At 38.3% G+C, this 57,671-nt stretch carries 47 protein-coding genes and 5 pseudogenes (2 of these 52 running past the window's edge); 16 read left to right on the forward strand and 36 right to left on the reverse strand.

Annotation, left to right across the window (positions count from 1 at the left end; genetic code table 11):
• The 4 genes from CEF16_RS14835 to CEF16_RS14850 form a co-directional block, all read left to right on the forward strand.
• A protein-coding gene (locus CEF16_RS14835) for an aromatic ring-hydroxylating oxygenase subunit alpha (protein WP_091587416.1) crosses the window boundary here: on the forward strand, positions 1-854 show its 3' portion. 232 nt of this gene lie to the left of the window's left edge; the window shows 854 of its 1,086 coding nt (coding positions 233-1,086); its start codon lies beyond the left edge, outside the window; it ends in the stop codon at positions 852-854.
• The gene (locus CEF16_RS14840) at positions 847-2,298 is read left to right on the forward strand and encodes an aldehyde dehydrogenase family protein (RefSeq protein ID WP_091587417.1); all 1,452 of its coding nucleotides are present in this window, start codon (positions 847-849) and stop codon (positions 2,296-2,298) included. Before CEF16_RS14835 ends, CEF16_RS14840 begins: the two co-directional genes overlap by 8 nt.
• 14 nt (positions 2,299-2,312) lie before the next feature.
• Positions 2,313-3,395: a tartrate dehydrogenase gene (locus tag CEF16_RS14845; protein ID WP_091587461.1), complete on the forward strand. Its 1,083-nt coding sequence runs from the start codon at positions 2,313-2,315 to the stop codon at positions 3,393-3,395.
• A 72-nt stretch (positions 3,396-3,467) separates the two neighbouring features.
• Complete coding sequence (locus CEF16_RS14850; protein ID WP_091587419.1) at positions 3,468-5,039, forward strand: BCCT family transporter; 1,572 nt, start codon at positions 3,468-3,470, stop codon at positions 5,037-5,039.
• Positions 5,040-5,302: 263 nt separating this feature from the next.
• On the opposite strand, the gene CEF16_RS14855 is transcribed toward CEF16_RS14850, so the two are convergent.
• The gene (locus tag CEF16_RS14855; RefSeq protein ID WP_091587420.1) at positions 5,303-5,635 is read right to left on the reverse strand and encodes a DUF948 domain-containing protein; all 333 of its coding nucleotides are present in this window, start codon (positions 5,633-5,635) and stop codon (positions 5,303-5,305) included.
• A gap of 365 nt (positions 5,636-6,000) precedes the next feature.
• Between CEF16_RS14855 and CEF16_RS23840 the strand changes: the two genes are divergently transcribed.
• Positions 6,001-6,141, forward strand: a complete 141-nt coding sequence (locus tag CEF16_RS23840; protein ID WP_170031975.1) for a hypothetical protein — start codon at positions 6,001-6,003, stop codon at positions 6,139-6,141.
• Positions 6,142-6,700: 559 nt separating this feature from the next.
• Here the strand turns inward: CEF16_RS23840 and CEF16_RS14860 are convergent.
• Complete coding sequence (locus CEF16_RS14860; RefSeq protein ID WP_091587422.1) at positions 6,701-9,469, reverse strand: S-layer homology domain-containing protein; 2,769 nt, start codon at positions 9,467-9,469, stop codon at positions 6,701-6,703.
• A 601-nt stretch (positions 9,470-10,070) separates the two neighbouring features.
• Positions 10,071-10,931 (reverse strand): hypothetical protein, encoded by an 861-nt coding sequence (locus tag CEF16_RS14865; RefSeq protein ID WP_091587423.1) that lies wholly within the window; start codon positions 10,929-10,931, stop codon positions 10,071-10,073.
• A 468-nt stretch (positions 10,932-11,399) separates the two neighbouring features.
• On the opposite strand from CEF16_RS14865, the gene CEF16_RS14870 reads away from it, so the two are divergent.
• Positions 11,400-11,813: a hypothetical protein gene (locus tag CEF16_RS14870; protein ID WP_091587425.1), complete on the forward strand. Its 414-nt coding sequence runs from the start codon at positions 11,400-11,402 to the stop codon at positions 11,811-11,813.
• A gap of 637 nt (positions 11,814-12,450) precedes the next feature.
• Here the strand turns inward: CEF16_RS14870 and CEF16_RS14875 are convergent.
• The 3 genes from CEF16_RS14875 to CEF16_RS14885 all read right to left on the reverse strand — a co-directional run bounded on the left by CEF16_RS14875 (position 12,451) and on the right by CEF16_RS14885 (position 16,565).
• Entirely contained in the window at positions 12,451-13,902 is a 1,452-nt protein-coding gene (locus CEF16_RS14875) for a glycoside hydrolase family 32 protein (RefSeq protein ID WP_091587428.1), read from the reverse strand.
• 73 nt (positions 13,903-13,975) lie between these two features.
• On the reverse strand, positions 13,976-15,346 hold the full coding sequence (locus tag CEF16_RS14880; RefSeq protein ID WP_091587430.1) for a sucrose-specific PTS transporter subunit IIBC: 1,371 nt from the start codon (positions 15,344-15,346) through the stop codon (positions 13,976-13,978).
• A gap of 397 nt (positions 15,347-15,743) precedes the next feature.
• A complete protein-coding gene (locus CEF16_RS14885) occupies positions 15,744-16,565 on the reverse strand; it encodes a PRD domain-containing protein (protein ID WP_091587431.1) in 822 nt (273 codons plus the stop codon).
• Between the two features lie 303 nt (positions 16,566-16,868).
• Here CEF16_RS14885 and CEF16_RS14890 point away from each other — a divergent pair, with 303 nt between their 5' ends.
• On the forward strand, positions 16,869-17,381 hold the full coding sequence (locus tag CEF16_RS14890; RefSeq protein WP_091587433.1) for a sigma-70 family RNA polymerase sigma factor: 513 nt from the start codon (positions 16,869-16,871) through the stop codon (positions 17,379-17,381).
• 115 nt (positions 17,382-17,496) lie between these two features.
• Here the strand turns inward: CEF16_RS14890 and CEF16_RS14895 are convergent, their stop codons facing one another.
• Positions 17,497-18,312 carry an SGNH/GDSL hydrolase family protein gene (locus CEF16_RS14895; protein ID WP_091587435.1) on the reverse strand — a complete coding sequence of 272 codons (816 nt, stop codon included), beginning with the start codon at positions 18,310-18,312 and terminating at the stop codon, positions 17,497-17,499.
• Between the two features lie 256 nt (positions 18,313-18,568).
• On the opposite strand from CEF16_RS14895, the gene CEF16_RS14900 reads away from it, so the two are divergent.
• From CEF16_RS14900 to CEF16_RS14915, 4 genes are all read left to right on the forward strand, one after another.
• Entirely contained in the window at positions 18,569-18,826 is a 258-nt protein-coding gene (locus CEF16_RS14900) for a helix-turn-helix domain-containing protein (RefSeq protein ID WP_170031978.1), read from the forward strand.
• 79 nt (positions 18,827-18,905) lie between these two features.
• A complete protein-coding gene (locus tag CEF16_RS14905) occupies positions 18,906-19,394 on the forward strand; it encodes a competence protein ComK (RefSeq protein WP_091587438.1) in 489 nt (162 codons plus the stop codon).
• Positions 19,395-19,534: 140 nt separating this feature from the next.
• Positions 19,535-19,732, forward strand: coding sequence for a hypothetical protein (locus tag CEF16_RS24495; RefSeq protein WP_102776564.1), 198 nt, complete (start codon positions 19,535-19,537; stop codon positions 19,730-19,732).
• Positions 19,733-20,186: 454 nt separating this feature from the next.
• Positions 20,187-21,101 carry a superoxide dismutase gene (locus CEF16_RS14915; RefSeq protein WP_245917888.1) on the forward strand — a complete coding sequence of 305 codons (915 nt, stop codon included), beginning with the start codon at positions 20,187-20,189 and terminating at the stop codon, positions 21,099-21,101.
• 131 nt (positions 21,102-21,232) lie between these two features.
• Here the strand turns inward: CEF16_RS14915 and CEF16_RS14920 are convergent, their stop codons facing one another.
• The 22 genes and pseudogenes from CEF16_RS14920 to CEF16_RS15005 all read right to left on the reverse strand — a co-directional run bounded on the left by CEF16_RS14920 (position 21,233) and on the right by CEF16_RS15005 (position 40,160).
• Complete coding sequence (locus CEF16_RS14920) at positions 21,233-21,901, reverse strand: YdcF family protein (protein WP_091587440.1); 669 nt, start codon at positions 21,899-21,901, stop codon at positions 21,233-21,235.
• Positions 21,902-22,088: 187 nt separating this feature from the next.
• On the reverse strand, positions 22,089-22,226 hold the full coding sequence (locus CEF16_RS23845; protein ID WP_170031980.1) for a hypothetical protein: 138 nt from the start codon (positions 22,224-22,226) through the stop codon (positions 22,089-22,091).
• Positions 22,227-22,419: 193 nt separating this feature from the next.
• A pseudogene (gene cysC, locus CEF16_RS24090) lies at positions 22,420-23,044 on the reverse strand (adenylyl-sulfate kinase).
• Positions 23,041-23,229 carry an elongation factor 1-alpha C-terminal domain-related protein gene (locus CEF16_RS24095; protein ID WP_211295863.1) on the reverse strand — a complete coding sequence of 63 codons (189 nt, stop codon included), beginning with the start codon at positions 23,227-23,229 and terminating at the stop codon, positions 23,041-23,043. The pseudogene cysC and the gene CEF16_RS24095 overlap by 4 nt, the downstream one beginning before the upstream one ends.
• 48 nt (positions 23,230-23,277) lie before the next feature.
• Positions 23,278-24,117: pseudogene (locus CEF16_RS25120) on the reverse strand (sulfate adenylyltransferase subunit 1).
• Position 24,118: 1 nt separating this feature from the next.
• Positions 24,119-24,367 carry an adenine nucleotide alpha hydrolase family protein gene (locus tag CEF16_RS25375; protein WP_245917889.1) on the reverse strand — a complete coding sequence of 83 codons (249 nt, stop codon included), beginning with the start codon at positions 24,365-24,367 and terminating at the stop codon, positions 24,119-24,121.
• Entirely contained in the window at positions 24,348-24,752 is a 405-nt protein-coding gene (gene cysD, locus CEF16_RS25380) for a sulfate adenylyltransferase subunit CysD (protein WP_245917890.1), read from the reverse strand. The genes CEF16_RS25375 and cysD overlap by 20 nt, the downstream gene beginning before the upstream one ends.
• A 55-nt stretch (positions 24,753-24,807) precedes the next feature.
• Positions 24,808-25,415 (reverse strand): annotated as a pseudogene (locus CEF16_RS14935) (IS3 family transposase); the annotation flags it as partial.
• The gene (locus CEF16_RS14940; protein ID WP_425427988.1) at positions 25,372-25,566 is read right to left on the reverse strand and encodes a phosphoadenosine phosphosulfate reductase domain-containing protein; all 195 of its coding nucleotides are present in this window, start codon (positions 25,564-25,566) and stop codon (positions 25,372-25,374) included. The gene CEF16_RS14940 and the pseudogene CEF16_RS14935, both read right to left, overlap by 44 nt.
• 131 nt (positions 25,567-25,697) lie before the next feature.
• A complete protein-coding gene (locus tag CEF16_RS14945) occupies positions 25,698-26,906 on the reverse strand; it encodes an O-antigen ligase family protein (protein WP_091587441.1) in 1,209 nt (402 codons plus the stop codon).
• A gap of 165 nt (positions 26,907-27,071) precedes the next feature.
• Positions 27,072-28,520 (reverse strand): lipopolysaccharide biosynthesis protein, encoded by a 1,449-nt coding sequence (locus tag CEF16_RS14950; RefSeq protein WP_091587443.1) that lies wholly within the window; start codon positions 28,518-28,520, stop codon positions 27,072-27,074.
• A 61-nt stretch (positions 28,521-28,581) separates the two neighbouring features.
• A complete protein-coding gene (locus tag CEF16_RS14955; protein WP_091587444.1) occupies positions 28,582-29,748 on the reverse strand; it encodes a glycosyltransferase family 2 protein in 1,167 nt (388 codons plus the stop codon).
• A 25-nt stretch (positions 29,749-29,773) separates the two neighbouring features.
• On the reverse strand, positions 29,774-30,838 hold the full coding sequence (locus tag CEF16_RS14960) for a lipid II:glycine glycyltransferase FemX (RefSeq protein ID WP_091587446.1): 1,065 nt from the start codon (positions 30,836-30,838) through the stop codon (positions 29,774-29,776).
• A 57-nt stretch (positions 30,839-30,895) separates the two neighbouring features.
• Complete coding sequence (locus tag CEF16_RS14965) at positions 30,896-31,702, reverse strand: sulfotransferase domain-containing protein (RefSeq protein ID WP_091587447.1); 807 nt, start codon at positions 31,700-31,702, stop codon at positions 30,896-30,898.
• 18 nt (positions 31,703-31,720) lie between these two features.
• A complete protein-coding gene (locus CEF16_RS14970) occupies positions 31,721-32,347 on the reverse strand; it encodes a sugar transferase (RefSeq protein ID WP_091587449.1) in 627 nt (208 codons plus the stop codon).
• Positions 32,344-33,462, reverse strand: coding sequence for a DegT/DnrJ/EryC1/StrS family aminotransferase (locus tag CEF16_RS14975; RefSeq protein ID WP_091587464.1), 1,119 nt, complete (start codon positions 33,460-33,462; stop codon positions 32,344-32,346). The genes CEF16_RS14970 and CEF16_RS14975 overlap by 4 nt, the downstream gene beginning before the upstream one ends.
• Before the next feature lie 512 nt (positions 33,463-33,974).
• Positions 33,975-34,235: a hypothetical protein gene (locus CEF16_RS14980; RefSeq protein ID WP_091587450.1), complete on the reverse strand. Its 261-nt coding sequence runs from the start codon at positions 34,233-34,235 to the stop codon at positions 33,975-33,977.
• A gap of 385 nt (positions 34,236-34,620) precedes the next feature.
• Positions 34,621-36,438 carry a nucleoside-diphosphate sugar epimerase/dehydratase gene (locus CEF16_RS14985; protein ID WP_091587452.1) on the reverse strand — a complete coding sequence of 606 codons (1,818 nt, stop codon included), beginning with the start codon at positions 36,436-36,438 and terminating at the stop codon, positions 34,621-34,623.
• A gap of 389 nt (positions 36,439-36,827) precedes the next feature.
• On the reverse strand, positions 36,828-37,592 hold the full coding sequence (locus CEF16_RS14990) for a tyrosine-protein phosphatase (protein WP_091587454.1): 765 nt from the start codon (positions 37,590-37,592) through the stop codon (positions 36,828-36,830).
• Positions 37,593-37,732: 140 nt separating this feature from the next.
• Positions 37,733-38,653, reverse strand: coding sequence for an LCP family glycopolymer transferase (locus CEF16_RS14995; RefSeq protein WP_091587455.1), 921 nt, complete (start codon positions 38,651-38,653; stop codon positions 37,733-37,735).
• 60 nt (positions 38,654-38,713) lie between these two features.
• A complete protein-coding gene (locus tag CEF16_RS15000) occupies positions 38,714-39,415 on the reverse strand; it encodes a CpsD/CapB family tyrosine-protein kinase (RefSeq protein ID WP_091587456.1) in 702 nt (233 codons plus the stop codon).
• Entirely contained in the window at positions 39,405-40,160 is a 756-nt protein-coding gene (locus CEF16_RS15005) for a YveK family protein (protein ID WP_091587458.1), read from the reverse strand. The genes CEF16_RS15000 and CEF16_RS15005 overlap by 11 nt, the downstream gene beginning before the upstream one ends.
• A gap of 651 nt (positions 40,161-40,811) precedes the next feature.
• Here CEF16_RS15005 and CEF16_RS15010 point away from each other — a divergent pair.
• Complete coding sequence (locus tag CEF16_RS15010; protein WP_425427989.1) at positions 40,812-41,129, forward strand: VOC family protein; 318 nt, start codon at positions 40,812-40,814, stop codon at positions 41,127-41,129.
• Between the two features lie 121 nt (positions 41,130-41,250).
• On the opposite strand, the gene CEF16_RS15015 is transcribed toward CEF16_RS15010, so the two are convergent.
• The 7 genes and pseudogenes from CEF16_RS15015 to CEF16_RS15045 all read right to left on the reverse strand — a co-directional run bounded on the left by CEF16_RS15015 (position 41,251) and on the right by CEF16_RS15045 (position 51,695).
• A complete protein-coding gene (locus tag CEF16_RS15015) occupies positions 41,251-42,303 on the reverse strand; it encodes a homocysteine S-methyltransferase family protein (protein WP_096241735.1) in 1,053 nt (350 codons plus the stop codon).
• Between the two features lie 94 nt (positions 42,304-42,397).
• A complete protein-coding gene (locus CEF16_RS15020; protein WP_096241755.1) occupies positions 42,398-43,318 on the reverse strand; it encodes a LysR family transcriptional regulator in 921 nt (306 codons plus the stop codon).
• A gap of 622 nt (positions 43,319-43,940) precedes the next feature.
• Positions 43,941-45,136, reverse strand: a pseudogene (locus CEF16_RS15025) (IS110 family RNA-guided transposase).
• Between the two features lie 380 nt (positions 45,137-45,516).
• Positions 45,517-45,906 (reverse strand): site-specific integrase, encoded by a 390-nt coding sequence (locus CEF16_RS15030; RefSeq protein WP_091586673.1) that lies wholly within the window; start codon positions 45,904-45,906, stop codon positions 45,517-45,519.
• A gap of 335 nt (positions 45,907-46,241) precedes the next feature.
• Positions 46,242-49,205 (reverse strand): hypothetical protein, encoded by a 2,964-nt coding sequence (locus tag CEF16_RS15035; protein WP_139185981.1) that lies wholly within the window; start codon positions 49,203-49,205, stop codon positions 46,242-46,244.
• A complete protein-coding gene (locus tag CEF16_RS15040) occupies positions 49,162-49,806 on the reverse strand; it encodes an S-layer homology domain-containing protein (protein ID WP_091586669.1) in 645 nt (214 codons plus the stop codon). The genes CEF16_RS15035 and CEF16_RS15040 overlap by 44 nt, the downstream gene beginning before the upstream one ends.
• A 1,067-nt stretch (positions 49,807-50,873) precedes the next feature.
• Positions 50,874-51,695 carry a DUF6612 family protein gene (locus tag CEF16_RS15045; protein ID WP_091586668.1) on the reverse strand — a complete coding sequence of 274 codons (822 nt, stop codon included), beginning with the start codon at positions 51,693-51,695 and terminating at the stop codon, positions 50,874-50,876.
• Between the two features lie 466 nt (positions 51,696-52,161).
• Here CEF16_RS15045 and CEF16_RS15050 point away from each other — a divergent pair, with 466 nt between their 5' ends.
• The 4 genes and pseudogenes from CEF16_RS15050 to CEF16_RS15065 all read left to right on the forward strand — a co-directional run.
• Positions 52,162-53,181 carry a C40 family peptidase gene (locus CEF16_RS15050; RefSeq protein ID WP_091586666.1) on the forward strand — a complete coding sequence of 340 codons (1,020 nt, stop codon included), beginning with the start codon at positions 52,162-52,164 and terminating at the stop codon, positions 53,179-53,181.
• A 485-nt stretch (positions 53,182-53,666) separates the two neighbouring features.
• A complete protein-coding gene (locus CEF16_RS15055; RefSeq protein ID WP_091586664.1) occupies positions 53,667-55,775 on the forward strand; it encodes a S8 family serine peptidase in 2,109 nt (702 codons plus the stop codon).
• A gap of 588 nt (positions 55,776-56,363) precedes the next feature.
• Positions 56,364-56,966 (forward strand): annotated as a pseudogene (locus CEF16_RS15060) (carbon-nitrogen hydrolase family protein); the annotation flags it as partial.
• Between the two features lie 177 nt (positions 56,967-57,143).
• A protein-coding gene (locus CEF16_RS15065; protein ID WP_091586661.1) for a sigma-54 interaction domain-containing protein crosses the window boundary here: on the forward strand, positions 57,144-57,671 show its 5' portion. It continues 846 nt past the right edge of the window; 528 of the gene's 1,374 nt are visible here — the first part of the coding sequence; the start codon lies at positions 57,144-57,146; the stop codon falls past the right edge of the window.

The following is a 57,671-nucleotide window of genomic DNA, read 5'->3' on the forward strand; positions in this document are numbered from 1 at the left end:
GTGCATTTTATAATGTATGCCCCCACAGGGCTACCCAGCTAGAGAAAAAAGAGTCAGGAGATAAAAAAATACTGCAATGCAGCTACCATGGATGGACGTTTAAACTTGACGGCCAGCTGAACAAGGCCCCTAATTTTTCAGGTGAGGATTCTGCATGTGTTCAAGATGCATGCCTCCGCTCTATTCGTTTAGAAGTCTTAGAGTCTTTAATATTTGTAAATTTGGATGATAATGCAAAATCTTTAAGTGAATCATATGGTGACTTTTTCGAAAAGTTAAGCGAGTTTTCCTTTTTAAGCAGCTTGAAGAGAACGCATCAGAAAGTTCGGGTCGTTAAAGCGAACTGGAAAGCGTATATTGACAATTATTTGGAGTGTGATCATTGTCACGTCGCCCATCCAAGTTTCGTCAACACACTAGACATGGAAGATTATCAAATCATCACCTGTGACAATTATTCCATTCAAGGGTCAATCGTCAAACCTGATAAAAAATACGGTGAGGTAGATTTAAACAATGCTGAAATGCAAGGCGGTACATTTTACTGGCTGTGGCCAAACCTCATGTTAACCATTTACCCGGGCCCTGGGAATATGGCAACTATTCAAATGATTCCACAAGATCACGAAACATGTTTAGCTGTTTACACCTACTATTTCAAAGATGAAAATTTATCAAAAGAAGAGAAAGATTTAATGGAATTTGCCGAACAAGTCCGACAGGAAGATATTGAGCTTGTAGAAATGGAACAAGTTGGTTTTGCTTCACGTGCTTTTAATCAAGGGATATATTCCCCTTCCGAAAAAGCGATCATGCAATTTCATGAAATGGTAATGGAGGCATTAAATGAGTAAATTGATGAAACAAACACAGACAGCAAAAAAATATTTATGGATCAATGGACAAAAGGTTGAAACTAACAGCTATTCCCCTCTATTTTCCCCATACTCAGGGGAGGAGATTGCTCAAGTAGCAATGGGAGATGAAGAACAGACGAAAGAGGCTGTCACAGCAGCTTACAATGCTCAAGACATTATCGGAAAAATGCCAGCCTATCAGCGCGCAGAGATTCTTGAAAATGCAGTAACTCTTTTAAAAGAAAGATCTCTAGAAGCAGCTGAGATTATTTCTCTAGAATCTGCAAAGCCCATCAAATTTGCTAAAGCAGAAGTTGCTAGAACCATTGAAACTTACAAGTTTTCAGCAGAAGAGGCAAAAAGAGTTTATGGTGAAACACTTCCTATGGACGCGGCAGAAGGAGGAATTGGACGCTTTGGTTACACCGTGAGAGAACCTCTTGGAGTCATCGGAGCAATAACGCCCTTTAATTTCCCTCTGAACCTGGTCGCCCATAAAGTCGGCCCTGCTATTGCAGCCGGAAATCCGATTGTGTTAAAACCAGCTTCGCAAACGCCGCTTTCAGCTCTTTTTATTGGTGAGATTTTTAAAGAAGCTGGACTCCCTGAAGGCGTTTTAAATATAGTAACAGGACCGGGAAGCGCCGTAGGGGAAACTATTGTAAAAGATGAAAGAGTCAGCATGGTTACTTTCACTGGCAGCCCAAGTGTCGGAATTGGTATCCGTAATAAAGCAGGTCTAAAAAAGACTACCTTGGAGCTTGGTTCTAATTCTGCATTAATTGTTGATAAAGACATCGATATAGATACGTTAATAGATCGTTGTATCATGGGTAGTTTTTCAAACCAAGGTCAGGTGTGCATTTCTCTTCAGCGCATTTATGTACACGAAGATAGCTATGACACTTTCATTAATACATTTACTGAAGCAGCCAAGAAATTACATGTCGGTGATCCTCTTGATGCAAAGACGTATGTGTCTTCTCTCATTAGTAAAAAAGAAACAGATCGCGTTCTGAAATGGATTAAGGAAGCAGAAAGCAAAGGGGCTGTGGTATTAACAGGGGGCAGTCTCCAAGACGGAATCCTCGAACCTACTATTATTACAGAAGCCAGTTCGGATTTAAAAGTATCCTGCCAAGAAGTATTTGGCCCCGTCGTTGTTGTAAATAAAGTAAAGACGGTTTCAGAGGCTATTAAATTAGTAAATGATTCTCGTTATGGCCTGCAAGCAGGAATATACAGCAGCAGTCTTGAAAACGCAGCCACGGCGTCACGGGAATTACAGGTTGGCGGTGTCATTATTAATGATGTCCCTACGTATCGGGTTGATCACATGCCTTACGGCGGATTAAAAGAAAGCGGCACAGGACGTGAGGGAATTAGATATGCAGTAGAGGAAATGACAGAAATGAAATTAGTGGTGTGGAACCAACGTTAAGCGAGGGAAAACGAGTGAAAAAATTTAATATAGCAGTCATTCCAGGAGACGGCATCGGCCCTGAAGTAATTGATGAAGGTATCAAAGTGCTAAATAAAGCAGCTGAAATGGATACAAGCTTTCAATTTAGCTTTACGTATTTTCCGTGGGGGTGTGAGTTCTACCTCAAAAATGGGAAGATGATGGACCCTGACGCCATTCAACAGTTGCAGGAATTTGATGCAATCTATCTCGGAGCAATAGGATTCCCTGGTGTACCCGACCATATCTCTTTGCGGGATCTATTGCTCAACATTCGCAAAAACTTTGATCAATACGTAAATCTTCGACCTGTAAAGTTATTAAAAGGGGCACCCTCGCCCCTGATTTCTATAGCTAATGAGAATATAGATATGCTCTTTATCCGTGAAAATAGCGAAGGTGAATATGCAGGAGAAGGTAACTGGCTTTATAAAGGAAAAAGTCATGAAGTCGTCCTGCAAAACAGTGTATTTTCTCGTAAAGGTACGGAACGAATCATTCGAATGGCATTCGAAACGGCCAAAAAAGAAGGAAGATCGCTAACTAGTATATCAAAAGCTAACGCATTAAACTATTCCATGGTTTTTTGGGATGAAATCTTTGAAGAAGTAAAATCCGAATACCCGGAAGTTGAGACATCCTCCCTGCTTGTAGATGCAGCAGCTATGCTTATGGTTAAAGATCCTAAGCGTTTTGAAGTGGTCGTTACGTCTAATTTATTCGGAGACATTCTTACTGACTTAGGGGCAGCTATTGCCGGCGGTATTGGCCTGGCTGCAGGAGCAAACATTAATCCTGAAAGAAAGTATCCTTCAATGTTTGAGCCTGTTCACGGCTCAGCACCCGATATTGCAGGCAAAGATATCAGCAATCCGCTGGCTTCGATTTGGTCAGCTAGTCAAATGCTCGACTTTTTCGGTTACAAGAAGTATGCCCAAGCTGCCATTGATGCGATCGAAACGCTCTTGTTAGAAGGACAAATATTAACTCCAGACATGAATGGAACCTCCTCGACTTCCGAAGTCGGAGACCGAATAGTGTCTATCATGGAACGTATGATTTCTCACTCTTATTAATAAACAAAGCCTGGCAGGACGAATGACCTCTTCCTGCTGGGCGGAATATCGCATCATTAAAGGAGAGATTGCATGAACAGTAACAAAGCTGTTTTTTACATTTCTTTAGTTCTTAGCTTGTTATTTATCAGCACCGGTATATTCATGCCGAAACATATGGAAGCGTTTTCAACATATTCTCTGGAGTTTATTTACAATAATTTAGGTTGGTTTATTCTCGGAAGTGTCTTCATTTTCTTTGCTTTTTGTATGTATCTTGGGATCTCTAAGTTTGGCAGCATCCGATTAGGAGATGACACGGACCGCCCGGAATATAGAACAGCAACATGGATTGGCATGTTATTTAGTGCTTCTATTGGGATCAGTCTAGTATTCTGGGGAGTGGCAGAACCTGTTTCCTACTACGTGGATCCTCCCTTTGGCAGCAGTTCGTCAGAGGAGTCAGCTAAGCTGGCAATGCAATATGTGTTTTTACACTGGGGAGTGTCTGCCTGGGCCTGCTATGCATTAGTGGGAGTGTCTCTTGCTTACTTTCAATTCAGAAAAAAACTCCCTTCTTCATTAAGATCTGTTTTCTATCCCCTTCTTGGCAACAAAATTTACCGGGCTCCCGGCAAAATCATTGATGTCTTTGTCGTACTTTCTATTGTTATTGGAATATCTACGTCACTAGGTTTTGGTACACTGCAAATAAATAGTGGAGTTAATTTCTTATGGGATTTCCCTGTGAACGTATACACTCAATCTATTATTATAGTTTGTATAACTGCTATTTTTATAATAGCAACCATATCAGGTTTAAAAGGGGCTATGAAGCACCTATCCAATCTAAACATGATTTTAGCATTCGCTTTAATAGGATTTGTTTTAATCCTCGGACCGACACAAGTGATATTCAAAAGCTTTTTCCAGGGTATTGGAGACTATGCACAAAACTTTATTGGAATGTCCTTTCGTACCGAGCCATACGGAGACGGCTCTTGGATCGCCAGCTGGACTTTATTTTATTTTGGCTGGTGGATTGCCTGGGCTCCTCTCGTTGGGAGCTTCGTTGCTAGAATATCAAAAGGGAGAACAATAAAGGAATTTATGATAGGAGCTGTCTTTATTCCATCATTAGGATCTTTCTTTTGGTTCGCTGTTATGGGAACCTCTGCCATCCATCTCATTCAAAACGCTGGAAAAACAGCACTGGCACAATCTGTATCAACGGATGTCACCTTTGCTCTATTTAACTTTTTTGACTACTTTCCACTAAGTATTTTTCTCAGTGTGCTAGCTATGGTGCTAGTACTCATATTCTTTATTACTTCAGCAAATTCAGCTGTTTTTGTGTTAGGCATGGTTAGTGAAAATGGCAATCCTAATCCTTCCTCACTGACAAAAATCGTCTGGGGAATAGTTATAGCTGCCATTACCATTGTATTAGTTATAACAGGCGGACTTTCCGGTTTACAGTCTGCTCTAGTCGTTACATCCATCCCCTTATCTATCTTAATGCTTGTTATGTGCCGCTCTACCTATAAAGGATTACAACAGGATACCGTCATTATTAGCCATCAGGAAACAAATGAAACTAGAAGTCAAACAGCTAATGTAAAAGAAGACCTCCCAAGAAAAATGAAAAAAAGCAAAAAAGCCTAGACTGACTTCATTTTCCGTCATACTGATTTTCATGAGCGTATTGGAATTTCAAAAATTAACTTGAAAAATAAGAATTCATTGAGCTTTTTTCAAGTTAACTTTTAGTGAATTCTAAACTAAAAACTATTATTTATTATTAATAGAAATGCAAAAAATAGTGCTCATCATTTATTCTACCTGATGAGCACTTATCCATACTTGAATATATTCGCCTCTCGTTTTTTTATCCATTTTTTCTCTTTTCGTGCTTAGTAAGAGCAGTATTAAGAACCCTCGTTATTACTTTTAATGGCCTCTATCTTTTTATTCAATTGTTCTAATTCCTTATTTGTATTACTTAATTGTTCCGTTAATTCTTTCTTTACATTGTCTAATTGTTCTCTTAATTCATCAAATTTGTGAGAAGAATTTTCAGTATACTGTTTAAATACCTCAACTAAATTCGTGTCCTTATCTTTCATACCTGAAATGGCATTTGCAAAAGTGTCATCCTTAATCAAGGACGAAGCAGCTTTCCATATACCGTTTAAATCTAAAGTATTCTCCTCTGTAGATTTCTCTTCCTGTTTATCCTTATCATTTTTTTGATTACTCAAATAAATTCACCTCTTTTTCTGGGTCCTAGTTTTTATTCCCTATTCAATAACTATGAAAAAAACAGTGGAATGCTTATTTAAGTGCCTGCTTTATCAGAAAAAGGGCTACCTATTTTATATCGACAACCATATTTCCCTATCTAGTTCTATACTCCGAAGTAGAAAAGACGGATAGAGCTTTTTTTATCTTTGCACACAACCCGTTCTGCATTGGGTACAAAGGTATATTATGTATTATATAATTCTAGTAGATTAATAGCCTTTTTTCATTATGAAAAGGCTTTTGGCCAAGCATTCAACGCTTTTTTACGTATTCTAACAATGTAAGAGGCGCCTCTTCTATTTCAAATAAAGGAGGGGTTAAGATGAATTTAGTTGCTGTTGTAATTGCGCTTCTATTTTTATTAGCTCTGTTAGTTGCTGTACTTCTTGGTACTCCAGAACAACAACAAATCGTCATCGAATGCATCAATGAAATTCTCGGTACTATCAGTTCTTCTAGTTAAGCTTAATCACTTCTAAACAATAGTACCCCCTAGATGTGAAGCACATCTAGGGGGTCTACCTATAATATAGCGAAAGGTAGAGATCAAAAAGAGGGGCTGCATGGAACAATGAATGACTTATATTCTCCCATGCATATACATAGTGTAATCACATCAAGAACACCTCCGGATATGTCTCGTTTCGAAGGTGTTTTGTCATAAAGGGGCGTAATAGAATAACTATGGCAATGTAAATGATTGGAACAGTTTCTAATTGTTTGTTCCTCAGTCTGTTCATGCTTCCCCATTTGTGAATGATCACTAGGTAAAAAACTCAGCTTGTCACCATATAATAGAAACTGCCTAGGTAAAGGAATCTACTAAAAACGCACACGTTATGTGGAAGCACGTCCTGCGGCAGCGTTGGCATATAGTAATTTTCGTAGTTTTGCTTATACTGTTTGTAAATAAAATTTCTGTACTTTCTATCAGTATAAAAAATAACACTCGGATCAGGGATATACCTGAACCGAGTGTATTTGGTTTCCTTTACTAGATTCTCAATAAAGGATCGTTTTCGTTATTGGGAAGAAGTAATGTCTTCAGCGTCTACTACAAATGTTTCGCCGCCGTATTCATCTGTAATTGTAATGATTGCTGCTTCATCATTTGCAGAGAAGTCTACGCTAGCAATCATGTCTTCATTATTAATTTCCTCTACATTAGAAGAAGCTAATTGAGTTGGATCTACTACGGACCACTCACCATTTGTATCTTCCGTTACTTCTACTGGTTGTTCCTCATCAGCTAGCGTCAAATCAGTGATTTGCGGAGTGCTGTTTTCCACTTCCACTTCTACGGAAGCAAGTGCTGTAGTAAAGTCGCCCTCTTCTTGCTCAAGCGTAATAGTAGCTGTTCCTTCACTTTCGCCACTTACTGTAAAGTCTAATGTTTCAGCATCTACTTCTGTCTCACTACCACCGTCAATGGAAACAACTTCTTCATCGCTTGTGCTTAATTGGATATCTCCTTCAAGTGCTGCAAGTGCTTCTTCAACATCTCCGTCTTCTAAGTCAATTTCATCGAAAATGGCACCAATCGTTACTTCAAAGTCTGTATCCTCGTCCTCATAAAGGTCAACAGATTCTGGGTCAGCGCTTAATGTGAAGTTATCAACTTCGTCTAATTGAAGTTCAACAAATTCTACATCAACTGTACCTAAAGCATTGCCGTTGTCATCTTCAAAGGATACGGAATATTCTCCAGGCTCATCAATGATATCACTATCATCGTCACCTTCAAGGTCATCAAAATCTACAGAAACGTTTCCTGCATCTGCTGAAATAGTTGCTTTTTCTTCAAAATCATTTTCTCCAGTTACAGTAACGCTGATATCATCGTTCCCTTCCCAATTTTCACCATATTGGTCGAGAAGAGTTGCTTCTAGCTCTCCACTTACATTGCCTTCGCTGTCAATAGCAAATTTTTCTGTTGTTCCGTCTTCTTCAATGCTAGTAAGCTCTTGATCTGCTACTACTTCAAGATCAAGTTCAACTGGTTCTTCGATTCCTTCAAATTGAACGGTAAGAGTAACTTCTCCTTCTCCATTTATTTGAAGTCCGTCTTCATTATCGTAATAAGCTATAGAAGCATCGCTTGATGTTACGGATTCAACAGTTACACCGATTTCTTCACTTATCTCTTCGCCAAAGAAGTTAAGACCTGCTACTGCTTGAATCTCATTACCTTGATTTGCAGATGTTACATAATCATTTTCCCAACGATCTTCACCGTCGAATAGACCAACTTCTGTAACTTCTGTTACTTCACCAGCGTCGTTTACATCCACTGTTACGTCCTCAGAAGTAACTGTATTGCCGTCTTCATCCGTAATTTCTACTGCGTAACTGAAGCTCTCCTCTAATTCAGAAGCATCAATAATTCCTTGTTCTCTTGCATCTTCATCAAAAACATCATCTTCAGAACTGTAGAGGAATTCTACTTCATAGCCAGCTTCTTCTAACGTATCAATAGATAGATTACGGAAGCCGTTTACAGTAAATTCTAACTGTTGATCTGCTTCACTTCTAATAGAAGTGGTTGTCGCTTCTACAGAATCAACTTCGATGCTTTCATAGTCGAAGTCATATTCGAACTCATTAACAACAAGCGTTCCTGCTGTGCCTTCAAGATCATCGTCAGCATGTTCTACTGTAATTGTTTCTCTATCTTCACTGATTTCAACACCTGTAACGTCAAGTGCTGTTTCTTCGTCATCGCCGTTTACTACAGCAACGTCGAGAAGCTCTTCTACAGCAGCTTCGTCCAAGTCTTCATCAAGCTCGCCATCGACATCAATTTCAAAGCTTGTAGTAGATACTGCAGAAATATCTTCAACCACTACTGCAGGTTCTGCTGCTACACCAGTGAATGTTTGGCCAGTTGTTTCTCCTTGATAAGAAAGAGTGTATTCTTCATCTTCTGTTTGCTCTTCCGTTGTAAGACGAACAACGCTTCCTTCTGCATCTTGATTTTCTTCAGAGTCAGATGGAGAAATAACTTCTGCGTCTAGTACAGCAAGCTCTGGGTCAAACGTGAAGTCTTCAGCAACAGCTGCTTCTACGTCGCCGTCAAAGCCTACTTCAACAGTAGTGTTATCAACTGCAGTTACACTAGAAACACTTGTATCTACCTCTTTATCTACTTGCATGGCACGGTCAAGGAAAGCGGCGAATTGCGCACGTGTTACTGTTTCTTTTGGACGGAAGTTACCATCAGCAGTGTTGGTAATGTCATATTGTGCAAGAATTTCGATATTGCTGCGGTGGCTTTCGTGGGCTTTATCAATGTCACCTACATCTGCATCCACGTCATCACGAGCTTCGAGGTCAAACGCACGTACTAGAATAGTAGCCATTTGCTCACGGGAAAGATCCATTCCTGCTGCAAATTGTGTGTTATTTTCACGGCCTTTAATCAAATCAGCTTCTTTTACTGCTGCTGCATAAGGAGTGAAGTAACTTTCTGGGTTTAAATCTTCAAATGGCGGCTCTGCATTTTCATCTACATCCAGGTCAAAAGCCGCAACAAGCATAGCAGCTACTTGTCCACGATTAATTTCCTCACCTGGACGATATGTACCATCTTTATACCCACTGATAACTCCTTGATCAGCAAGACGTTGAATGGAACCAGACGCCCAGTAATCATTATCCACATCCGGGAATGCTTCAGCAGCATCTGCTGTTTGTACGTTTACTGGATTAACTGCTCCGAATGTCGTTGCTACCATAGCTGCAGATACGGAACCAGCTAAAAACTTACGATATGACTTAGGTTGATAAGACACCAATAATTCCTCCTCTAATAATATTCTATGACTTCTTTTCCTGCGGTCATCGAGATGTAAACCTAAAAATTAATAAATAAGTTTTCATCCCTCGGTAGGACCATTCTTCCTATTATTGTTTATTTTACTAAATAGTAGGAAGATGATAGGAATTCATTCCTTAAATTCCTTTTTCTAGAATAAGGTAATATTAAAGAACTGAAAATCACCCTTCAGTCCCAATGATTTATTTCCCCTCTCTAAAATTCCCCTTCAGTTGTAGGTTTTTGTTCTCTATTTTCTTCCATAATAATATCGTAATACCATGTAAAAGAAGTATTATCCATTTTTTTCAATTTGCCAAAAACATCTACTAATGTCTATTTTTCTTTAAAAAGATAAATAATCCTCGATAATATTCATGTTTTTATGCGACAAATTTCCATAGATCTTTTTACTTATATATTTTTATGGGATATATTTCTATAAAAATATGATTCTACTCCTAATGGAAAGTCCTGTATTGGAAGTTTAGGAAAGAACCTTCTAAAAAAATAGAGCGCAGAACCCATACTTCTTTGGTTCCTGCGCCATTAAATCCTTATTTACCGGTTCTATGTACTTATAAATTCTGTAACAAATAATCCTGCACGGACACGTCTAATTTCTCATCACTTGCCAGGGCGTCCTGCAACGCTTGCTGTAAATGATTATTTGTTTGGAGGTCACGAATAGAAACAGTTTGTCCTGCTTGTGTTTCCACTGCTTTCACGTTATTTGTCTCTTCCGCTTCTTCCTCTTCCATTCTAGCTATTAATTCTTTGTTTACTTCATTCGCTTTCTCTATTTGTTCGGAAGAGCCATGTTCTTCTATGGCTGCTAATGTTTTCTCTAGAGATTCTGGATTCTCCTCAAAGTAAGGATTATCGTACCAGGCATTGTTTGAGAACTTCCCTTGAGAAGAAACTAACGGATCGTTATATTTAGAATCAAACCAGCTTTGCGACGCCGGTTCTATGTCATATTTCTCAGCTAGTTTACTGCCGTTTGCGAATACGGGAATATGAGGCATTTCCCCGGGTGCTTTTTTAAGGCTATCGACAGCAGATTCTAACGCTGATTTCCATGTTTTGATGTCCTCTTGGTCGTTTTCCGCTTCCGCTTGTTTCAACGCTTGGGCTCTCGACTCTGCCAATTCAGCCCAGTATTCTTTATTTTTTACCGCTTCACCGTTTTCCATGTTGTACCAAGCAGGGTGCTGTTTGGCTTGATATTCGTTATACTCGCTCCAGTCCTCCGTTTTTACAGCGTCTTGAATCAACTGATTTCTCGAGCTATTAACATCATGTAACGGATTCACCGCACGTGCTTCGCTCGCCATCGCTTCCTTCCAAGCATCTGCTTTTCCAGATGCCGTATTATCTTTTATCATTACTTTCGTTCCATGAGTGTTTGCATGATGTAAAGCTGCCCCGACTATCATGACTTTATCCTCCTCGCCGCCCTTTTACCATAATTACACATTTTCCACCAAATTTATCTATAATATAGTATAATATACCGACATGTCAAAAGATAGATATATTAGGTAAAAAGTAATGAAAAATCTAAGAGTGCTGCTAAATCAAATGGCCTCTCAGAACTCTTCTATTATTATCGGCACTATCATTCTTCTCTTTATAAATAATAAATGATTAGTCCGTTCCCAATTCGTAAGGTAAATGGATTTTTATGTTAAAATAAATGTATGAAGAAAACACCCGTTACTTGAATGCCGAGTCAACAGGCGCTTATCCAAAACAAGGAAAGCGTCTTTTTTTTCATGGAATGAAGTATTGAGTTACCTTTTTCATTTTGAAATAATTGTGAGGAGAAATTTATTTGTCATATAGTACAGGGTTATTTAGAGAGGAACTCTGATAAATTTGTTTAATGTTAAGGGGGAAGAGACATGCGTAAACCCGCTGTATTTATTATTGTCTTAATTTATGCACTCTTCATGTTAATGTCTGTTGTTATTTCTGCATATGAACAGGCAAATGACTTTTACAATGTCAGTAATATTTTGTTCTATTGGTTTTTGATGACATTTATGTACTTCATCTTAGGGGTAATTATTGAGGGGAAGAGGATAAAGAAATTATTCGTTAATCGTTCTTTTAAAATAAGCTGGGTGCCATTTGTGTGGAGTCTAGTATTAACAATAGTAGTATTCATTCCGAAAGTGTACTGGTTTTTGTGGTTTGGGAGGAGTTTTCCTGTATTCATACATTTCTTGAGTTATTCAGAGGTTCATGCGGTACTAGCTGTTTTATCCGGCATATTAATTGTTCGCTCTATAGACGAAAAGCTGAATCATAATTAAGTGAAGAATAGAAATCGGGGTGATTACTATAATAAATGTTTTAAATTTTATCATTATGATTGTATTCTTAGGTTTACTTTTATTTGGACTGCTACAATCGAGGAAAACTACTTCAACAGGAATGAGCGCAGGAGAGTTTTCACTATTACTTTCTTTAATTCCTAAAACAATCCAAGTGCTTGCCTTTGCGGTGTTAGTTGTTGGTTTGTACAAAATGTGGGGAAGAAAGAAGGAACCAGCATAAAAATTTAATTAAAGGGCAAATTTCTTGAGGGGAACAATTATGTTCCGGCCAACACCAATACCTGCACTAAAATAGCATAGCAAGCCAAGTTACTGTACTATGAGAAGGTCTGTCATTATCATCACCTAATAATCATCCAATCCCTTCACGTTTATTATCGTGCAAAAAACCTATTGGGTAGTATTTACATTTTCCCAATAGGTTTTTTGTTACATAACCACAAATTGAGCTCTAATAATCTCCGCAGAAGATTTTAGCGGGGTAAGTCCATTAGTATTTGTCAACATCCTGTAAAAGGATAGTTCTTATCTGACGATTTTTCCGCTGGTTCTTTTTCCATTATCTCTTGAATTTACTGATAAATAAAGCCGGGCCTTTCGCTTCAAAATCTACTTAGAATATTCTAGTCAAATCCCACTTCTTGATCGTAAAACAGCTCTTTTCAGAGGCTCCAAACTGAATGCTCTCATTGTCGGGAGAAGGATAAAAACGCGAAGTAAAAACGTGTTCCCCATCATTTATGAAAACTTCAATAGAAGAAGTATCAACAAAGATATGCAGGTTGTTTAAATCATCGAGCCGGCAGTGACGTTTTTCCACGACACCATCTACATAACTTTGCCGTTCAAGAGTGAAAATCTTTTGTTCGCTCGAATATACCATTCTAGCAGCTTCTCCAACGCTAATATCAAACCATCCTTTTGAGACAATAATATCTTCTGCCAATAGTTCAACAGCCTTCCCACGTACACCTTCGAACTGCTGATTCTTCTGCTGCAATTCAACACGGTGTTCAACCGCTTCGTTGACTCGCAAACCCTCTAACTCCCGGACCGGGACTTGATACAATTTGCCGCCAATACATTTTAATTCACGAGGAATGGTCATGTTATGGAGCCATTGATGCTTAATGGTTGGATGATCTTGTTCATTTTGATCCGGTACACTCATCCAGGCAAACAGTATTCTTCGTCCTTTTTTATCCTTCGTCGTTTGGGGAGCATAAAAATCAAAACCATGATCTAACTCATGAAAGGCTCCGTGTTCGAACGTGCCTGAACTTGGGTCAAAGGTTCCGGTTACGTAACCCGCTTGGTAAACATTTTGATATTTCATTCCTTCTGGCTCCAGCCCTTGAGGAGAAAAAACTAATATATCTTTCCCATCCAGGTAAAAAAGGTCCGGACATTCAAACATATAACCGAACTCTTTTAAAATGCCTTCTCCGCCGCCAGTTAAAATACCAGCGTGCGTCCAATCTACTAAATTTTCCGATTGAAAAAGGACAACCGCACCTTTTAACCCCTTCGTTTGCGCACCAATGACCATGAAATACTGTCCATCCTGTTCCCAAACCTTTGGGTCGCGAAAATGAGCAGTATACCCTTCTAGCCGTTCGATCACGGGTCCTTTTTTCTCAAAATGAATACCGTCCTCAGAAATGGCAAGACATTGATAGGATTCTCTATTGCCATTGTCATCCTTTACGTTCCCCGTATAAAAAACATATAATTTTCCGTCATGTTCGATTGCGCTTCCAGAATAACAGCCGTTTTTCTCGTACCATTCGGACGGGGTAAGAGCAATCTCTTCATGCTTCCAATGAACGAAATCCTGCGAAGAATAGTGCCCCCAAAATTTTGCTCCATGTCCTGTTTTAAAGGGCATCCATTGATAAAATAAATGATACGTTCCCTTCCATTGGATAAAACCATTCGGATCATTCAGCAGCCCGACTGGCGGCATGATATGATAATGCAGCCGATAAGGATCTTGTTCGACAATCGATTTGTGCTTGGCTGTATTTTGATCAGCTTCCAAGCGTAGTTGTTTATCTTTAGACATTGATTTATCCCCCTCCTTTTAAAAATCGTTATCTCCCTACTAGCTATCAATCTAGTAAGGAGAAAACCATGTGTTATTTTGTTTCTTCTTTCCAGCCGAGTAAAAGTGTTGCAATAAAAGCACCAGCCACTCCTATTACAAAAGCAATGCCATAGTTTAATGGATCCTGAGCAATCGCAAACATCGGAATACCGGTTAACCCAATCCCATTGGCCATGACTTGCGTAAACACAACATAAGATCCGCCAAGAGCACCGCCAATAGCCGCTCCAATAAAAGGACGGCGGTGTTTTAAATTAACACCAAAGATTGCCGGTTCTGTTATTCCAAGAAACGCAGAAACAGCTGCCGGAATAGCGATTTCTTTCGTCTTTTTATTTTTCGTTCTAAAAAATACAGCAAGTGTCGCGCCGCCTTGGGCCACGTTTGCAATCGCCCAGATCGGCAGCAAAAAGTTCCCGCCGGCTTTTGCCAACAATTCAGCTTCAATAGCATGGAAACTGTGGTGAACACCGGTTAGAACGATCGTTGAATATAGTCCTCCGAATATAAAACCGGCAATTGGCCCGGCTGTGCCGTACACCACATCTAAGACAGATGTAATTCCTTCACCAAGCGCACGTCCAGCCGGGCCGACGACCAACAGCGCCACGAAACCGGTTAATATAACCGTCAGGAATGGAGTTAAAAGCAAGTCAACGACATTTGGCACCACTTTGCGGAGCATTTTCTCCAGCTTTGACATAATATAAACGGTTAATAATACCGGAATAACCGTTCCCTGATAACCGAGCATCTCAACGCCAAACCCAAAAAAATCGAGAGTTGACGGTTCCGCATCAGCCAATCCCCACGGATTAAGCAGCTCGGGGTGAGTCATAATACCGCCAATAACTGCCCCTAAATACACATTCCCGCCAAACTCTTTAGCTGAACTGTAGCCAATTAATATAGGCAAAATAATAAAGGAAGCAGATGAAAACATGTCGAGCATTACGAAGAGACCGCTTTCAGGATCGACCCAGTTATACGTATTCATTAATCCAAGCAGCCCCATTAACATACCAGCAGCAACAATCGCCGGAATAATCGGTACAAAAATATTGGAAAGCGTCCTGGCAAAACGGGCGAATGGATTCATTTTTCGCTTGGCCGCATCACCATGCGTTTCCGTTTTCGCTTCTTCTTCTAAAGAAATTCCTGCAAGCGGAGCAAATTCGGCAAACACCTTGTTCACTGTTCCCGTACCGAAAATAATTTGATACTGGCCAGAACTCGAAAAAGCTCCTTTTACTCCATCTAATTCTTCAATCGCCTTTGTATCCACTTGACTTTCATCTTCCAACACTAAACGAAGGCGAGTAGCACAATGGGCAGCGCTTACCACATTGTTTTGACCGCCTAAAAACCGAACTAATTGTTCAGCAACCTTACGATGATTCATTTTAATCTCCTCCTGCCATTTTTTGGAACAGAAAAAAGACCTGAAATATACAAAGTCCGCATAGGTAGTCAAAGAGAGACGATTACCTATACCGCCTTATATATTTCAGGTCTTGCCTGCGTTCCAGTCACAATCCCCAATATGGAATTTTTATTTAATATCACTTTACATGTTGTAAGCGCTCCCGTCAACTGCAAATTCATTGGAAAAACTTGGTTTGTCGCCAAGTCCTTAATGGTGAAAGCCTTCGTTTTTCTTATACTTTAATCCTTTAAGGAAGTTATACTTACTTAAAGGATTAGAAAAACTCGGCTTACCGCCAAGTCCGTATGGCGGAAGTCGTAATTTTACTTATACTTTGTTCCTTAACAAAGGTAAACTCCCTAAAGTAAAGAAATTACAGTAAGCGCTGAATATGCAAAGCAATATACCCCACCTCAGATGGTGGAAAATCAATATGATAGGTTTCTTTTAGAAAGGCTGCTGCAGCCTCAGAACATTGATAAGCCTTTTGATATTTTTCTTTAATAAGAGCCAGCATGTCCTCATCTATTGGCTCAAACGGTTGTTCCTGCTCGAGACGATGGAGGGCAAAACGTATATGTGTCACTAACCTTTGATAATTAATACTGGATTCTTCAATCGTTATGCCTGCAAATGTTTCTACTTGCTCAATAAAATCACGCAAGATGGTCGCCGTTTCCAAGGCCTCGCTCATGGATGGACTATCCATTTTCGCTGTATGGACGTGAAGCGCAATATGCGCAACTTCATCGAGAGGAATATCAATCCCAAGATCTTTTTTTAATTCTTCCTTTGCCCAGAGGCCAACTTCAAATTCTTTTTTATAGAGGAATTTAATTTCGTTGGTTAGTTTATTTTGGATGGCAAACCCTTGTTCAAGCCTTTCTAACGCGAAAGAAAGATGATCGGTTAAGGCAATGTGAATATGATCATTGAGTGGCGCCTTTAAGTGTCCTTCTGCATAACTAATAATTCGTTCTGCCATGTCTACATGTTTTTCCGGCAGCGTAGCTAACAATTGCTGAAACTTTTCCGAAGACTGTTTATGCAGAACAAAAATCTTTTCTATTTTATGTTTTGGGATAATATCATTTTTTCTTTTTTGAAAAGCAATACCTTTCCCCATCACAATTTTCTCTTGCGGGCCATCGATGACAACGACCGCATTATTGTTTAAGATTCTGAAAATACGCATATAGTCCTCCGGTTCAATATTACTCCTATATTATCATGAACCAGCAGGCGATAAAAGGTTCAGGCAGAACGCCTGTAACTCCGCTAGTCTATGTATCGTAAATCTTTAAAAAAACTACGACAAATCAAATGCTGCTGTAATAGAGCATCAGCATACCAGCTTTATCTTAGCAGTATTTTACATTCTACATCAGGCAGATTGCAATCTATGAAATTCTGTCATTCGCTGTTTTCTCATTTTCCGATTATGCTCAAGCTACCATGGAATAAACGAGAAGGCGCGCCATTCTCTTAGGAGAAAAAATTGAACCACTCTTTAGGCATCCCCTTTGAAGAAGTAGCCAAAGACTTTACCCCGCTAGTATTAGGAATGATCAAACGTTTAAGAATTTACAAAAACACCGAAGAATACACCCACATTGGCTTTATCGCCCTTTGGAAAGCATATACACAATACGACCCCGACAAAGGAACCTTTTCCACCTTTGCCTATACGTATGTAAGAGGAGAAATGCTCGCACAATTACGAAAAGAAGCAAGATACGAAGAGCGCTATGAATTAAGCGCCTTTGAACAAAACACTGAACCAGCCGCTCCCGACAGCGAAAGCATTGAGCAGGGGATGAATAGTATCTCTCCGTATTTAGAGGAATTAAGCCCGAGAGAACGCGACTGGGTGATTGAATATATCGTGTACGGAAGGGGCATTACCGAGATAGCGGAAAAACATAACGTCGCACCATCTTCGGTGAAAACGTGGCGAAAAAACGCATTAAAAAAGCTTCGTCATGTTTTCACCAAAACCAACTGTCATTAAATAAATGGCACCCTAGTACCAAAATAAGATAAAAAACAGCGTCAAGCCTCCTATAAAGAACAGGATGATTTGACGCTGTTTATTTACAAACTCTTATTGGAATCTAACTTTTCATTTATTCCGCTGCTGATTCAGTGGTGAAGAAAGTAAAGAGATGCTCGGCCCATAGTGTGTGTCCTGCTGCGGTCGGCTGGGAGTTTTCAACAAACGTTGGAAGGGCTTCATCATCTGTGATCGGCCAGCTTTCCCAATGGTTGATATACGTAAGATTATCACTAGCAGCTATCTCATCTTGTAATTGCTGTATGCGACTTACATAATACTCCGCTTCATACATGGGCTGTGGCGGCTGGATATAAATGGCCGCACCTGGGTTTTCATTTTCAACCGTCTCCACCATGTCATTCAAACTGTACAGGGTATCGTCGATACTGACGCTCCCATCATCATTTAAAACAAGCGGGCTGTAAATAAAAATATCCGGCTCTAACGCAGCAATTTGCTCTGCCTCTTGATTACTCATCACATCTAACGAGGTCTGATTGCCAAAATGGACGACTTTTAATTCGATTTGATCGGTTCGATACTTCTCTTTCAAGTCTTGTACAAAGAGGGCCGGAAAACTTTCTCCTGCTTGAGCATGTACCACATCCGAACCAGCAGCCACTATGGTCAATGATTCACCTTCTCCCACCGTACTGCGCATTTGATCAGCAAAACCCTCTTCTGCTCCAGCTAACATCGTTTTCAAGGATGCTTCGGTATCCCCTTTATCCTCAGCAGCAGTGGCCTTCCCTTCACTCTCGCTCTTTGAAACGGACGAAACCGTATTGTTTACCGTATCAGCGACTTTTTGATCATAATGCCATTTACCGTACACGCTAACAGCAATAAGAAGCAACATAATAAGTCCTAAGAAAAAACGCTTCACTTCTGACGCTCCTTTAAATCCTAGTTATATATGTAATATCGGTTAATCAAACGTTTGATTAATAGATTAATAAACATTCTACAGAAATTCACCATCTGTAAAACATGCTCACTGGAGAAAAGACAACGTTCACCCTTTACGATTACCTGGAAAAATTTTTCTTATTTATTTTCCATATAATTCCAATTTGTTACCTGGAGGGCGTGTTCTCTCTTTTCCTCTTCCTAAATAATTGAGGAAAAAGGGATGTGGACAGTTGTTAAACGAAGATTTATTTGCTAAAGCCTTAGGCAGATTTTTAAGGTTAAGACGGCTAGAACAAGACCAAACCTTAGAAAAATTAGCATCCATCGCCCATATAAATGACAAAAATTTAGGAAGAATCGAGAGAGGTGAAAAAATACCCAAGGCTCATACTCTTTTTCAAATTGTCATGGCATTGAACCTGACGAACACTACATTTAATAAGATTCTAAAAGAATATGAATCTCTAAAAAAGGAAGAAAACATGTAACCTCTATTTCCCCGCTTCCCCCAACCCCCCTATCCCATTCACTTGAGTGAATGAACCCCACAAAAGGAGAGTTTTAGCTATGAATGAAAAAGTTGTTAATGATTACGAAATAAATCCGAGCACGATGGCCCTCCTGTCGGCATCTCATTTGGACTATGAGGTGATTGCTTTAGAAGAGCATCAAAAGCTTTTCGTCCGGAAAACATCGATTGATCTGATTAAGTCCGCATGTTTAGATGGAGGTTCGACGTATGAAGGAAGGAGAACAGCCGTCACCCATCAAACGGGCTCCAAACAGAAAGTTCCGATTCCAGTGAACCCTCTCCATCATATCTTCGCCTTCCCAACCCACTCCCCAAGAGCCCACGAATGCAATTGGATCTTCTACCACCATGTCCATACCATCCAAGCCCATAGCTCTCCAGAGGACGCTTCGATTCAATCCATCATCACCTTTAAAAACGGCCAACAGCTTCCGATGGAAGAATCACCCTACATATTAGAAAAACAAATGCAGCGAACCGCCATGTGTATTTTGCGATTTACGAAACCTTTGCAGCATGTATAAAATTTAACCTTCTCCCCTGTTAAATTCTCTTTTGCTTATACTAAAACCGTGACAAACAGAATAAGCATAGTACAAAAACGTAGTCGTGCTTTATCAAAGACAAGGGCGTACTACTGAAAGTTGCCGCAGCAGGGATGGTATTGATCTTGATTATCGTTCTCTTTTTTACCTTCTCGCGATCCCCGTGGGAAGAGGCGAAGGAAACGGTGGAATTGTTTTATGAGTATGAACAGCAAGGGGATTTTGCGCAATCGTGGGAGTTGTTTCACCCGGATATGAAAGATAAGTTCTCCAAAGGGAAGGGCACTACATTCAAGACCGGGCACATGCTTTTATGAATCATTTTGATGTGACAACATTTGCCTATACAGTGAGAGATGAAAAACGTGCAGATGAACAAAAATACCAGTGAGTTAAATGAGGTGTATAAGAGGGAAATACGGTAATTTTGATATCTCTCAAGATGTCTATGTGGCTAAAGAAGAAGACGAATGGAAAGTTTTGCGGGATTACAACAAATAATCATCTCTTTACGCAGAAACGTTCTCCATGGTATCCACAAAACGAATTGTTAGGCGGTATCACTCGATCGAGCCAGAGTTGTAATCTATTTATGTGACATTTCATTTAGTATTTTTTTGTAAAGACTACAAAAATACTTTTGTATATTTTATGATTTCATCTTTCCGTTTGAATGCTTTGTAGCCAAGCTTTATATAGCTTTACTGCACTGGTATTTGTATCGGCAACTTGAGGAAATTGAATATATAGTTCATAATGGGCGGGGTGTATATGAGCGAAGTAGAGAATTTATTGAATGACATGGACCGACGAGCTGTCCATTTGATTGAAGAATGGAACAAAGCATGCCATCATAAACAACTTCCGATTTGTGAAGAGACCACTCAATACAGTGACCAATTGGACGATTTCGTCAATCAATTGGAGCAAATCAAGAAGAATAGGAATGTGTTTAATAATGGGATGGCACATCAGCTGGAACAAATGGCTTCCAGTTTAACGGAACAATGGAAAAGGTTATTCTCTTTAAGGGAAACGAATGAGACGAGAGATAACTCCCCAGTACCCATTGGTGGACATACGTTACCGCCACTCCCTTATTCCTACGAAGCCCTTGAACCTTATATTGACAGAAGAATTATGAGACTTCATCACGATAAACATCATCAAAGTTATGTAGACGGGCTCAATAAAGCTGAAAAGGAAATGGAGAAAGCCAGAAGGACAAATGATTATTCACTGATTAAACATTGGGAACGAGAAGCGGCATTTAATGGAGCGGGTCATTATTTGCATACGATCTTCTGGAATGTAATGAGTCCTCAAGGTGGTGGAAAACCTAAAGGAGCCCTTTTATCCGAAATCGATCGTTGGTTTGGAAGTTTCAATCAGTTCAAGCGCCATTTTTCAGAAGCTGCGAAAAATGTGGAAGCAGTCGGATGGGCCATTCTCGTATGGGCGCCGCGATCGAACCGTCTTGAAATACTACAAGCGGAAAAACATCAAAATTTAAGCCAATGGGACGTTATTCCCCTCCTAGTTCTGGACGTTTGGGAGCATGCTTTTTATTTACAATATGAAAATAACAGAGGGAAATATGTAGATAATTGGTGGAATGTAGTCAATTGGGACGAAGTGGAAAAACGTTATAACGAAGCCAAAAAAGTAAAATGGAAACCTTTTTAATAGATAAGGTGCTGATCTACATGTCAGCACCAATCTTCATTTATAATGCAGTTTGAGGGTGTTATTGGTATTGGTTGAACTCTGATTAAAGATTTCTTTCAGTTTCTAAATATTGAGAAATGAATTGTGTTTCATACCACCTTACTAATAAACATACTGCCAAAACATACATAGATTACATGCCATATATAGTCATCTATTCCCATTCCTTCGTAAACTTTTACGTAATCAAATAAAGACTTTGCTTTTCTAGCGATATAGAAAAAATGCTCCCAATAGTTTGATGGATTCTCGGAGAAAAAGCCACTGGTGTTCGTCCCAGCTGTCAGTAGTGATAGAGGGATGGTGATAAGGAACATAGGTAAGATCCACTTCATGAGGAAAGACCCGATCAAAGGCAAGCTTGCTGCGGCGCATATGATATAATTACTTGTTACAACGATTGCAGAGTCAAAGCCTTCTTCTGTTACGATATCTCGTGAAAATAAAGCATTTTCGTACGTGGAATCCGCACGTTCTTCTATTAATATGTCGGCCCGATCGATACCATGCTCGGTTGCAATGTGCTCATTTATATTCGAGGAAGCTCCGTTTGTAAGCAAAACCGTTTCGGCATATCCATCTCTATAAAGTTCGGCTCCTTTTTCCATGCGATCACTGTTCCCGCTAAGTACAATAATGACATCTGAGGGTTTGGGGGTATCTTCATAAAACAAATGGTCAACTATAATAGATCTTGGAAAAAAGAAAACTACTAATACGAAAAGATTCGCTGCCAAAACAACCCACGTCCGTTTCATTTCTTCCCCTCTTCCCTCTCTTTTCGAATTTATAATATGGCATGAAATCAAACTTTATTAAAATTTTAAAATTGGCAATCCTTCATTTAAACATACATGTGGATCAGAATGGAAGAGTTTTTAATGCTGTTGAACAATCACCATAATTTAGATATCCCACATAAGAGAGGCTAGCCCAAAAACGTTCTTATGAGACAGTATCCTTTCGACACATTTTCATTTCTTGGGCTACTTCATTAACAGCTGTTTCAACAGTTAAATGTTTATCATGTTCCGATCGCTCTATGACATGCTGCATAAGCTCTACTAATTCCTCTTTATTCATGTTTTCATCTCCCTTTATTCTATAGTGACTACTCCAGGTGACACAAAGGCCATAGTTAGATAATATACTCTCAGAATCATTCCTTTAAAAAATATTGTGAAAATTGTATTAAAATCCTCTGTTTCGGAGTTCATACCCCAAAAAATAAAGCTGCTCCCCCCTCTTTATTGGGATAGCAGCTTCCTTACTTCTTCTAATCCAAATACTCCATAATCTGCTTCACAACATAATCGGTTTCTTCTTCTAAGGAATAATTGCTTGTATCTATTTTTATCTCTGGATTTTCTGGTGCTTCATATGGGCTCGAGATGCCTGTGAAGTTTGGAATTTCTCCAGCTCGGGCTTTTTTGTACAAGCCTTCCACGTCACGCTTTTCACATTCCTCAAGCGGCGTGCTGACGTAGATTTCAATATATTCCTCCCCGAGGATTTCTCTGCATTGTTTCGGTCACTTTCGTACAGGTAGATAAAGGATGTTAACGTAATGACACGTGCATCATTCATGAGCTTGGCTACTTCTGCAATCCGTCGGATGTTTTCGACAGGTCGCTTTCTTTGAAGCCTAAGTTTTTGTTTAATCCGTACCGGACATTATCGCCATCAAGCAGCATGGTGTGGTGACCGGTGGCTACTAAACGTTTTTCGACTTCGTTGGCAAGGGGCGATTTTCCGGAACCGGAAAGGCCGGTAAACCAAAGGGTTATTGGTTTCTGTCCTTTTTGCTGGGCACGAATGTCTTTTGTAATATCCGTCTCTTGCCATTTCACATTGGTGGAGCGGCGAAGAGAATGCTCGATGACCCCGCAAGCGGATGTCACGTTTGTAACGCGATCGCCGTATTAATGTCAATCTTATGCTTAATGGACATCACAGTACCTGGTAGGATTTTTGTTCCTACTTTAACAAGGTAGTTTCGACCTGGAACGAGCTTTGTGTCATCCATCCACAGAATTGTTGCCGTAAACATATCGGTTACTTGGATATTGCTTGACGTTGTTAACACCTTCCCACCAGATACGTCCACTTCACGGTCTAATTGAATGGTTACGGGCTATCCAACAATTGCGGATTCCGCTTCTTTATCTGCCACCAAAATACTTTTCACCTTAGCTTTTTCATTACTTGGAAGCGTTGTGATCTCATCGCCAACCGAAATAGTTCCCGCTTCAATTTGACCTTGGAAGCCGCGGAATGTGTGGTTTGGACGACTTACACGCTGAACTGGAAGGATAAAGCTATCATGTTGTTCTTTTGTAACATCCACATTTTCCAAATATGGTAATAATGGTAAACCATTATACCAAAGTGTATTTTCTGACTTTTTCGTAATATTATCCCCTTCAGTAGCAGAAACCGGAATCACTTGAACACTTTCAAGATTAAAGCCATGTGTTAATTGTGTGAAATCCTTTTTAATTTCTTCAAAACGTTTTTGGTCAAACTCGATTAAATCCATTTTGTTTACAGCTAAAACAAGGTGTTTAATCCCCATTAAAGAACATATTCTAGCATGTCATTTCGTTTGCGTAATAACACCTTTTGTTGCGTCAACGAGAATGATAGCAAGGTCTGCAAATGATGCACCAACTGCCATGTTTCTTGTGTACTCTTCATGACCAGGAGTATCCGCAACAATAAAAGAACGGTTATCAATTGTAAAGTATCGATACGCCACATCAATCGTGATCCCTTGTTCCCGCTCTGCCATTAAACCATCAAGAAGAAGAGAATAATCAATTTCTCCTCCACGACTTCCCACTTTACTATCAAGCTCTAAAGCTTGCTCTTGGTCGGCGAATAATAGTTTTGCATCATAAAGCATATGTCCAATTAATGTTGATTTTCCGTCATCTACACTTCCACACGTTATAAATTTTAATAGACTTTTCATTTTAGAAATCCCCCTCTCGCTTACGTCTTTCCATACTACCAGCAGCTTCTTGATCAATCACTCGACTCGTTCTTTCAGATGAGGTCGCTCCAAGTGTTTCTTCGATAATTTCATCTAAAGTATCAGCCTCTGATTCAACACCACCAGTAAGAGGGCAACAACCTAATGTACGGAAACGAACTTTCTTCATTACCACTTCTTCTCCTGGTTCTAGCTTCATACGGTTATCATCAACCATCACGATAGACAACAGGTCTTTCTTTTGCAAAGTATAAAGGCACAATCTCAATATTCTCTCTTTTAATGTATTGCCAAATATCTTTTTCAGTCCAGTTGGAAAGTGGGAAAACACGAATACTTTCGCCCTTATTAATTCTTGTATTATATAACTTCCACATTTCAGGCTTTTGGTTTTTCGGATCCCAAGCATGGTTTTTATTACGGAATGAAAAAATACGTTCTTTTGCACGTGACTTTTCCTCATCACGCCTTCCACCACCAAAAACAGCAGTAAATCCATGTTTATCCAACTCTTGTTTTAACGTTTGCGTCTTCACGATGTCCGTATACGATGAACCATGATCAAATGGATTAATACCCTCCACTACAGCTTCTTGATTGATTTCTTCAATCATCTCGATCCCTAACTCTTTTGCTTTGCGATCGCGAAACTGGAATATCAACACAAAACTAGACAACTTTGTTAAGGTGCTCCATAGGGCTCGAATAGCCTAAACTTCCGTGAATACGGATATGATTGTACAGTGGACATAATCAAATAAAGCCAGGTCTAATTGTTCTTGGGTTGCGAATGTTTCTCCATAAACAAACTCTGTCTTAATCACTTTATATGTAGCTTCAGCGATCGCATTGTCATAAGGGCAGCCTTTCATACTTAAAGAGCGATCAATATTAAAGGTTTCTAGTAACTCTTCGATCGCTTGATTCTTAAACTCACTTCCACGATCGGTATGAAAAAGTTCTAATTCACGTAGATCTCCATCGATAGAGGCGAAAGCTTTCTGAACCAAACGGGCATCTTTTTGAGGACCAGAACTATAACCGATAATTTCACGGTTATACAGATCCAGAATGGTACAAATATAATGCCATTTGGAGCATACGCGCACATAGGTCAGGTCGCTTACCACAACTTTACGCGCCTGGTCTTGAGAGAATTGACGATTCAATGTGTTTCCCTGTTCCGACTCGTTACACGCGCTTTTCATCGGCTTGAATTGAGCCACGGTGTATTTAGAGACAAGCCCCTGTTCCTCCATGATCCGACCAATTCTGCGGAGCAAATGCCTTCATCGCAAGGTGTAACATCACCGAGCTATCCTTCCCAATTGAATAAAGCATTACAGGGTTTTCACACTCTGCAGCTACCTCTCTAATAATATATATCGCTTCTGCCTCTAGTTGATCGAGGTGAGTTAGTTCTTTCATAAACACTTTCCTCCTTTAATGACTATTAATCTGTATTTATACATAACTGGATTTTAATAGATTTTCATTTATAACATACTAATTAATACACTGAAAATAAAAAAAGAGTTTATAATTTAAAGTGTATTTTTTCAATCAATATTTTCGGTATAACCATTCTCAATAATTCCCTCTTGCTTCGATACCCCATAATAGATTAACGGCACCGCCCAGAAGAAATAGTAACGGAAATCATAAATTCCTCCAGAAAACATTTGAACTATGATCATATATAAGGGTAATCCTGCTAACACAAATAAACTTGTATTTTTAAGTTTAAACATTACTATAAATGCATATAACAACAAAATGAAAAAGTATAAAGCTCCTATTATTCCTATATCTATCATCATTTCTAATAATAGATTATGAGGGTAATTAAAATTTGATACAGATGCGAAACCATTTAGACCGTGTCCAAAAAATGGTTTTTCTTTTATCATTCTTAACGATTCCATATAAAGCATGTCTCTTCCGGCTGTATAAATACCTCCAGAAGTAAAAGTATCTCCTATAATTCTTGATTGAAACACTCGCTTTAATGGTTGATAAATTAAAGAAAGTATAAATGATGCAGTTGCAAGAATCGCGAAACCTTTTATAGATATTGAATTTTTCCTTTTGATTTTCCATTTCCTAAAGACATATTTTACAAACCATAGAGTTAAGAGCGTTAAAGCAGCACCTACAAAACCTCCACGAGACCCTAATAGAACAATTCCACCTAAGAAAAATATAAAAAGGGCAAAATATATTTTGTTCCTATTTATTGAAAAGCGATATACAGAACAGCAACTAGCAAAGAATAGTATCCTTGTAGTTACATTCGGACCTCCTAGACTAAATTCACCTCTCGCACTCCCTTCTAAGGTACTCAAGTAAATTGGAATAGAGTAAACAAAGCCAATAAAAATCATCAATCCAGATATAATCCAAAAGAAATATTCTTTCTTGATTCTTGATACAGTATAAGTAAGCCCTCCAATTAGTACTATCATAAACAATATGTCCACAAATTTATCGATGGAAATACTTATATTGTTGCTGTTATAAATAGAAAGCAGCGATATATATAGATAAGAGAGGCTAATAAGTAAAAAACTCAAAAAGGGCTTTGAAAATTTGATGCTCTTAAAACTAGATTCTTTATTATTCGGAAAAAATAAAGTAATAATAAATAACAATAAAAGTATATATTTAACTTCAACATTAAAACCTTCTACTTGTAACCTCCCAAGAGTAAATGAACCTGAGAGAAAAGTAAGGCCTAACAAATATAATAGAATTTTGTTATAAGACATGACTCGCTCCTTTTTTTACAAGTATATCTTAATAAAGAACCTACTTAAGCCAAAATAACAATTACCCTATATAATTAGGGCAAACTAAGCCTTTTAAACATCATAGGGATTAAATTATACAAAACTCACATCACATGAGAGTCATGCTATTCTTAACCAGTACACTTAACTATCCTTAGCCTTCAAAAATATAGACTTAGCTATATTATATATACTCATAACAATTGGCATATTAAATAAGCAAGATGCAATTATATAAAGTACAATTTGTATGAATAATAATGCACTAAAAGATGTAAATGTGTATACCTCATAAAAAAACATATATTTAATTAAATAGTAAAATATTATTACAAATACCATTGAATAGAATGGTGATCTTAAAGATTTTAATAAATCTTTAATTGGTATGTTTAATAGACGTATTGCTTGCAATATAAGAATGGAATCAAAGATTGCTGCGTGAATTAATACAGCAAAAGCAACACCAATAAGTCCATAATACGAACCAGCTATAAGAAGAAGGATAAAGACAAAAATTGAAATAGCTGTTATTTTCAATTCAATATTTGGCCTACCTAACCCCTGAAAGACAATTCCTACTACAGTTCCTAAAGACGATAGTAGTCCTGCTATCATTAATACTTGAAGAATTGGCACTGCATCGCTCCATTGTTGCCCGTAGATAACATAAATAAATTCCGGAGCAATTAACATCAACCCAATACAAAATGGAAAAATGACAAAAGAAGCATGTTTTACTGTATTTAGGAATAACTGCCTGACTCTAAATATATCATGTTGTTTTTTTGAAATTTCCGGAAACAATACCTTAGCAACAGAACCAGAGATATAAAATTTAGCGATAGTACTCCATTGAAATGCTATAGTGTATATCCCTAAACTTTGACTCCCTAGAATTTTACCTATAACAATATAATCAACATTGTTCTTTATATAATTAGTAGCCTTAATTCCTAAAACACTTGAACTAAAAGGAAGTATTTCTTTTAATAAATGAATTTTTGGCCTGCCTTTTATTTCATTTAGGTTACTGATATACGCTAAAAGGATTGATTGAAATGCAGGACGTGCAATAATTCTTATTCCTACAGCTAAAAAGTATTCTTCGAAATAAAATAAAATAAAAGTTAAAATAGTACCTAGTAATTCTGAGATTAGGTTTATTATTGATATTTTCTTAAACTGTCTTCTCCTCATTAGTAATCCTCTAAATGTAACACCAAAGGACCCTATGATGATTCCGAATATAGAGTAGTACAACAATTTTTCAAGCTCTGGGTAACCATAAAACAAAGCAACTTTTGGAGCAATAAATAACACTAATAAACTCAATGTTATTGATAAAGTAATATTCACATAAAAAGTCGTAGCCACTAATGGTTTAGTGATCTTTTGCTTTTGAACTAATACAGAACTTAGCCCTGCTTCTTGAATAATGTGAACAAAAACTATTATTACCAATGCTAAACTTACAACACCAAATATCTCCGGGGTTAAAAGCCTAGCTAATATAATATTTGTAATTAGCCCTATAAGTTGTACACCTATAGTTCCACTAAGGTTCCATAAAACATTCCTAAAAAAACTCATCAATAATCCCTTCTAGTAAAGAATAATTCCATCTTGAAGCATGAAGGAGAAATTCTTCACTTTATCTAGTACTCTCTGCTTTCTCCCAAAATGGTTTTGCTTTTCCCGTAATAATATTATATACACCAACCCACTGTGCAATAACAGTCACACTATAATAATAAACTATATTCAAATATTTATTTTCTATTTTTGTTAATGCTTTTAATAAGGCTAGTAGGTAAAATGCAACTTGGCCTATAAAAGTTAGAGTGAAAATCCAGGAATTAAATATTAATAGAGCATTTGACACAAATAACACAAGGTGTGATATCCATAACAAATACCTACAAGTCCTATGTCCAAAATAAAAGTAACTATACCATTTATATTTAAATATATTTAGTATCCTTAAATCAGGTAAAATATTTATTAATATCCTCCTATTCATTCGAACTTTTCTTTTAAATTCATCCGTAATTACTTCTCCAGCTTTTTCATATGCAATTGCATCATGGTTACAAATTGCCTTTTTTCCTTTTAGAGCAAAATATCTTGGCATATTACTATCATGAGATTTTAATGGTTCAAAATCATAATATTCCGAATTCCGGCATGCATATAGAGCACCATTACCAGCAGTAATTGTTTGTATTCTTGATTCTATTTCACGAATCCTTAATTCCTTGGACCAATAGTTCCCCTCACTTTGACTTACAGAACCTTCTTCTTCATTTAAATAATCTAACCTTCCTGCAACATAACTTATTTCATCAGAAGAAAAGGAAGCCATAAGCTCTTTGATTGAATTGCAGTCTAAGATTGAATTTGCATCAGTCATTACTAAAAATTCTGTATCTACAAGTTTTTGAGCCTCATTTTGAGCATTTGTTTTTCCTAATCTTTTTTTAACTTTGTGCAAACGAATCTTTTTATCTGGATTTTCTAATATAAATTGTTCAACTATATCATTGGTTTTATCAACACTATTATCTGATGCTACAATGAACTTAATTTTATCTTTAGGGTAAACTAAGTTAACAATGTTATTTAATTTCTCATTAATAACCTTTTCCTCATTATGTGCAACTACCATAACTGTAACTGTTGGTTGATGTGAATAATTTTTCGATATTTTTTTATTTTTATAAACCTTTCCCAGAAACTTAATTGATAATGAATATCCAACCATCCCCCAGAAAATTACAAATAAACTCAATAAAAAAAAGATATAATATGCGTTCTCCATAATTTATCTCCCTACAGAATAATAGTTATATGTTATCTCTATAAGCCGGGAAGAAAGTAGTATTCCTACTAAAACCATTCTCCCTATTTCTAATTTTCAGTAATTCATCATATTTTACTTTATCAAAAATTTTTTCACCTATAGAAAAATAAGTATTGGAATTCTTGTTAAATGCTTCTTTGAACTTAAATAGACTATCTTGTTTTCCGCCTAAACCTCCACCTAAGTGAAAGTTATTAAATCCATTTTCACATCCCCAACATGCGGCTTCATAAAGTAGCAAATTTGTTGGAGCATAAGCCAAGTATTCTTTATAGGATGCGGATAAGTGGTAATGCATAGTTCTATTTGAGAATAATATCATCGACATAGCTATTATTTTACCTTCTAGGACAGCATAAAACATTAACGCATTATATTTTAAATCATTAACAATACTCTTATAGAATTCCTTATTAAAATAATAATAATCTTTTGCGTTATCCTTATCCATCGTAGCGTTATACATGTCTATAAATTCTTCAAATAAATTCGGATTACGCCCCCAGTATATCTCAACACCGGAGTTCTTAGCTTTTCTAATCACATTTCTATTTTTACCTTTTAAGTCCGCCCATATTTGATTCCTTGATTGCAAATTTATTGTTATTGTCTTCCCTACATCAATTACATCATATATTGAACTCACATTGCTGGAATTATCTATTACAGGATGGAACCTAACAAACTCGCTTATTATATTATTTTCCCTGCAGTATTTTTTAAACTCGAATTCAAGACTTTCGAGGTTTCTCACTGAAAAGCTACCATCTACTAAAAAACCACCATATCCATAAGGTGTAGTTATATCAAAATATGAGTTCACAGGTATTTGATCAATGAAATTTGCATCTTTGCTTATATCCCTTAACATAACAACATTTACTGCTCTATAATTATCCCCTTCATAGTAGAAAAGGACGGGTTCTCCATCTCCATGAATTTGAAATGCACGTACATAATCAGAAAGGTAATAAACATCGTAATCACTAAATCCTTTGACTATATTATCCCATCTATCTGATTCTTCAATTGTAATAACTGATAACAAAAGCTCACACCCTTAACCATTTAGTTACGTATTACTTCCAAAACTATTACTTTAATTTTACAAAAACTGTTTAAATTCAGTATCATTGAGTTCTTGATAAATAGTATCAACAATACATTTCGGTAATTGTTTCTGCCCTTTATCTAAATCAATATCCTTTTTATAAACACTGTATGGGTCATCATCTTTTTTACTCTTTGATACATTAATAAATTCTAATGTTTGATCATCAATTTCTAAATTACAAAAATCAAACATTTTTTTAGTTAACGCTTCTGTATTAGATACTAAATCTTCATATTTTATTATCAAAACTTTGTCAGGATATTTTTCCTTCGCCCATAAATAAAGCTTAGTAGCTTCTTTCCATTTTTCATAACCAAAGTATTCCTCCGGTTTAAAAAGGTTTCGATTTTGTGCATATCGCCACTCTTCTTCAAAATCTAGTTCCGGAGGTAACTCTTTAGGTGCATTCTTCCACGAACTTAAGACTTCAAACGGATTGCGAACAATGGCAATAATCTTTATATTTTCTACTTCCTCTAATAGCTTAGGTATTAGATAATGATATCTCACCATTTTGGTAACCAAAGTATCTGGTGAATTCAATTTGTTGAATTGTGGATAATACCCTTTTTCAATTTGTTTAGTTTGATCTAAAAACTCATCATTAGTACTATATAATTTTTCATAGTAACCCATGATTTCAGACTTACTGCTTCTAATATTGATAGCATCCTTAAATGCATACGAAAATAAAGGTTGAAACTTATATCTTGTATTAAGTAAACTGTTAAATATTTGTCCTAGCCACGATGTTCCTGATCGAGGAACTCCATGTATAGAGATAATTTTATTAAACATATTTTATTCCCCCACAACCTATAAATTTTTAAATTCTTTTGATATCTCTTCTTTATGCACCGAATCCTGCTTAAATACAACCAGTATAGTCTTTATTAGAATTTTAAAATCTACAAGAAATGTTAAATGATCAACATATTTCAAGTCATATTTAATCTTTTCTGCCCAGTTTAATGATTGTCTTCCGTTTACTTGAGCTAACCCTGTAATACCGGGTCTAACTATATGGCGTTTTAAATCATCTTTTGACAATTGCAAAGTAACTTTTTCCACTGTTGGACGAGGGCCTACAATACTCATATCACCTTTTAATATATTTATTAATTGCGGTATTTCATCCAAACTTGTTTTCCTTAAGATATTTCCTACTTTTGTTATTCTCACATCGTTTTTACTAGTTCTTAACCCAGAACCTAAACGGTCTGCATTATTAACCATAGTTCTAAATTTATAAATTCTAAATTTAGAATTATTTAGCCCAGCTCTTTCTTGTATAAAAAGCACTGGCCCTTTAGAATCAAGTTTTATCACAACAGCAATAATTAAAAAAAGCGGAGATAATAATATTATTGCTATTAAAGATAAAGTAAAGTCAATTAACCTTTTGAAGTAATTTCTATAAAATCCGAAATTAGCATGCTTCATCGCGCTATCCACAACCTTTTTATGATTTTAACTATCCTTTCTAAATCCTCTAACGTCATCTTTGTGTCAGAAGGTAAACAAATACCATCCTCAAATAAATTATCAGATACATCAGTTCCAACAAAGTCGTACTTCTCAAAGAACGGCTGCAAATGCATTGGCTTCCAGACTGGCCTTGATTCAATATTCTCTTTTTCAAGAGCTTCCATAACGTCAATTGGTCTAACCTTACCTCTTAGTGTCAATGAGCTCAACCAATAGTTTGGTTCATCCCAATCATTAACAGGCATAAACTCAATGCCTTCAAGGTGGGCAAGTTCTCTCTTATAAAATTCAAATATATATTTCTTCTTTTCTACTCTCTGATCTAACACCTTAAGCTGCCCTCTCCCAATACCAGCAACAACATTGCTCATGCGGTAATTAAATCCTAGTTCGCTATGTTGATAGTGCCTTGCTTGATCTCTTGACTGAGTTGCCCAGAATCTCACTTTTGCAACTTTCTCTTCATTATTAGAAAATAGCATTCCACCACCGGAAGTAGTAATTATTTTATTTCCATTAAAAGAGAAGATACCATAATCACCAAATGTCCCTGTATGCTGTCCCTTGTAATAACTGCCGAGTGACTCAGCCGCATCTTCAATAACTACAACATTATGTTTCTTACAAATCTCCATAATCTTATCCATATCTGCGGAAAGACCGTAAAGGTGAACAATAATAACTGCTTTTACTTCTGGATACTTCTCAAGAGCTTCTTCCAATGCTTTAGGGCACATATTCCAAGTTTCATAATTACTATCTATAAAAACAGGAATGGCATTTTGATAGATTATTGGATTAGCTGTAGCGGAAAAAGTAAAAGTAGGGCAGAAAACGATATCCCCTTCACCAACTCCTGCAGATCTTAAAGCTAAGTGAATAGCTGCTGTTCCAGAAGAAAGTGCTGCCGCTGCTTTAGAGCCAACCTTTTCTGCCAGTTCTCTTTCAAACCCATTTACATTTTCTCCAAGAGGGGCAATCCAGTTAGTTTCAAAAGCTTCTTTTACATATTCCATTTCATAACCTTCATCACTCATATGTGGTGATGAAAGAAAAATTCTCTCGTTCACTTTTGTTGTCTCCATCTTCAAGTCTTCCTTCCTATAATAGGTTATTTATTTAGTAAATTAGGACTTCATTGGAAGTTTATTTTCTTATTCAACCAACTTATAATCTATTAAACTTCATCTATCAAACATCCCCACATCGTAATACCTATTCAATCCAACGAGTAAATACAAAATAGATACACTTCACCACCACTCTAAACCGAGTTTCTTCCTATTAGATATACCATTCAACCAATCTATAATTCTCACTAAAAACGATCAAAACCCTTACCCACAAGGCAGGCTTCTTAGGAGCTTATCTTTAGTCGGTAGTAAGTTCCCCTCCACCATTCAATCACATAATATATCGGATATGTGCGTGACAGTTAATGTTTTTAACTTACAAGATATATTGCCTATCATGTATTCGATTAACCTCGCATCAAAATTGTAAATGAAAACTTATCATGTAGAGGGTCGGAGTATAAGATCTGAGCGATGGGGGTGAAAGTAAACAAGAATCAATTGCTTTATCATATATATGGAACATTATTATCTTCTTCACTATCCTCTTCATCTCTAGGATGAATATCGCATTGGGTTCTTCTTTCCTCATAACTTATGATTCCATTCAATGGGCATAACTCTTCGCCGTAAAGTTGCAATTGTTGAATAAATAAAAGTTCGGAGTGTTCCACGTCTTCCATATGTATGTATGTGTGATACATTCGATCAAATTGTAACATGTTTACATGACATACTTGCTTCTCCGTTTCTTCTACAACCCCTTTCATAGACAAAACGCCTACAGAAGTTAGGATAGTAAAAATAGTACTAATATAATATCTCAATGAGCGTGAAACCACGGTTGTAGCAATGTTTGGTGAAATGGGACATGGATAGTAACTCCGATCTTTGGTGTATGGTTTTAAACAAAAAAACACCCCCTAAAGCAGCGTTGTTTTGAGATAATTTTTTCAATCACTGCTTTAAGGGTTATTATGATGTTTTCCTCTAGAAGCTCTTTCTTTGTTCGGATCCTAACAATATATTGAATGGTTGGTTATCTAGGATGGGAAGCATTTCTTTTGGCTGTGCCTTGGTTGCAGGTAGGGCGGGTTCTCAAGCCAACTGCGGGATAATAGCCTGCTTACTTTCATCGCCTTTTCCCCCAACATTTTAACTCATTTTGGTTAGTGTATAGTCTTCCGTTTTAAAATTCGCTATGTTTATTAAAGTATCTCGTAATTCTGTCGATGTAAGGACAGGATAGTTATTTAGTACACCACTGTAGAATTGTTCATGAACTTCCGGTGTCTTCCCGATGTGAATCTTTGGATAGATTTGTTCGGGATAGACTTCGTCGTCTTTTAAGAGCTCTTCAAACATTTTTTCTCCTGGACGCATGCCGGTATATTTGATTCCTATTTCGTCTTCACTGTAACCTGACAGTTTAATCAGATTCTTGGCCAGAACAACGATTTTGACTGGCTCTCCCATATCAAGTAAGAAGATTTCACCGCCTCTAGCAAGTGCGCCGGCTTGGATGACAAGTCGTGATGCTTCTGGAATCGTCATAAAGTAACGTGTCATCTCCGGATGGGTAACAGTAACCGGACCGCCTTTTTGAATTTGTTTTTTGAACAATGGAATCACACTGCCGCGACTGCCGAGTACATTACCAAAACGAACAGAGACGAATCTAGTAGGACTTGTTTTGTCCATGTGCTGAACGACCATTTCCGCAATCCGTTTGGTCGCACCCATGACACTTGTTGGATTAACTGCTTTGTCACTTGATATCATCACAAAGGTGCTTGTCCCATTTTCGTCTGCGGCTTCAGCGACATTTTTTGTGCCAATGACATTGTTTTTTACCGCTTCTTCTGGATTTCGTTCCATAAGAGGTACGTGTTTGTGTGCAGCTGCATGGAAGACTACATCCGGCCGTTCCCGTTCAAAAACCAGTTCCATTTTCTCTTTATCTTTAATATCGGAAATTTCCGTGACTAGTTCGGTTATAATGTTACATTGCTTTAGTTCCATTTCAATATCATAGATACTGTTTTCCCCATGCCCAAGCAAAATGAGTCTAGCTGGGTTGAACTTTGTTATTTGCCGGCATATTTCTGAACCTATCGAGCCGCCGGCACCCGTAACCAGTACGGTTTTCCCGGTAATAGATTCAGAAATTCCATCAATATCGAGTTCCACCGGTTCACGTCCGAGCAAGTCTTCTACTTGCACATCACGAAATTGGTTAACCGAGACTTTTCCACTTAGCAAGTCTTCCATTAATGGAAGGATTTGTGTTTTTATGTTCGTTTTTAGGCATTCTTCGTATATTCTTTGAACATCTTGCTTTTGTAATGATGGAATAGCAATCACTATATGTTCAATTTCTGCATTCTCAACAACTTGTTGTATGTCTTTTATTTGTCCGGCTACTGGTACACCCATTATTTCAAGGTGCTGTTTGGTCATATCGTCATCGACATAAGCTACGGGAAGCAGTTCACTTTCGTTGCTTTGCTGCATTTGCCTCGCTACCATTGTCCCTGCATTTCCCGCTCCCACAATTAATGTCCGCTTTTTGTTTTTGCTCGGTTTTATGTACGTATCTCTATAGATTCTCCAAGCGAACCGTGATCCTCCGATCAATAGAATGTGAAGCATCCATGTGATCGTAAGCGTCCGTATATGCAAAGCATCGAACACAACTATTTGCATAGCAGCCGTTGTAATAATAGATAATGTAATAGCTTTAAAAATACTTTTTAACTCATTTATGCTGGCGTATTGCCACACACGTTTGTACAGATTAAAGATGTAAGCAAATAGATGATGCGAAACGACTAAAGTAAAAGAACTTGCAAAAATAATAGCAGAGCCAACATAATCTGTATTGTAAATAAGAAACCCACCAATGAATACCGCAATCATCACAATAAATGAATCAATCCCCATTAACGCCAATAAGCGTTTACCATATGTCATGGCTCTCCCCCTTTTTTCTACTGCAAAAGAACATGTATTCTGTCTTCAGAAAATGCTCTCTCTTCATTCTCTCAAGACAAAATGCATTTTTTATAACATAAAAAATCTGAGGCATTAAACCTCTCCTCACACCGCACTACTGGCGACGGGCGCCTAAGGAGTGCATTTGACCCCCACAGCACGGCCGAGTGTTCGTCGTGATAAAGGTTCTACGAACAATTACCTTAGCTAAAACTACCCATAAGTCGAAATGGAATATTCACATCTAGTCATTTAGTCATTCTACGTTAGAAATAGGATTCCAACAATATGTCTAAAGAATGAAAAAAATGTCAATTTTGTATATCAATAGTTTCGTCCTGGCACTTATTTCATAATTTACTTTTATATTAAAACATTCCTAGAAACTTCTTCTTTTTGATGCGCTCTGGCGGGTCTATGATTACGTTTTGATTCGTGATGATTCTTTCTGCATTTTCTTTTAATATATATAAATAGTCGAATCCTAGCTTTTTTTCAATACGATGGTAAGCGAAAGCGAGGTCAAAGGTACGCTTGTCTGTATTGTGGGCGTCTGAAGATATGATATGAGCCATGTTGTGAGTGACTAATTGCTCGGCAAATTGCCGTGTTTTTTTATTCATTCGGTTAGTAAAGCAATGGGCTGTTACCTGGGTTAATGCACCGTTTTTCACAAGTTGATAGAGTTCTTCTGGTTTTTCTTTAAATGTTTGGTTTCTTTCCGGATGAACAATAACAGGTACATATCCGTTGATCTGCATGTCGTAAAATAACTGTGAGGTGTATCGCGGTACTTGCACCGATGATAATTCGACCAGCACATAGCGGCTGTCATTCACAGAAATGGCCGTTCCTTGATTTAAATCGTCTAGTAATTCACCATACATCCGGATCTCTTGTCCTGATAGAACGGTGAGATCCACGTTATTGTCTTTCAACACTTGATTGAAATAATGAACAAGAGCTCGTATATCCTCTCCATTGTTTGTAAATGCTCCATTTTGATGATGCGGGGTTGCTACCATGGTATGAATCCCTTCTGCTTCTGCTTGTTTCGCCAAAGCAATGCTGTCCTCCATTGTCTTAGGACCATCATCTATTCCAGGTAAAATATGAGTATGAATGTCTATCATCGACATATCTCCTTTATGATTAACTACCTAATAGTACTTAACTTATTCTATCATATTTCCAATTATTTAGGAGATCAATGGAAGTGTTTTGAAAATAAATAAGCGCTGTTGCTTAAAAAGCAATACAGCGCCTTGGTTCTTTACGACTGAAACTCTTCGATCATTTTATTTACTTTTTCAATTTCTTCATCTGACACAATGAGATAATATATGTCATCTATCCTTTGCCCTTGTCCGGTCATTTGGTAGGATTCTATATTACTTCGAGCACTACGGTAATTCATCGCTAGATTTCGCATATTTTCAAAGGACATATTCGTGCTAACGTTATTTCCCAGCACATGAAGAATGTCTTGATATTTATTTACCCCGGATATACTAGCTCCCTTTTCAATCACTCCCTGGATCACCTGGCGCTGCCGTTGATTGCGCCCCGCGTCTCCATCAGGATCTTCTTTTCTCATCCGTACAAAACTTAAAGCTTCTTCTCCATTTAACTGAATCTTACCTTCTTTAAATAGGTTACCATTATGCTGAAAAGCACGGTCATTTTCCACTTCAATGCCGCCAACCGAATCGACCAACTGTGCCAATCCTTCCATATTCATGCGCACGTAGTAATCCAAATCAATGTCGAGGAATTTTTCAACCGTATCAACAGCCATCTCCGTACCACCGAAGGCATACGCATGATTGATTTTATCATCCATTCCTTCGCCTTCAATTGTCGTTCTTGTGTCTCTTGGAATGCTGATCATTTGCATGCGGTCGTTATTTGGATCAAGCGTCATAACGATCATCGTATCCGACCGTCCGCTGTCTCCTTGTCGTTCATCAATTCCCAGTAACAGCACATTTAACGTCTCTCGTTCTTTCACTTTTCGTTGTGTATGTTCTATATCAATGGTACTCACTGGGTCATGCATTTTTGTATCGACGGTCTGTTTAACGTCATTGTACACATAATACCCGTACGCTCCGCCTCCGATAAGTAAGAGTCCAACAAGAATAAGCACAACTTTAAGGATTCGACGCTTTTTTCTGTCCTTTTTTCTTCTCATTTTCTCCAACCCTTTACCTTTCATTAATGTATAACAAGCAGACCCAGGTCCAGGTCTGCTTTATTTGTTACCGTAATAATAATAGTAATTGCTATCTTTTGTACTTTGGTCATTTAGCACAGCACCTAAAATATTGGCATGCGATTGTTTAAGTAAATCACGTGCTTTCTTTGCAGCTTCCGACTCGGTTTGCTTGCTTCGAATGACAAGCAGGACTCCGTCCACATCGTTTGAGAGGATTTGTGTGTCCGTAACTGCCAACACGGGTGGAGTATCGAAAATAATAAGATCAAAATGTTGGTTTGCTTCTGTCATCATTTTTTTCATTTGTTTGGAACTTAGTAATTCTGAAGGATTCGGTGGGACTGGTCCACTTGATAATAAATAAAGGTTATCAATTCCGCTGTTTTGAACAACGTTTGTTAACGATAAATCATTGACCAAATAGCTGCTCAATCCGGTTGTATTGGCAACTTGAAACGTATAATGAATGGTCGGCTTTCTTAAGTCCGCATCGACGAGCAGCACCTTTTTCCCTTGCTGTGCAAAAACCGCCGCGACATTTGCTGCGGTAAGCGATTTTCCCTCAAATGGGCCGGGAGATGTAATAAGCAGCGATTCCAATTCTTTATCTACCGAGGCAAATTGCAGATTTGTTCGTAACGTCCGGTATTGTTCAGCGATTGGTGATTTGGGATTTTCATGCGTAATAACCGCTCTTTTTTTCAACGTATCTTTCTTCTTTTTAAATTTAAGACCCAACCGACTTCCTCCTTACCTCAGAAACTTGGGCTTTCGGTACTCGTCCCCGTGCCGGCACATCACTTTCTTTAATGGTAGATATACTTCCCATCACAGGAAGACCGAGGGAGTGTTCAATATCGTCTTCGGTTTTTATCGTATTATCTAAAAATTCAAGCAAGAACGCGAGACCTACCCCTGCCATTAAACCAACGACAAACGCAATGGCTATATTCAAAGCAGGCTGCGGACTTACCGGTGACACATCAGCAGCCACAGCAGCAGGCGACAAAATGTTAACATTGTCGACATTCATTAATGACGGAATTTCCGCTTGAAAGGTCTCCACTGTAGCATTTGCCATATCCGCTGCCACATGTGGATTTTCATCAGTCACCGTTACCGTCACCACTTGAGAATTCTCTTCATTCGAAACTTGAATTTTTTTAGCCAGCTTTTCCGGCGTCAAATTAAATCCATGCTCTTCAATCACCTCACTTAAGATCGCCGGACTCTTAATAATCACGTTATATGTATTAATAAGTTCCACATTCGTCTGTATATCATTTCCTTCATAGATACCATTCGGCTCTTGCGTATCTGATTGATTGACAATGAACTGACTAGAAGATTCATAGGTTGGAGTTAATAGAAAAAATGTAACCATCGCACTAACGAAAACTGCTCCTATCGTAATAGAAATAATAAGCAGCATCCGCTTTTTCAGCACGTCCAAAATCTCTTTAAGTGAAATCGTCTCTTCCATGGGTGCCTCCCGCATCTCTTTAATCACAAAGTTAGTCCTAATTATAACACATAATTTGACATCAAAAATGCCTGAATGCATCATTGGTTCTATAATCTTGCCGTGTTATAAAAAGGAACTACTCTTTTTGTCGACATTTTCTGCAGAAGGTTTTAGAAACTTGGTTGAATTTATGACTATGTTACTAGTTGATATAAAAAGCTTGGTTTGTTCTTTCTAAAAGTTGCATATGAAAGATCACTATTAAATATATTATTAAACTTTCTTCTTTTTCAAGGATCACAGGAAATATTCATATCGCTGTTTTCTCGCCTGTTTATACAGCCTAGCATACACCTTGGTCACTAAGGACATCTCGTCTGCTCTCATTTTTACAACCAGACAGCTTTTGTATATGGCATTTAATCTATGTATGATTTGGCAGTATGTTTATTAATAAAAAAGTATGATTACACATTTAGGCAATGAATGAATTGTTATTTTTATTCATCATTAAGAAATGAAGTATTCCGTTAAAGGGCCAGATTGTTGAGGAAAGTGTCCACTTATTTATTTATAGTGCAATCAGGATTGTTAAGGACTACACTTAAACTAACGAGCAGAATACTTACATTAAAAGGTTAGAAAAAAATAGATACAAAGGAGTAAGAAATGAACAGATTAAATATTATCACACTGGGTACAAAAGACATTGTAAAGTCACACAAGTTCTTCAAACAATTGGGGTTTGATACTTCAATTAGAGGGGCAGAATCCAATCCAGATATTATTTTTTTTAGGAATGAAGGCACAAGAATTGCACTCTATCCTTTAGAGAAATTAGCTTTAGATGTTAATGAACATAACCCTCCTGAGATTGTACGGGGCTTTTCGGGAATAACTCTTGCTTATAATGTGAGTACGGCGGGCGTTTTTTACCACGTATGCAATCTTTTGTACCAGCTTTTGCGGAGACCTTACCAGTCTTAAAAATGGATGCAGCTTCAGTTAATGAAGAATGCATCCATCTTGTTCAAATAAGAAGCGCCCGAGTAAAGCCATATTTATTATCGCTTTCCTGCTTACCCTCTTTCAATGATCACCTTATGACTTATGCTTTTTTACTGTAGTTTAGATTATGACCCTTTAGCGTTTTATCTTTCCCGAATAAGAAGTGTTTCTCCATATCCGGTGAATATTTGGAATTAATAGTTTCGTATCCTATCGCTTCTGCTACTGCTCTGATCATCGCAGGTGAGGCCCCGCAGCAAAGACCAATATAATTAATACCAATATCTTTTGCTTCTTTCGCCCATTCCGCTAATTCGTACCGATTGTGATAAAGCGGGTCTAAGGATGTCGGGAACGTGGTTTCGGTCGGCAAGGAACAACTGCATCCTCCATCGGGCAAGTTGAAGAACGTCGGGTGTTCTTCTGTCGTGCGATATGGAATGGGCAATCCACCGACATATCCTTCTACCTCATTTCTAATTCCCTTCAGGTATGGCTGCATCGTATTTGGTCCGCGGAAACAGTTCATCCCAACCACTAACGCACCCTTTTCAGAAAGAATTTTACAGGATTCTTCAACGGTATAACCATCCCGCAGTATATTTTCGCCCATCAGCCCTAATGTAACGACTGCCGGCAGACCTTGTTTTTGAATTTCCTCTAGCGCAATAACGGCCTCTTCATGGTAATAAAAAGTTTCCGCATTTATAAAATCGACGCCTTCTTCTTTACACCACGTGGCCATTTCTGCAAATATACTTCTTACTTCTTCCGCAGAATCAGCATCTTCCGGATCAAAAATATTCGTATTCGAAATGTTGCCTGCAACTAACGCTTCTTCTGTAGGATGTTCTTTCGCCACTTCCTTCGCCAAACGAATCGCACTCCGGTTTAACGGCTCATGTAAATGTTCTTTACCTATAATTCTCATTTTTTCACGGTGGGCATTATAGGTGAAAGCTAAAACCACATCTGAACCGGCATTCATGTAATCTCGATATACTTGCTTTAAAGCCTCCGGGTGCTCCAGCGCTACTTCTGGTACAAACGATCCTGCCTGTAAATAACCTCTGCGCTCCATTTCAAATAAATATCCTTCGGCTACAACGACTGTGCCTTCGTTTAATCTTTGTTCTAAACTTCTTTTCCCCACTGCTAACCCTCTCCTTTAGTAATGTAGAGTCAGTGTAGCATTGAATAATGGTATAGCATAACACGTAAATTCTATGCTTTGTCATAGCTTTAACCTATAGCAAAGTTAGTTCTTCGGCAATCGTTTCCTTTAAGAAATTGATATAAATCGTTGCCAGCGGGCTGTTTGCCACATTCTTATGTTGAATATACCCGACTGTAATGCTCTCATCCACCTTAAGCGGCACCGCCACAATATCATCGTCGTTGATGTCATAACTGATTACTCCTGTGGAAATCGTGTATCCATTCAATCCTATCAGCAGGTTAAACAACGTGGCCCGATCACTGACACGAATATTTTTGCGCCTTGAGATGGTGCTTAATATCTCCTCGGAGAAATGAAACGAATTATAGTCCCCTTGTTCAAATGACAAATACGGATAAGGATCCAAATCAGCTAAGGTAACATACTTCTGAGCCGCGAGTGGATTAGTTGAACTGATGAACACATGCGGCTTGGCCTGAAATAGCTCATGAAACGTTAAATTTCCTTCTCTCAGAAACTTCCGAATGACCTGTTGGTTAAAATCATTTACATACAAAATCCCAATTTCACTACGAAGGTTTTTTACATCATCAATTATTTCATACGTCCTCGTCTCTCGTAACGTAAACTCATATTCATCCCGATTATAATTTTTCAACAGCTTCACAAACGCACTGACCGCAAAGGCATAATGCTGGGTAGATACAGAGAAATGCTGCTGCGGGGATTGAGCCGTATTGGCATAGCGGTTTTCAAGCAAGTCTGTCTGTTCAATCACCTGCCTGGCGTAACCTAAAAACTCCGAACCCTCTGACGTAATAACAATCCCCTTATTCGTACGAGAAAAAATCGCAATCCCCAGTTCATTCTCCAATTCTTTAATCGCATTCGACAGACTCGGCTGACTAATAAACAATCGATGCGCAGCTTTACTAATCGATCGTTGCTTCGCCACTTCAATCACATATCTCAATTGTTGCAATGTCACTTAAACTCCTCCTTCCTTTGTTTTGAGATGGTGCGTAGACTTCGCTCTTCTCCATGCAATTCCAGCCGTGTTATTTAAAAAAACATAAATGATAATGATAATTGTTATCATTTATGTTATGATAAAGATGAACCTCTTACCTCTTACCCCACACCTAAATCCCTTGCAACACTGCAACATAGGAAAGTCCATCTAGATATCCAATATCTATGATGGGCTTTTTTGTGCTTACCTTTCTACAAGTTGGACTTCCATATATTGATTTATTGGAAGGCCAGTTGGTTACCCTATAACCAGCAAATAACTCTTTATTTTTTTGATATTGATGGTTATCTTATTTTTCCTTAATCTTATTGTTAATGAATTTTTTAGTAAGCGCAAGGAAGATAGTAAATCCATACTTATAAAAACAATTATTCAGGGTGTTGTAATTAGCGGAATTAGTTTGCCGATAATGTTGGCTCAATAAGAATTAAAAAGGTTTTTCCATAATACCAGCTAATAGAAGGTCAATAGGCTAAAAAAGTTAAAAAAGTCATGTTCAATAAATTTGCGCATGTCAAATAAGCTTCAAACTACTTGTTTGAAGTTTTTGGTTTTTATGGATTTTGTTGGATGAGTATTAAATTTTAAATGCCTCTTTACGTTTCAGAATGGCATAAATCCAATGAACGAGCTTATTTGCACAAGCAATAACCGCTACTTTATGTGGCTTACCTTCTTCCCGTTTTTTATCATAAAACGTCTTTAGTATCGGATTCCGATTGCTTGTTAAACCACATTGAACAGCTTTATATAATGCTTGCCTAAGCCTATTTGATCCTCTTTTTGTAATGCGGGCAATATTGGCTGTGAATTTGCCCGATTGATAAATGCTGGGATCTATACCTGCGTAGGCAACTAATTTTTTTGGATGGTTAAATTGATCAATTTCCCCAATCTCGGAAATGATAGTGGCTGTTATCTTTCCACCGATACCGGGGATTGATCTGATAACCTCATATTCTTCAAACTCTTTTGCCAGGGCATCTATCTCTCTTTCCAGTTTTGATAGGTGCTCTTGGTATTGAAGAAGCATATGGATGTACATTTCTGAACTTATTAAGTGGCTGTGATATAAATTCTTTTTGAAAGGGTTTCGCACGGCTGCCTCTTTCAATTTGAAAGCTTTATTTAGACACCAAGCATACGAACGTCTTCCCCCCATTTCAAACATTGCCTCAGCTATATCTTCTGCTTCACAGAGTAATACATCGTGAGAAGTAGGATATTCAAGGAGTGTCTTTAACGAAATAGGAGAATACAGATCGCCAAAGACCCCTTTATATTCTGGAAAAACCTGATCTAAAATCGTTTGGAATTTCAATTTCAACTGAACATAGGTGTTGGTTAAAGCGTCATGTTGTCTTGATAAATTTCTTAAATTCATCGTTTTGATGCTCTTCCGTTGGAATGTTTCCAAGTCTTCTTTGTAGTAAAGTTCACATAAGTGAACCGCGTCAATAGAATCTGTTTTCACCTTCCGTAAGCTTGTCTTCTTGGATTCATAAGCAATAACGGGATTAATTAAATAATAGGTTACGTTATGTTCTTGAAGAAACGGAAGGACAGGCTCATGGTAATGACCAGTGGATTCAAAGATGACGACTGGTCGGATACCAGATTCCTGCTCCATTTCTTCATAGAACCTGTAGAAACGATGCAATCCTTCCGTGTCATGCTTAAACTTGAAAGTTTTCTTAAATGGCTTCTTCTTTTGTAAAAAGGCTTGTACTTGGCTTTCTCCTTTTGCGATATCCAGCCAATGACTGGATTCATAGATTATCACCTCTCCCATAATAAATTCACCGGTAACCCCTAACCTATCTTGTAGTGTCATAGCTTCGCTTGTTATACGAGATCTAGGTCTCAACCAGCCTCAAACATGTTTCTACAAGTAGGGGGTGGACAGTATAACGGACGGGATCCATGTCCCAAGGGCGCGAGCGTCCTACCCCGGCTACCTACAGAATAAAACCTATAAAAAATAGGTCAGCCAGAAAATATAAATGAACTGGCTGACCTTATAATACGATAGGGGCGCTTTTGTTGAATAAGAAAATTATTAAAATACCCCAAAATATACAGTTTTTTATTCATTAATCGTATATTTTGGGGTTATTTGTATGCAAGAAATATACTGCCAATTCATACACATATTAAATGCCAAATACAGCTTTTTTATTCAAAGGCTTGGGAAGCACTTCTGGAATCCTCGGTTGCCACCTCTTTTTCATGAGAGGATGATCCAGATAATCTTCGGATTCGCAAAATGGAAAAAAGGTCGATAGGGTGGAAAAAACCAGCGCCACCGTTTTTGGTTTCTTTCCCTTGGCATACGCATTCAACCATTTTAGAATGTTCTCTGACGTCAATTGATCAAATGATAACTGAGACTTCCGAAAGAAGTAGTCTAATATTTGTCGATTTTTTGTAATGGTCGCTTCCGCTTTATTTGCCACCTTCAAACTTAATAAATACTCATTAATCCGATCTCTCGTTATTGGATCCAAGTCCTGGTTCGTCAAAATCCAATACGGATCTATCAACCTATTCCCTCCTTGACTTGCTACTTTTATATGAAACTAATATTTCCTCCCTATTATGTACACTTTTCGTTTGTCCTAATCATTTTCTTATCCACACTTTCTTCCATCCATATAAAAAGAGATATCGCAGCCTCGTACGATATCCACCTTTTTTTCTATCAAATTGTCGATACTCAATTCTCATTACCAATTGTTTATCATATATCCCTTTGGTTCGTATACAAAAAAGAAAGCCCTGTAGAGATTTCTCTCTACAGAGCTTCCTTCTAACCTACTGTCTTTCGATTTAAAATAAATCGGGAAGTAATAGGCACTTAAGTTACAGCGATAGTTTACTAGTTGATAGTATCGTCTCCAGTTGCATCATTAGCACCATCAGTAATATTATCAGTAACAACAATTGTATCATTATTTACTTGAACATCCGCTTCAGTAATAGTGATTGTTACTACACTACCATTTACCACTGAAGTACCAGTAAAATCACCAGTTAAGTTAAAGTCAGCATCTGCATCTAATGCAGTTACTCCAGTCACATTTTCAGAGAATGTAACTGATACTACATCTCGACCATCTTCGAAAGGTTCATCAGTAGTAGCTTCAGCTGCTGTAAATTGATCTCCAGAATTTGAATCAGATGGTAAAGTAGCGCTAAATTCATCTAGATCATTAATTGCAGAGATTACTTCATTTACTGATGCATCTTCTCCACCAAGGTCAATTGTTAGAGTTTCAGAGTCATAAGATACGGCTAAACCTGTCGCAGGTCCATCTGCTAAAATTTCGTAGCTTACATTATTACCATATGCACCAGCAAGAGCATCTTCTGCTGTTACTTCAATTGTGTTTCCACCATTTGCAGTCAGTGTCGCAGTAGCATTTGTGGTTGAATCTAAGCTAGCTGAACTTAGTGTTGGTACTGTAGTATCAAGTTCTGCTGAGTCTGTTACTTCTTCAGCGTTACCGTCAACATTTTCTTCATCGTTGTAAGTAACAGTAATTTCACCGTCAGCTAAAGTTGCAAGTTCTGCAGCAGTTATATCACCAGCAAAATCAGCAGAATCATCACTGTCTTCTGTAAGTGTAACTTCAATGGTTCTACCAGTTGAATCTGCAACTGATACATCGACAATCTCTTGGGTAGAAGAGTCAGTGTTGAGATCTGCATCAGTTAATTCAATTGTTTGATCTTCATCTGCATTGAATAAACTGTTTGTAAATTCAATGTCTCCTGTATCCGTTGAATCTGGAGTAGTTGGAGCATATTCTTGATCATTACTATCAATATGATCAAATGAGTCTGTACTACCCTTCACATAAATAACTTGATCATATTTCTCTAACCCATCCTCAAAGTCGTTTTCTGACTTAGGATCATTATCAACGAATAGGTTTGCATCAGAGTAATCTAAGTCAAACTCTTGACCATCTAAGTCTCCACCATGAACTCTTAATGTGATTTCATTATCTACTTTATTAACTGACACTACTTCTGTTGTGTAGTCAACTCCTGCCTTAAATGCACTTTCAGTAAATGTAACAGAAGCATCTTTGTTTGGTAACGTATTTTGAGAAGAAGATACTTCAACATCTACCTTAGAAGGCCCTTCTGCTGTTACATCGATTGTTGCTAAACCATTGCTATTAGCAAGAGCTGTTACAGATTCTGTTCTTCCTGCAGCAATATCTTCTGTTTGTGGATCTCCATTTTCATCTGTATATTGAACTGTAATATCTCTTGCTCCAGCTTCAACTTCGAAAGTTGCTTCATAGTTTTCATCGAAGTAAGGTTTACCATTTTGATCTACAGATTGATACTCAAATGTAGCTACTTCATTATCTTGTACAGAATCTACTTCTTCACCTTCATCATCTACAACTGTTAAAGTTGCATCTTCTACTTCTGCGTCAGTGAAGTAAACAATTTCTCCTTCTTCTTGAAGGTCGTCTTCGTCTAGTTCACCGTCTTCATCTCCATTATCAATAAATACAGTAGGAGTTGCGTATGCATCTTTTTCACCAGTAAGAGTGAAGGAAATTTCACCATCTTCATCTGCTTCAAGTTCAAAGATATCATTATCTTCCCCTTCACCGTCTACACCCACTTGGTCACCATCGAAATAAACATCACCATTACCGGAATCTACTTGTACGTATACAGGAGTTCCTTCAGGTACTACATCGCCATCTTTATCAGTTACAACAGCTGTATAGTCACGTCCGCCTTCACCGAAACCATTGTCGTTAATTGCTGCCGCATCACGAACACCTTCAGATGTGACAGTGATCTCAGATGTATGTTCTAATTCAAAACTAACCGTAGGTGCTTCTGCTTGAAGCTCTGTAGAGTCAAGCTTGTTATTACCAGTCCAAGTCTCTCCTTCATAAGTTCCATCAAGAAATACAATTGGAGTTACAGAAGCATTTTCACCAGTCAAAGTGAATGTAGCTTCTCCATCTTCATCAAGTTGAACTCTAACCCAATTCACTCCGCCTGTGGTATATTCATATGGATAATCATTACCCAGAGCAGAAGAGTCAGTAACATCAACACTATCTACTGCATCTTCAGGAGAAACATCTACATTCTCTGCGTATGCAATGTTTACATATGCATCCTCCAAATCGTTTCCGGCTGGAGTTGTTCCCTTCACTTTGTAAACTTTCTTCGCACCGTTATTTAGAGAGTTACCCTCAGTAACTTCTTCAATTGTCAAACGGTCCTTAACGCCCCAATATACTTTTCCATTAGTAGCACGAACGTCAGCATTACCTGTTGCATAGGCAGTTACTTGATCTTCGCCAACGTTATATTGAGTGTAAGAATACGAAGCTATACCATCTTCGTCAGTATATACTTCTACGTCACGATCTTCATTGTCTCCAGCTGCATCAATGTTAAATGTAACAGGAACACCTGCTTCTTCTTCACCGATGTCAGCACGAACTGTTACTTCTTTACCTACGATTCCTTGAACAGAGTTTGTAACAATATCGATGTCTTCAGGAACTACAGCGGAGATACCTTCGAAAGTACCAAGTACCTCATCGCCTTCCGTTACAGTGTACTCTTCTCCACCTTCTTGAGAAGATGTAGTAAGTACTACTACGCTGTCATCCGTTTGCTTAACAGCTGCGTTTTCAACGTCAAGACCTTCGATTTCGAAGTCAAGAGCTGTTACGTCGTCAACTTCTTCTTCAAAGTCCACTTCAACTGTTGTATTGTTAATCGCTGTTACTTCTGCAGAACCTACTTCATAGTTGAAGAGCACGGTCAAGGAATGCAGCGAATTGTGCACGTGTTACGGTTTCTTTCGGTCGGAAGTTACCGTCTGCAGTGGAAGTGATGTCATATTGAGCAAGGATTTCAATGTTGCTTTGGTGACTTGCGTGTGCTTCGTCTAAGTCGCCTACCGTTGCGTCACTGTCTTCAACTGGCTCTAGTTCGAAAGCACGTACAAGGATTGTTGCCATTTGCTCACGAGAAAGATCCATGCCGCCAGCAAATACAGTATTGTTTTCACGACCTTTGATGTACCCAGCTTCTTTTACAGCTGCTGCGTATGGAGTGTAATAACTTTCATCAGAAAGATCTTCGAAAGGAGCAGATGCATTTTGATCTACTTCAAGATCGAACGCTTTAACAAGCAATTCGGATACTTGTCCACGGTTGATGTCCTCATTCGGACGATATGTACCATCTTTATACCCGTTGATGATACCTTCATCAGCTAGACGCTGAATGGACTCAGAAGCCCAGAAACTATTAGATACATCGCTGAAAGATTCAGCTGCATCTGCTTGCTGAACAGCTACTGTGGATGCACCAGCACTAGCTACTACAGCTGCAGAAAGGGATGTTGCAAGAAACTTGCGGTAAGACTTTGGTTGATAACCCATTTGCAATATTTCCTCCTTTTATTGTGCATTCTATCCTAGTAATAATAGAATGCTATTTTCTAATTTTTAGAGACGCTTACGTCGTCTGGTTCCTCAACGATCTCAGTCGGGTCATCGGAAGTGTTTAAGGTAAAAGCGCATCCTCCAATTAGTTTGGTATTTTCTTCTAAAAAATGAAAAAATTATTATACTTCCCGCATCTAGGACTGTCAACTCATATTGTCTACAAAATTAGGAATAGTATAATAACATAGGCACATTGATTTAATTGTTTATATTTTGACAACAGTTTACAAAAATTCTACAACATATTTCTTAGAAAATCCACCCTTATTTTTCCTTTTTATTGTTATATATGGTTCATTAACCATGTTTTAAACGGTCTATTCAACATGTTTAGAGTCTTATAGCTTAAATATTCAAAAATGAATATTTAGTAGGAAGTCTTTTAACTTCGATAACTAGTCCTCTTATTTTTCCAACTATTACCTCTATTTTCATATTAAAACATATTTTTTAACCTTTTGTCATTTGATCGTTATTTTTTTGTAAAGTTTTCGTAGTTTACTTGAAAAACTTTTCAGTTTTCTGACATCTTGTGTAGGTCTAATAGCATTAGGAAACTTGGCTTTCTGCCAAATTCATATAGCAAAAATCTTCCTCTTTTCTAATACTTTGTACTTAAAACAAAATTGAACTTTCATGAAGCAGAACAAAAGCACAAGCGCCCTGGTCAGCCTCGAAAGGTAAATGTTCTGCAGGCATTAAAGGCGCTCTTACTTCCACAGGATGTGGTGACTTCTGCGTTGCACACAGGACGTGTGCGTTTTTAGCAGAAGGTTCCTAAGGATGTTCGACTAAAAGCGTCACGTCCTGTGACAACGTCGAACTGACCCGCCTCATGCGGGCCTCCGAGGGGCTGGGCGCTGAAGCTAGACGCAGATCAAACAATATGGAGATAGTTATCCACATTTCGTAAAAATATAATTTTCTAAACAGCAAAAAAAGCAGCCCGCGTTAAATGTACGCAGACTGCTTTTTATTTAAGACTTTTATTCTACATGTTCCTAATTATTGTTTTCGCTGGCTTCTTCCTCTTCCTGCTCCGCTTCCATTTTTTGACGTTCGATTTCTTTAACCTTTTCTTCCAGAAAGTTTTCGAGGTTTCCATTCACTTCATTATATTCGTCATAACGAACATAAGATATTTCATTAAATGCTCTTAATTCCCCGGCTATCTCGATCGTAAAGGAAAAACGGCTGTCATATCCTAAGAGAAGCTTATTTTCTTTATCTATATAAGCAATCATGTCGATCCGCTCAAGCTGAATCGATTCCCGTTCTTCTTCACTAAGTCCCCCGGCTGATTCTGAAATGCCAAGAGCATTTAGTTTCTTTTCTACTAATGATTTATGCCGTTCTTCTGTACCTTTAAAAGACACTTCGTAGTAATCATCTACTTCTTTCATCAAAAACTCTTCTTCAAATTCGAGAAAGAAGTTCATATCTTCTACGGGGCTTATCATCGACTCTAGTTCAGGCGCTTCGGTACTATGATCTTCCCACTCTTCATTCTCTCTGATTTCTGTTTCGCTGCCATTTATCCTAACATCTAGCTCTACAGGTTCCTCTAAATCGATAAGGTTCATGTTCGTTTCTATGTAAGCTTCAAGCGGGTCGTTGTATTGAACAGCTCCCCGGGTGAAATTGCTGACACCTTCTTGTTCTGCGCTCAATGTATTAGAATGCGTGAAGTACACACTGTCGAGCTCTTCCATTGCTTCTATCGATTGTTTATATACTTCTTCAGGAAGCTGCTGTTCGCCGCAGGCACTTAACAATAATAGACCAGCACTTACAGCAGCAGCGGCTGCTTTTGTACCTCTCATAATAGTTGTCTCCTATTTTTCTCGTTGATTTTGCATTTACAGTGTTATTTTACAAGGCGCGCAGCGAAAAGGCAAAGACTGTTTTATCGTATGACTTTCGTACTCCGCTATTTATAAGGTTACAATTTTCATTATGAACATTTTGTGACAAAAACGATCATATTACATCATTGTTACAAAGTGTTTTTTCCTCTATAAAAGGGTTTTACAAGGTGTCCTTGTCCATATCATATTTTCTCAATATTGGAATTTACATAGGGAAATGGTGAGATTTGTATCATTTTGTCTTTATCTTGTTACATAAATGTAAACTCATAGGCCCTTCTTACATGCTAGACTATGAATTGTGTTTAAAAAGGATAGAAATAGACTATATTCGACACTACTTTTAAATCTATATAACGAATTATACATCACAGCAACTAGATTTCGACCTTTTAAAATTTCATCGAGAGGGGTGGCCTTTGTGGTCAAGAAAAGCTTTATGGCAGTGATGAGCTTGGTTCTGCTGCTGTCTGTATTTTCGTTTCAGCCTGGGGCAGCTGATGCGAAAGGCGATCAGATCGTAGAAGAAGCAAGAAAACATCTTGGAACACCTTATAAATATGGAGGAACGACTCCGAGCGGATTTGATTGTTCCGGCTTTACCGGCTACGTATTTGACAAAGCAGGAGAAGATTTACCTAGAACGGCAGCTCAACAGTATAACGTTGGAAAATCAGTAAAAAAATCAAATCTTCAAAAAGGCGATTTGGTTTTCTTTTCAAATGGATCTTCTATAAGCCATAATGGGATTTACATAGGAAACGGAAAATTTATTCATTCTTCTTCTTCTAACGGTATTAGTATTTCTAAAGTAGATGATCCCTATTACTGGGGAAGCCGCTATAAAGGGGCAAAACGAGTAATTGATGAAAAAGAAGAAGGAGTAAAGTCAGAAACATTAGAACCTCTTCCAGACGGCCAGTATCATGATGTGAAAGAAGGTTTCTGGGCGTACAATAGCATTAACTCTCTATCACAAGATGGTATTATAAACGGATACAGTGACAGTACTTTCAAACCATCTAAAAGCATTACAAGAGCGCAAGCTGCTACTCTATTAATGAAAGCTTTAGATCTTCCTCGTAACGGGAAAGACAGCAGGTTTAATGACGTTTCGAGTAAACATGAACACGCTACAGCAATTAAAGCAGCAGACGAAGCTGGATTAATTACTGGTAATGAGAATGGTGAATTCATGCCGGAAGATCCAATGACCCGCCAGCAAATGGCTGTTGTTTTCTACCGCGCATTTGATCTTGAAGGAACGGAATATGACGGAGATTTTGTTGATGTAAGTACGGATCATCGTTACCATAAACATATCAGTGCAATTGCTGGCAGCGGTATTGCATCAGGTAATGAAAACGGAGAATATGAACCAGGTCGAGAAACAACACGCGCCCACTTCTCTGTTTTTCTTGAAAATGCATTGGATAAATAAGACCGACCATTTAAGACTCGCCATTACGGTGGGTCTTTTTTTATCGAAAGAATAAAGCACTCACATGGTGGGGGCGGCCATGAATGGGAGTATGGGGCTAACGCTTATTCTTTCTATCATATGTTATCCAAATCCATTTCAAGCTTCAAAGAAGCAGGCACTTAATAAGAGGGGGCAGTGAGAAAGTTTATCTTTATGGTATTGGTATTACCTTTATTGTAAGATTTTAAACCTAAAAAGAAGAAAATTTTTCTTATACTTTAGGAAAGTTTACATTTGTTAAAAGATCAAAGTATAAGAAAAACTGCGTCTTCCACCATAGGACTCGGCTTTAAGCCGAGTTTTTCTAATTTCTTTTGTTTTTTATTTATATGAAACTTTTATACTAAGTCGTCGTAAATGCATAGAATATTCTACCAATCTATGATCAATTTGTTGTACTATTAACCTTAGAAAGAATTCAACAAAGAAAGCGGGGAATATGAATGTTTCGCAGAACGCTAAGTGTTTGTGCAGCGTCTGCTCTTCTTTTTTCCTACCCTGTAGCTGGATTGGCGAACGATTCTGTTTCTAATCAGGATGATACATATGTTGTAGGATTTAATGAAGTGCTTGATTTAGATGTTATAAAAGCAGCTGGCGGAGAAACCACCCAGACGTGGGAGAGAATTGAAGCTGCCGAGGTGGAGATGACTGAACATGAAGCAGCTTCACTCGCGTCTCACCCTGGTATTTCTTATGTAGAAATTGATAAAGAAGTGAACGTTTCGAGTGAGCGTTCATTGAAAAATTGGGGGCTCGATCAAGTAAATGCCCCAAATGCGTGGGATGAAAGCGTAACAGGGGCAGGTGTTGATGTAGCTGTGATTGACACAGGGATAAGCACATCCCACCCTTCTCTTGACGTAGATGGCGGTTATTCAGCCGTTGATTACACAGATTCCTATGATGACGATAATGGACACGGCACCCATGCAGCCGGGATTATTGGAGCAAATCAACCGGAATCTGGGCTTTTAGGGGTTGCCCCTGAAGCTGATCTATTTGCTGTAAAGGTGCTTGATGAGAATGGAAATGGTTCGCTTACCCAGATGCTTGATGGTATTGAGTGGGCGATTGAAGAAGAAATGAGTGTTATTAATATGAGTTTTGGCACACTTACCGATTCCAATGCGATGAAATCTATGGTAGACAAAGCTTATGAAAATGATATCATTGTCGCTGCGGCTTCTGGTAATCGCGGGGAGTCCTCTACTTCAAGCAATCGAGTTGAATATCCGGCACGATATGACTCTGTTATTGCTGTCGGAGCAGTAGATGAGAACAATGAACGGGCCTTTTTTTCTGCGTCTGGAGAAGCTGTTGAATTGGCTGCACCGGGCGTGGATATTGTGAGCACCTATACGGATTCTACATACGGACCGTTAAGCGGCACCTCGATGGCTACCCCATTTGTTGCCGGTGCATTTGCGTTATTAAAAGAAGCGTATCCAGAAAAAGGAGCCGAAGCATTACGCACCATCCTTCAAGAGGAAGCAAAGGATCTCGGAGAACCAGGGCGCGATCCTCGCTACGGTTACGGCCTTCTCCAAATACCGGACTTTAGTGACGCATCTGTAGACGATAACAAATCAATACCAGAAGAGTCGGAGGACGAACCAATAGAAGAACCAAAAGAAGAAGATATTGAAGATAACCTTATAGGAGAAGGTCCAATTGAAACACCGGATGAAAATGAGGAAATTTCTCCTCCTGCTGATTTGCAATCTAACGTAGACTATAATGACGATGGTTTAATAGAAGTGATACTCTCCTGGGATCATACAGAGGACGAAAATACGTCACATTATCAAATATATAGAAACGGTGAGGCTTATGAGCAGGTCAATGAAACTACGTTTATAGATTTTGACGTAGAACCTGGTACATACACGTATGAAGTCACCGTTGTCGACGCAGACGGAACAGAGTCTGAAAAAAGCGAAACAGTTGAAGTCTACGTAGAAGAACACGAGGAAGAAGATACAGGTTTTTCTTGGCCGGAAAAGGTCAATAACTCCCCTTCTTTTCAGGATGTCGATGACGACTTCTGGGCCCATGGGCCTATAGAAGAATTATCCGCACGAGGCATTATTACAGGAAGTGACGGTGTATTTCGTCCAGGTGAACCTGTTCGACGCGGGCAATCCCTAGCCATGATTGGACGGCTTTTAGACTGGGATGACACTCCCGTTGACACCCGTTTCCCGGATGTGGACGACAGTTATTTTGGCTCCGGCTTTATCGCACATGGTACGGCTGAAGGGTATGTCTCCGGCTTTTCCGACGGTACTTTCCGCCCAAACCAAGATATCACCCGCGGGCAAATGGCAGCTATTTTAGGCAGTGTGTTTGAATTAAGCAAAACGATCGAGGATGATCGTTTTTCAGACGTCCATGACAACACCACCGGACAAAGTGCTATTGGCTACTTAGCCGAACAAGGAATTGTAAGCGGCTATGACGATGGCACCTTCCGGCCAGGAAAAAAACTCTCTCGCGCTCAATTTGCAAGCATTTTGTATCATTTAGGAGAGCATTTGATAGAAGAATAGATGGGAAATACCCGGGACGGAGGGGGCTGCCGTTCCGGGTATTGTTATGTAAGCAGATTGGCAAGTGCTTTGTTGTAGTTTTACTGGCAGTTTTTCCAATTTGTTTCCAATACGAGCCGAAATGCAGCATTTACTCGCCGATTAGTTCGATTTACTCGCCGTTTTGAGTACATTACTCGCCATCGAGAACTAAATACTCGCCAGTCTTAAGGGATCCGCTCTCTGCCACTTTATATGGCGGGTTTATCCTGATTAGCGAACGATCAGGGGTTGGGTGCGCCGCTTTTCCAAGTCGCATATACAGCTCTTTTTTCCAGTCTATTTCCATTACTAGCCGTAATTCCACATTTACTCGCCGTTCAGTTCCATTTACTATCCGTTTTGAGCCGTTTACTCGCCAACTTGAATTAAATACTCGCCAGTCTTAAGGGATCCGCTTTCTATCACTTTATATGGCGGGTTTATCCTGATTGGCGGACGCATCAGATTGCGTGTAGCGCTTTTACAAGTCGCAAATACAAGCTATTTTTTCCAGTCACTTCCATTACTAGCCGTAATACGTGATTTACTCGCCATGAAGCCGAAACAGCTGAAGGTCCTGGTTTTGATGCTATCGCAGCTATAGCAGCCAAGCATAATCTCTATATCATTTATGGTTTTGCCGAGAAAGAAAACAGTTCAATGGAGCATATCTTTAACTCTGTCAACCTTATCTCTCCTTCCGGAAAAAGAGTGGACACGTACCGAAAAATTCAACTAACAAAAGAGGAAAAACAGCTTTTTAATTCAGGCTCTACTCTTTCTGTTGTGGAAACGGAAGTGGGCATTATTGGAATGATGATCTGCTGGGATTTAGCTTTTCCCGAAATCTCTTTGGAATTAGCTAAAAACCATGCCTCTTTGTTTCTTGCTCCAAGTGCATGGGAAATGCCTTATAACCATTCCTTTCATCAATTCGCAGCAGCACGTGCTTTGGATCACACGGTTTTTACAGCAGCAAGTAATCATATCGGAGAAAACACTCCCCTTCATTTCTTTGGTGAATCCGCAATCTACCGTCCAGACGGAAGTCTGTACTCACGAGGACCAGAAGATTATCCTGCTTTTGTCCAAGCAGAAATTGATTATGTATACCAAAACTATTGTGAAAACCACTTTTATAACATGAACGTAGATCGGTTAACTTTTTAAAAACGTCTAGATAAAGAATCTAGACGTTTTTATATTTCCGGACATAATTACAACTTTCTGTTATTCTAATTGTAATAAAATTTATTCTTTATCGAATAAAAAATACACTTCTATTGGTGGCTGAATAATCTCATTTCGTAAATTATTTTATTCAAATTTGAATTGGAGGAACTTCTCATGAGCTATAACATCCGGGAAGACGAAAATGAAGTTATTTTACAATCTCTTCAAGATGATTTACTCGTAACGGATACCGATGGAATAATCACACGGGTTACCGCTGCTATGAAAAGCTTGTATGGGGTAGAAAATAAAGAATTGGTTGGAAAATCAGTATATGAGCTTGAAAAATCAGGCGTTTGCACTCCAATAGTTACACCACTTGTTAAGGAAAGCGGTAAACGTACAACTATTATTCAAACAACCAAGGAAAATAAAAAACTTCTCGTTACCGGTGTCCCAGTGTTTAATGATAACGGCAAGCTTTGGCGGATTGCTACGTACTCTCATGATGTAACGGAACTTGTTAACATGCGGGAATACCTTGCTCATATGGAAGAAGAAATGCAACGTGTTTTAAACGAACTGAACCACCTTCGCAGCCAGTACTTACAAGAACACGGGTTTATCGCTCGATCTTCTTCTATGAAACGCTGCCTTGAAATGGCCAGACAGGTTGCTGATACTGATGTTAATGTTTTATTG

The sequence above is a fragment of the Alteribacillus bidgolensis genome (genome assembly GCF_002886255.1).
Taxonomy (GTDB): domain Bacteria; phylum Bacillota; class Bacilli; order Bacillales; family Marinococcaceae; genus Alteribacillus; species Alteribacillus bidgolensis.

Coding starts and splice junctions, on each gene's coding strand:
- CEF16_RS14950 (WP_091587443.1), bottom strand. CDS start 28,520: ATGAGTTTTTTTAGGAATGTTTTATGGAACCTTAGTGGAACTATAGGT.
- CEF16_RS23840 (WP_170031975.1), top strand. CDS start 6,001: ATGAATTTAGTTGCTGTTGTAATTGCGCTTCTATTTTTATTAGCTCTG.
- CEF16_RS14990 (WP_091587454.1), bottom strand. CDS start 37,592: ATGATAGACATTCATACTCATATTTTACCTGGAATAGATGATGGTCCT.
- CEF16_RS14870 (WP_091587425.1), top strand. CDS start 11,400: ATGCGTAAACCCGCTGTATTTATTATTGTCTTAATTTATGCACTCTTC.
- CEF16_RS14955 (WP_091587444.1), bottom strand. CDS start 29,748: ATGGAGAACGCATATTATATCTTTTTTTTATTGAGTTTATTTGTAATT.
- CEF16_RS15045 (WP_091586668.1), bottom strand. CDS start 51,695: ATGAGAGGTACAAAAGCAGCCGCTGCTGCTGTAAGTGCTGGTCTATTA.
- CEF16_RS14885 (WP_091587431.1), bottom strand. CDS start 16,565: ATGCGTATTTTCAGAATCTTAAACAATAATGCGGTCGTTGTCATCGAT.
- CEF16_RS14850 (WP_091587419.1), top strand. CDS start 3,468: ATGAACAGTAACAAAGCTGTTTTTTACATTTCTTTAGTTCTTAGCTTG.
- CEF16_RS15005 (WP_091587458.1), bottom strand. CDS start 40,160: ATGGAAGAGACGATTTCACTTAAAGAGATTTTGGACGTGCTGAAAAAG.
- CEF16_RS14920 (WP_091587440.1), bottom strand. CDS start 21,901: ATGAAACGGACGTGGGTTGTTTTGGCAGCGAATCTTTTCGTATTAGTA.
- CEF16_RS14945 (WP_091587441.1), bottom strand. CDS start 26,906: ATGTCTTATAACAAAATTCTATTATATTTGTTAGGCCTTACTTTTCTC.
- CEF16_RS14880 (WP_091587430.1), bottom strand. CDS start 15,346: ATGAATCATCGTAAGGTTGCTGAACAATTAGTTCGGTTTTTAGGCGGT.
- CEF16_RS14865 (WP_091587423.1), bottom strand. CDS start 10,931: ATGATAGTCGGGGCAGCTTTACATCATGCAAACACTCATGGAACGAAA.
- CEF16_RS14980 (WP_091587450.1), bottom strand. CDS start 34,235: ATGAAAGGGGTTGTAGAAGAAACGGAGAAGCAAGTATGTCATGTAAAC.
- CEF16_RS15010 (WP_425427989.1), top strand. CDS start 40,812: ATGAACAGATTAAATATTATCACACTGGGTACAAAAGACATTGTAAAG.
- CEF16_RS14970 (WP_091587449.1), bottom strand. CDS start 32,347: ATGAAGCATGCTAATTTCGGATTTTATAGAAATTACTTCAAAAGGTTA.
- CEF16_RS14840 (WP_091587417.1), top strand. CDS start 847: ATGAGTAAATTGATGAAACAAACACAGACAGCAAAAAAATATTTATGG.
- CEF16_RS14905 (WP_091587438.1), top strand. CDS start 18,906: ATGAATGAAAAAGTTGTTAATGATTACGAAATAAATCCGAGCACGATG.
- CEF16_RS14940 (WP_425427988.1), bottom strand. CDS start 25,566: ATGAAAGAACTAACTCACCTCGATCAACTAGAGGCAGAAGCGATATAT.
- CEF16_RS15055 (WP_091586664.1), top strand. CDS start 53,667: ATGTTTCGCAGAACGCTAAGTGTTTGTGCAGCGTCTGCTCTTCTTTTT.
- CEF16_RS23845 (WP_170031980.1), bottom strand. CDS start 22,226: ATGAATAAAGAGGAATTAGTAGAGCTTATGCAGCATGTCATAGAGCGA.
- CEF16_RS14965 (WP_091587447.1), bottom strand. CDS start 31,702: ATGTTTAATAAAATTATCTCTATACATGGAGTTCCTCGATCAGGAACA.
- CEF16_RS14995 (WP_091587455.1), bottom strand. CDS start 38,653: ATGAGAAGAAAAAAGGACAGAAAAAAGCGTCGAATCCTTAAAGTTGTG.
- CEF16_RS15040 (WP_091586669.1), bottom strand. CDS start 49,806: ATGGGTTATCAACCAAAGTCTTACCGCAAGTTTCTTGCAACATCCCTT.
- CEF16_RS14985 (WP_091587452.1), bottom strand. CDS start 36,438: ATGACATATGGTAAACGCTTATTGGCGTTAATGGGGATTGATTCATTT.
- CEF16_RS14875 (WP_091587428.1), bottom strand. CDS start 13,902: ATGTCTAAAGATAAACAACTACGCTTGGAAGCTGATCAAAATACAGCC.
- CEF16_RS14915 (WP_245917888.1), top strand. CDS start 20,187: ATGAGCGAAGTAGAGAATTTATTGAATGACATGGACCGACGAGCTGTC.
- cysD (WP_245917890.1), bottom strand. CDS start 24,752: ATGATTGAAGAAATCAATCAAGAAGCTGTAGTGGAGGGTATTAATCCA.